Here is a 57,671-nt window from a genome sequence, read left to right as displayed (position 1 = left end):
CTTATATTTTGATATCCTCACTAATTGTATTACAGTTTTTTGCTTGTAATAATAAGACAAAACAAGGAGCATCAGGGCAAGACATCGTCACAGATCCTTTGACATTATATGGTGAGATAGATCGCTCATCAGAACCAAATTCACTATCCGAAGTTGAGAAGTCTAAAGGCTGGCGAATGCTTTTTGATGGAAAAACGAGTAATGGATGGCATGGCTACAATCAGCAGGGAGTGCCCGACTGTTGGGCTGTAGAAGATAATTGTCTCACTATGAAAAGCGTTGGTGGCAATGAAGAACAAGATCTTATTACGGATAAGGAATATAAAAAAATTGCACTGTCGGTTGAATACAAACTAACTAAAGGAGCAAATAGTGGCGTACTTTTCCAAGTAAAAGAAGATCCCAAATATACATTTGCGTATGAAACGGGGCCTGAATTTCAGGTAATAGATCATCAGGATTGGCCCGATCCTTTGGAAGATTCGCAAATCAATGGTGCCAACTATGCTATGTATGCACCAATGGAGAAGCCATATAAGCCGCTTGGCGAATGGAATCAATTGATGCTGGTAGTAGATGGTAATGATGTTACACAGATACTAAATGGTGTTGTTGTCGTGAAATATACAAAGTATTCGGATGAGTGGACAGCTTTACGCAACAGTGGTAAATGGTCGGATTTTCCCGACTACGGCAAATATGATGAGGGGCATATCTCTTTGCAGAATCATGGAACCAAGGTTTGGTATAGAAATATAATGATTAAAGAACTTTAAATAATATAACCATGAAATCAAGAAGAGATTTTATCAAGAAATCGGCTCTGGCTGTTGCTGGTCTTTCCATATTTCCATCAAAAGTTATTAGCGGATTGGGCTATAAAGCGCCTAGCGATAAACTGAATATAGTCGGTATTGGTATCGGAGGGAAAGGACACCCCAACTTAGTTGGTATGAATACTGAGAATATTATAGGTTTGTGCGATGTGGATTGGAAATATGCAGCAAATTGTTTTAATGATTTTCCCAAAGCCAAGCGATATAAAGATTGGCGTCTTATGTTCGACGAGCTGGGTAAAGATATTGATGGTATCATGATCTCGACTCCCGACCACACACATGCTACTATTGCTGCTACAGCCTTAACGATGGATAAACACGTATATTGCCAAAAGCCATTAACTCATTCTGTATACGAAAGCCGATTGCTTACACGTCTCGCTGCAAAACATAAAGTTGCAACACAGATGGGGCATCAGGGGAATTCGGGAGACGGAGTTCGTCAGGTATGCGAATGGATATGGAATGGAGAAATAGGAGAGGTGAAGGAAGTTCATGCATGGACTAACCGCCCTCTTTGGCCTCAAGGGTTGGAACGACCTAGAGAAACTGTTAAAGTACCGAGCCATCTCGATTGGGATTTATTTATAGGTCCTGCACCATTTCGTCCATACAATCCTGTATATACACCATGGAACTGGCGAGGATGGTGGGATTTTGGAACAGGGGCATTTGGTGATATGGCATGCCATGTGCTCGACCCTGTATATCAGGCATTAAAATTAGGCTACCCTGACAGAGTACAAGGAAGTTCTTCTTTAATAAATGTTGAATCACCTCCTCAATCAGAAAAAGTTGAATTCCGTTTTCCTGCACGCGATAATTTAGCAAAGGTTGCACTGCCTGAAGTTGCCGTTCACTGGTATGATGGTGGTTTATTACCTAATCGTCCCGACTTATTACCGGATGGAATTGATCTGATGCGCGATGGTTTAGGTGGTTGCCTATTTGTCGGATCTAAAGACACATTATTATGTGATTGCGGTGGTTTCAATCCTCGTTTATTATCGGGTAGAACTCCGAATGTACCACAAACACTAAGGCGTGTACCTAATGCTACCGGCTATTTTGATGGCTTTCATGAGCAGGACTGGATCAGGGCTTGTAAAGAATCGCCGGAGAATAGAGTGGAGACAAGTGCCAACTTTGCTTATGCAGGACCATTCAACGAAATGGTACTCTTAGGAGTCTTGGCTATTCGTCTTCAAGGATTAAATAAAGTATTAAGATGGGATGGGCCAAATATGACATTTACTAATATCTCGCCAAGTGAAGAATTAAAGATAATTTCTAAAAATGAATTTGAAATAATCGATGGTCATCCAAACTCCGATGTAAAATTCACAACCTTCAACGCACAAACGGCAGCAGCCGAGTATATAAAACATACATATAGAGAAGGATGGTCGTTGCCATCCATGCCTTAAACGGTAGTTAGTTGAAGAGCCGAGAAACACTTTTCTATTTTCGGCTCTTTCTTTTTGTAAATTCTTAATATTGGAAAAATATGAAATATTTTAAGATAATTATTTTACTATTGTTTGCGGTTTCTATTGTAGCATGCCAGCATCAGAAAAAAGATTTGGAGTCAATACCCCCTAAATGGAAGCTTGGTATTCAGACTTATTCATTCCATAAATTTCCATTGATGGAAGCATTGGATAAAACACAGCAACTGGGGCTGCATTATTCAGAAGCCTATTTTTTCCAATCACTGGGCAAAAATTTTGTCGATACAGCTTATCTGAATTTTGATATAGATGAAACAACAAAAAAGCAATTGAAAGAAGAGTTTGCTAAACGCGATATTACTCTTTACAGCTTTGGTGTTGCATTTTATGAAACAACGGAAGAATGGGAACGTTTTTTCGCTTTTTCTAAAGATATGGGTATTCACACTGTGACATGTGAGCCAAAGTTGGAGCATCTCAATTTTGTTGAGCAATTAGCATTGAAATATAAGATTGAAGTAGCGATACATAATCATCCCGCCCCATCTTTATATGCTGACCCCAATGTGTTATTTGAAGCATTGAAAGGTCGCGATCCGATTATGGGTGTCTGTGCCGACATTGGGCATTGGAAACGTACAGGAAACGATCCGGTGAAAACCTTAGAGCGATTTGCCGGCCGGATAAAAGTTGTACATTTAAAAGACCTGAATGAGCAGTTGGAAGACACAACATGGGGAACAGGTATATTACCGGTAAAAGAAGTTTTGGGTGAATTAAAGAAGCAGAATTTTGATGGACTGATATCGGTTGAATATGAAAATTTTGGGGACTCACAACTTGATGATATTTTGAAAAGTTTGGAGTTCTATAATCAGAATTTTTAAAATAGAAAATATTCTCATCAACACCTAAAACTAAGAAGATCAAATTGTTTTGTGATACTGCCTTTGTTCGTGATAGCGGATCTATTGCCGATATTATGGAAATAGAACTCAATATACTTTGAAAAAGGGATCAAAAGCGGATTTTGATCCCTTTTTCTGATAGCAATGAATAACAATTAGCATCAAATAGTCATCGTGGCTTCAATCTAGAGTAGTTGTTGCCGAGAAATTGGCGCGACTGAAAGAATGCAGACTGAATCTATGTTTTTGCTGTTACTTAGACTGAGGTTCACCGATATTTCTGCGAAAAATGTCGGTAAGCCCTAATTCCATTTAATGGTTATATATATGAACAATATTGTATAAATAAATATTTTTGTATAAATTTGATTATAATTAAAATAATTTGTATTTTTTGCCAATAATTTAAAAACTTAAACTTTTATATTATGAAGAAGATTGCAGTCATAACATTTTTACTTATTTTAGTTTTTTCATGTAATAACGAATCAATTTCTGACTTGGCGAATGAAAAGGAGCTATTAGGGCTGGAAGAAAATCAAACAAGTTTTGAGTTAAATGAAAGTGAGGCCCAGTCAGTATTGCTATCATTTATTGATGCAAGAAGTAATTCACTAAAATCGAACTCTAATAATATTAAAATAAGAGGAATTAAGAAAAAATATTATAGATTAGAAGGTAATACGAATTCGTCTTTAAAATCCACTAAGGCACTTCATGAAATACCTCTGTATAACTTTTTTCTCGAAGACTCAGATAATAATAACGGCTACGCAATAGTGTCTGGGGATATTCGAATTCCTGTTGTATTGTCACTTTCAAATATTGGTAGCTTATCTGATACAATTTACAATAAAGCACTTGCAGAATGGTACAATGTACATTTAAATGAATATATATGTCAAAAGCTGATTCAATTCGAAAATGCAACGGATTCTGTCCTTATACGTGCTGATTGGAAAAGCACAAAGATGGCTGATAAACAAACTCCTATGAAGGAAGGGTGGCTAAAACTAGGTACGACTATTTGGAATGAATCACCTACGTTTACTTGTTATGCTTATGATACGCAAATTGAGTACAGAAAAATATTTGATAGCGGGGTTATTCTAAAAGTAGAGTGGGACCAAAATTCTCCATATAATGGGTCACTCCCATTAATAAATTGTAATGGAAGTAACATCAATCCATACACGGGTTGTACTGTTACTGCAATGTCCCAGATTATGACACATCATCAAAAACCTAATACATATAACTGGACTTTATTAAAAAGTAAACCCACAATTAGCTATTTAGACCCAAATACTCAACTAATAAATGAAGTAAGACGTTTAATGAAGGATATGGGCTCTAAAGTGAAAATCCAATATAAATGTGGGGGAAGTAGCTCTAATATTGATAATGTGCTTAGTGCTTTGAAAAGCATGGGATATTCTGGAACAATAGTCGGGGCATCCCATAACGATTATGATACATATAGAATGGTTGAGGAAGAGATTAAAAACAATCGTCCGATATACTATCGGGGAACTGAATCTGGAGAAGGCCATGCCTGGGTTATTGATGGCTATCAAGATTTTATTGTTAATTATTATGGGCAATTGAAGGCTTTTGACAAACAAACCGGAAACGTAATATTAGATAACCCATGGCAAATGATTATGGGCAATAATTTTATGCATTCAAAGATTTATCATGTTAATTTCGGTTGGGGAGGTAGTTCAAATGGCTGGTATGTATATCCGGATGGCGGCTCACAATTTAATTCTGACCAAAAAATAATAATAGGTATAAAATGATGATAAAGTATTTAGTTATAAGTATCTGGGGTATTCTCTTATACTCTTGCTCTAGTAATGATAATATTGATGGGCCTACTACGGATTCAATAAAGTTATCAACTAATGAGATCAAAATTAACAAAAATGAAAGTGTTGAAACGATTACCACCGGAGGTAATTGGTGGTGGTTTAGTTCTATTAAGACTGATAATAGTGAAATTCAATACGATGAAAATGATGTTGTAATAAATGGAGACTGGTACACAGTTACAAAAGTAACGAATACTTCTTTTAAAATTAATGTTGAAGAAAATACTACAAATATGAAACGGGAGTTTACTTTGACTCTCAGAGCTGGGAACTACTTTGATAGTTTAATATTAATACAAGAATAATTGATGTCTTATTAATTTAATTATTTAAAAAAAAGGAAGCTCTTTACAGCTTCCTTTTTAATTTGCCACTAATAAGCTCCGTTATTTATAAGTGTTCTTTTACTAAATACGAATATATTAGTTTGCAGTTGCTTTTATTCGTTCTTCCTGCGACAAGCTAGCTAGTTGTTTTACCCTCTCTATATCGATTCCTAGCCCATTGGCAATGCGTGTTCCATACTCAGGATGAGCTTTGTAGAATAAAGCTGTTTGGCGGTATTGAATACGTGATTGTGCATTTTTTATATGCCCTACAATATTATTTATCAAATTAGTCTTATCGTAGTCAGATAATACCCGACCATATAAATCGCCTGCTTGTATAAAGTCTATGTCTCCTAATATATATTCGTGACGAGCAGCCATTCCTTGTACGTCAATCGATGGAGGAGTAAACTTTGCATCAGGCTGTGCACCGTCAAACGAATTGGGATAATAGTTAGGCGCAGGATTTTCGATACCCATATTCATCGCGCCGTCACGCTGATAATTGTGCATAGGACATTTAGGTGCATTTACAGGTATCTGATGGAAATTTGTACCCAATCGGTGTCTATGTGTGTCCGGATAGCTAAATAAGCGTATCTGAAGCATCTTATCAGGGGACGACGCTATACCCGGAACAAAATTGCCCGGCGTAAAAGCAGCTTGTTCTATCTGAGCAAAAAAGTCATCAGGATTTCTATTTAATACGAATTTACCTACCGGAATAAGTGGATATTCTTTTTGTGGCCACACTTTAGTAATATCGAATGCGTCAAATCTAAAATTATCTGCTTGCTCGGGTGTCATTATTTGTACATAGGCCGACCACGAAGGATAATCTCCTTTAGCAATGCTATTATGCAAATCGCGGGTAGCATAATCGGGATCAGTGCCTCCTAATTCAGTAGCTTGTGCGTCTGTAAGATTTTTAATCCCTTGATCTGTTTTAAAGTGCCATTTAAACCATACATGCTCACCATTGGCGTTATACCACATATAGGTATGGCTAGAAAATCCGTGCATGTGTCTATATCCATCGGGAGTTCCTCTGTCGGAAAAAAGAATAGTTACCTGATGAATACTTTCGGGCGTAAGTGATAGAAAATCCCAGAAAGCATCTGCATCTTTCAGATTGGTAAGAGGATTCCTTTTTTGTGTATGTATAAAATCGGGAAATTTAATACCGTCGCGAATGAAGAATGTAGGGGTGTTATTACCTACCATGTCATAATTACCTTCATTCGTATAAAATTTTAGAGCAAATCCACGAGGGTCGCGTGCTGTATCAGCAGAACCTTTTTCGCCACCTACTGTTGAGAAGCGGGCAAGCATCTCCGTTTTTTTACCAATAGTGGATAGGAAATCTGCACAAGTATATTGTGTTACGTCATGAGTTACCTCAAAATATCCAAATGCTCCGGAGCCTTTGGCATGAACCACTCTTTCGGGGATACGTTCTCTATCGAAATGGGCCAGTTTTTCAATCGTGTGAGTGTCTGACAGCAATGTCATAGTTGGTTTTTGGGTAGTAATAGAGGCTTGATCATTATCAACAGGGCTACCTTGGTTGCTAGTCATAATCTTTTTCTTTTCATTTTCCATAGCTTTATATAATTAAGTTAATAAATGAAGTATCTAAAGAAAATATTCGATGATTGTATAATTATGTTGTGTCGAATACTTACTCTTACATTTATCTAAAGATAAAGTAAGGCTTAACATATATAATTAGAACATAAAAAACGAGAAATAGTTTAAGGTATTTATAGTTCTTATTTTAACAAAGTTATTTCTTTAAAAACGAATAACAATGATTGTTTCATTATCTTTTTTAAGTCATATTATAAATTTATTGTAATCTTATGTTTGAATATTCATTAAAGGTTTAAGCTAACTAATTAATGAACAAGAGTGTGTTTTGTATTGTTATCTAACTATTATTAAGTGTTTTTTACATAAAAGTATTACAGCTATTACTCCATATTCTAAATGGTTCATTACTTTTGCATACCTAGAAACTGAACGGAAAAAATATTATGTATAAATCAAATGCAATTGCATTATTCATATATTCACTGCTAATAATATTCTCAACCTTCACATTGAAAGCTCAAGTGACAATAGGTTCGTCAATACCCCCAAATGATGGGGCTTTACTAGACTTGAAAGAATATGAAGCCAGTATACCCGGAGGGAATAATTCTAATCGTGGAATGATTCTTCCTAGAGTTGAATTGAAGAATCTCAGAGATTTAACCGCTTTAGGTATTACTGAAGATGCAACATTATATACCGGATTGATGGTATATAATGTTGCAGACCAATTGGATATATGTGCGATGTTACCTTCAGGTCTTTATGTTTGGAATGGGGATAAATGGCAGGAGTTAGGTTTTGTCTTACCAAAGGATAAGACCACTTGGGTCGACAATCAGGATGGTTCAGGCCTACTTACCGATTATGAAGGGAATACTTATAAAACGAAAAGATTCGGAGATGCAATTTGGATGGTAGATAATCTTCGTTCTACTGTTACATCGACAGGAGATCTGATCGATGGTGTAAATGGTGTTCGCCTAAATCCGGGCTTTCGTGTTGGCCCAAACAATGTAGGTGTTCGCACTAGATGTAAAGCTATATTAGATGACACCCCCGTAACAGTAAAAGTAGGAGGGGTGGCTCTCGATCTTAATTATGATACCTATGCCACTCGTTTCGGATTATTATATAATCAGGAACAGGCGAACAAAGCTTGTCCCAGAGGATGGTCTCTCAGCACAGAGGCTCAATGGAATGCTTTATCTACTTTGTTAGCTCAAACGAATTCTGCTGTAGGTAAAATGTTGAAGTCTGATGATTTAGCCTATATCCCTACTATAGATGTCGGTTTTAATTGGCAGGGATTTGCGATAGGTCATGCATATAATTCAGGTTTTAATGCTACACCTGTAGGATATGTAAACCCATCGAATGATGCATCAAATTTTTCTTATGGAACTTATTTTTGGACAACTACAGCTAAAAAAAGCTTCTTCTTAACTTATGTAAATACCAGTCTGCAAACTACTGCGAGTGCTATCGAGACAAATTATTACTCGGTTCGATGTGTTAAAGACTAGCTTCCCCTTCATTGAATGGTGGTGATATATATGCAAGCGAAAAGGAAACATAAGAAATTTATGGTTCCTTTAATACCTGTATTTTAATCGGATGCAAACCCTAACGATCCTTAAATATTTGTTTTTCAGCGTATTTTTAGCTACCTTCATAAAATTACGCCTATATGGGTCGTATTATTGAGTGTTTAAACTATTCTTAAAAGAAATCAAAAAATGGATGGACAGAACAAAACTTCTTCTCGGGGAAGAAAAGCCACGGTGAAAAATCCTGAACGTATGACGCAGGTAGAAGCGGTGAAGCAATTATTGGATAACCACAAGAAAGGTCTTAATGAGGTCGTACATATCAAAATTGATGATAGAACCTATTTGGAAGTTCCTGCTGGCCTATCGGCAGAGGATCGTCAGGATAGAATCAAAAACTATCTTAAATATACAAATTACAAACCTGTATAGAATATTAGGGAAAAATCATAATTAATGGTTTACTTCTATATAATATCCCTTCTTAGTAAGGGATTTTTTTATTAATCTATAATTTTAATAATTATGAAAGTCGCTTTAATTGGAGCTACAGGATTTGTAGGCTCACACATTTTGAAAGAGTTATTAACCCGAAAACACGAGGTAACAGCTATCGCTCGTAATACTGATAAAATCGATATTGTAGATGATAAGTTGACAGTTGCAAGTGTTAATGTAATAGATACGGATATACTGACAGACGTGTTGAAAGGCAATACAATTGTTATATCTGCCTTTAACGCAGGGTGGGACAATCCTAACATTTATGAGGACTACCTGAATGGGTATGAGTCGATACAAAAAGCAATAAGAGCAGCAAATATTCGTCGTTTTTTTGTCGTAGGAAATTCTGGCACTCTGTATGAAGGAGGGAAGCAGTTGGTAGAAGCGGACGATTTTCCCACAGAGATGGGACAAGGAGCCAAGGCTTCGCGTGATCATTTTGAAAAGCTAAGACGCGAAACATATCTCGATTGGGTATATTTGGCACCACCTACTGATCTGAATAAGGAAATAAACACCGGACGCACGGGTAAATTTCGCCTAGGGAGGGATGAACCCATAGTTAGGGAAGGGGTTGCTTCTATCTCTCTTGAAGATTTGGCAATGGTTGTTGTGGATGAAGTTGAAAATAGAAATAATTCGCGCCAACAATTTACAGTAGGATATTAAGCAAAAAAAGCAGTCGTCTCGACATTTCTTTTACTGCCGTGGTAAAGAATCAAGACGAACTCAAATATAGAAAACGACCGATCAGTAATATTGATTGGTCGTTTTCTATTAATTATGATTCTTATTTGTTGGGATCGTATACAGCTACGGCTACACGAGAATCTGCGCAACCGTAATATAAATACCATTTGTTTCCGTGATATACCAATCCTTCAATAAATACGGTTCCGGCAGGATATTGTCCGCTTTTTTCAAAATCACTTTCGGGGATAAAGAATGGTTTATCTAATCGTTCTATAAATTTAGACGGATCAGATAAGTCGAAAAGAGCCTGACCTGCACAATATGAATTAGCAGTGTAAAGTGTGTCTCCATCTATTCCACTTTTATTTTTTCCGTTATATAGTAATAATATACCTTTGTCTGTCATTATCGCAGGAGGACCACATTCGGTAAGATCGCTATCGAATTTTCCTTTACGTGGAGCAAATAATACTTTCAACTCTCCTTTCTCATCAAGCATAGGTTCCCAGTTGATTAAATCGTCAGAAGTGGCTACATTTACAAACTTCTCACCCCCAATACATCCAGTATTTTCCGTTTATTTTAGCTATAACCTGTTTCCCATCTACTAGTTTGGTAATAATAGAAGCTGATTTGGAAAATTCATCGAAGAAAAGTCCGTTATGTGCTTTTGCAAACGCAGGACCATATTTATTCCATTTCTCTAAATCTGTGGATGTTGCAACAGCAAGGCGAGCTTGTTTTCTGTTCCACTGAGTATATAGCATTACATACATACCATCTTCGGTTACAGCTACACGTGGATCTTCACAACCACCCGGCCATTCCAATTCTTTTTGGCTATCATTATCAGGATAGAATGTCGGGGTTGATTTTCGTTGAAAATTTAAACCGTCGGAAGACCATGCATAGCCGATTCTCGAAGTGCGTCCTCCGATACCTTGACCCGATTTGTCTTCAGCACGGTATAGTACAACTACATTTCCATCCTTTATCGTTGCTGCAGGATTGAATGTATCATTCGATTCCCAATCTACTGAATCTTGGGTTATGGGGCAGTAAAAACAGGTTGTAGAATCAGGGGATATAATTGGATTGACTCCATTTGGACGTTCAAAACCGATCCACGCCCAATCCGGGAATTCGGAATTTGTTTGCTTTTTGCTATCGCATGCCGTAACTAATAAAACTATTGACGCAAGCATAGAGATTTTTAGAATACTCTTTTTCATTATTATATCAAATTAATTTATAGATTTTAAGGAAACGATGGAGATGGAACCTTTGTTCCCCAATTTTTATTTGGAGAATTTCCCATAAATAATTCGAGAGTACCACCGTTTGTTATATCCGAAAAATCGATATAACATTTATTATATTCCATACCATTCAACGTGGCTCTCTGTATATAACTATTTTCGGGAAGATTATCATGGCTAATAATTGTAAACTCTTTTCCTTTAAAATATTTTAGATCAAGTTTGAATTTTATCTTATCGAATATCGGGCTGGTTATTTCATAGCGTGTATTTCCCGGACAAGAAGGGTGGATTCCTGTTGCAGCCAGCACATACCACGCCGACATTTGCCCTACATCTTCGTTACCGACAATACCTTCGACAGAATTGGAGTATGCTTTGTCGCAGATATATCTGGTCCACTTTTGAGTCAGCCATGGAGCATCTAAATGATTGAATAAGAAGGGTACTAGATGAACCGGTTCGTTTGCATGGTTGTAGTAATTGTTCCATAACATGTTTTTTGGTGTTTGATCAAAGAAACTACTAAGGTCTTCTCTCGCTTTGTCTTTTCCTCCCATTAGTTCTATCATTCCCGGAATATCGTGTGGTACAAACCATCCTTGTTGATAAGAGTTAGCCTCTATACATCCATACCACTCTTTGATGCGTGCATCTTCCGGCCAATCTTCCCAAGAACCATCGGCATTCCGTGGTCGGAACCATCCTTTCGAAGGATCAAATATATTTCTGTATGCTTGCCCTTTTTCTATATATTTCAATTCGTCGGCTGTTTTACCGAGTTCTCTGGCAATTTGCGAAATACACCAATCTGTATAAGCATGTTCTAAAGTATTGGATATACTAAATGGAGGTCCGGTGAATCCCTGTTTTCCATTTCCAAATTTATCGGAGCTATTTATCGCATACTCATATGCTTTATCTATATCGTAATTTCTAATACCTTTTACATAAGCATCGGCTAAAACAGATATGGCAGGATTGCCTATCATACAGCCTGAATATGCATTCATCAATTCCCAGCGTTCAAAGTATTTCTTGCTGCTTTGTTCAGCAAGAGTTACAAGGGAGTTTATTTCATCATTAACAATCTCAGGGTTTATTATTGTTTGCAATGGGAATTGACTTCTGAAAACGTCCCATCCACTGAATATAGTTCGTTTGGTGAAATCTTTACTGATATGAATATTGCCGTCTCCTCCTATATAACGACCGTCAATATCAGCATATATGCGTGGATCGATCATCGTGTGATAAAGAGCAGTGTAGAATATTGTTTTTTTATCTTTCGATGCTCCTGTTACCTCTATTTTCGCTAGCTCTCTATCCCATAGTTCTTTAGCCTCTTGTCTTACTTTTGTAAAATCTTTTTCTGCAATTTCTGCTTTTAAGTTCTTTTCGGCACCATCCATATCTACAAATGAAATGCCGACTTTCAGGGTAACTTCTTCGTCCTTCTTCGTCGAAAATTCGCTGAAGAATCCCAGATGTTTGCCTTCCAGTTCCTTCTCTCCTTTTATTATCGGAGATTCCGATACTCTGGTCAGATAAGGTATGCTTATAACATCGTCTCTTTTTCGTTGCCAGTCATCCGGTATATTAGCGCTCCAAAAACCGTATTCTTTCAATGGTTTACTAAACTGTGCATAGAAATATACTGTATAATTAGCCTGACCATCGCCATTACCCCAGCCACCTCCGTCGGGTGTACATTTCATCCAGCCTTGAATGGTATAATCATCTACAACTTTGATATACTGAGATGTGGATGTACCGCCAACACGTCTGGCTAAATCAATCTGAATACGTGATTGATCGTTTTCGGGAAAAGTGAATTTAAGCATTCCGCTATGAGGGGCAGCTGTTGCTTCAACTTTAATATTATAGTCTGATAGTTCGGCAGAGTAGTATCCTGCCGAAGCAATTTCCGTTTGTTTATTGTATAGTGAGCGATATCCTTCAATACTACCGTCTTCTTTTCCGGCAATTTTCTTTAATTCACCCGTAGTAGGCATTACCAGGAAATTTCCTAAATCTCCGTACCACCCTACGCCACTCATCTGGGTAAAGGCAAATCCTTCAATGGTTTTATGTTCATAACTATATCCGGGACTGTTATCTCCACCTGTAATTGTGTTTGGACTTACTTGTACCATACCAAATGGGGTAGCAGCACCAGGGAAAGTTTTGCCCAATCCATGATATACGCCTGCGTCACCAACACTTGTACTAGCTCCGATAAAAGGGTTTACATAATCTGAAGGTGCAGATTCATCGACAACATTTTTCGAGGAACAACTTGCGATAGCTAGTAGAAGGCTTGCGAAGCAAATTTTCCAAATTCCTTTATTCATAAAATAGTATGTTTCTAAATATATTATTAGTTTCTTTTAATTCTTAATGTTTTAATGCCAAAATGAGGTATTAAGATATTGATAGTAGGCGAGTCGGAGGATATATCAAACCTTCTCTATACGAATATGATCTTGTATGATAAGAGAATAAGGCTAACCCATATTTATTATCTTTCTGCATTAAATCGCCCTAATGTACAATAATATTATGTTTTATGCTATCCCAAGTGTCGAAAAAAGTATTTTCTAACTTGCTTTTGCATACATCGAACGGAGCATCTTTATATATTTGAGCCTCGGATAATTTTGCGGGAAAATTATATTAATTGTTTTGAATGACAAAATTAAGAAATGAAATCATTTATTATTTGTATGAGGTTCACACGTTATTCATACTGATTTATATAGACTCCTCAGTAGAGTAATTTCTTCAGCATGTCCTGGTAGCTCATTTGGTGTTTCCAGATAGAATGGTAGATGTTTTAATTGAGGGTGATTTATAATATTGTCAAATGTTTGTAAACCAATAGAACCTTTGCCGATTGTCTCATGCCGATCTTTATGGCTTTTAAATGGGTTTTTACTATCATTTAGATGGATGGCATATAATTTTTCTAATCCAATAACTTTTTCAAACTCTTCTAGTACGCCATCAAGATTGTTGACAATATCGTATCCGGCATCATATATGTGACAAGTATCTAAGCATACACCTATTTTGTTTTTCAATTCTACCTTTTCTATAATAGCCTGTAGTTCCTCAAATGTTCTTCCGATCTCACTACCTTTCCCTGCCATTGTTTCGAGCAATACGGTAGTAGTTTGTTCTGGTTTTAAAATGTTATTTAGGGCTTCTACAATATAGCTGGTACCTACTTCTACTCCTTGTTTGACATGACTTCCCGGATGAAAATTGTAGAGATTACCCGGTAAATATTCCATTCTTAAAAGGTCATCAGCCATCATTTCACGCGAAAATCTCCGGATACCCTCATCCATAGCACAAATATTTAATGTATACGGAGCGTGTGCTAAAATAGTGGCGAAATTATTTTGTTTTGCTAATTCTAGAAATGCAGCAATATCCGTTTCATCGATGGCTTTAGCACTTCCTCCACGTGGATTACGAGTGAAAAACTGGAATGTATTGGCATTTATAGAAAGGGCATCTTTGCCCATTGATAAAAAGCCTTTAGCTACAGAGAGATGACAACCGATTTTAAACATAATACTTCTTTTGATGAATATCTGACAAATGTACGGATGTATAATGGATATTCCCATCAAATTAAGCCGATTCCGACAAAAGAATCTCACAATATTCCAGTTCCGATTCCTGCGCCTGTATTACTCATTACTCTAAAAGACCAAAAGGATTATTGCTATTTTAGAACAATAATCCTTTTGTGATTTATATTATTTATTTTAAGCTGTTTTCTCAGATCAGCTTAAAATTGTTACGGCATTTATTATTATTTAATATCCCAGATCAGTTCATTTTGATCGTCTTTACTTACTACTAATTTATGTCCGTGAGCCAGTTTGTTTCCAACGATCAATCGGGATATAGGACGTCTGAGATGAGTCCGTATTGTTCCGCCCACCTGTCTTGCTCCATATTTAGGAGTGAAGCCACGTTCTGCTAACATTTTACGAGTATCTTCATCAATCTCCAGCTCGATGCCCTGTTTGCTTAGAGCTTCGATAAGTCCTTTGAGTTGAATATTGAATATCTTTAACAACATCGTTTCATTGATGGGTGAGAATGGTACTATTTCCGACAAGCGTGCTAAAAATTCAGGACGAAAATACTGCCCCATCACTTCCATTAACTGTGTAGTGGTTGGACTCATACCTTGTTCCAGTTGTTTCGTAAGCCATTCGCTTCCGACATTGGATGTAAATAGGACAATTGCATTGGAGAAATCGCCTTCTTTTCCCAGTCTGTCATGTAACTTACCTTCATCCATAATTTGTAGGAAGATATCGTATACTGACGGATGTGCTTTCTCTATTTCATCGAATAAAACCACTGCATAAGGTTGTTGTCGAATTTTGTTTACCAAAAGACCACCCTCTTCATAGCCAACATATCCCGGAGGTGCACCATATAATAATGCTGCCGAATGTTCTTCTTTAAACTCCGACATATCGAAGCGAATCATTGCCTTTTCGTCATTAAAGAGAACTTCGGCCAGAGATTTTGCTAACTCCGTTTTTCCTGTTCCTGTTGGTCCCAATAGGAAAAACGAACCGATAGGTTGACCTGCTTTATTCAATCCGCTACGCGATTCTAAAATAGCATCTACCAGCGATTTTAAAGCTCCGTCTTGGCCAACTACCCTGCGGCGTAATAAATCTTCCATGTTGAGCAAACGCTCTTTTTCCTGAGCCTGTACTTTGCCGATCGGTATTCCGGTTTTGCTGGATATGATAGCTGCTACCTCATGCACCTGAATTGTTTTTATCTTTTCCTTTACAAAATTACTGAGTATATCTAATGCCTTATCGATATAATTAAAGAGCACACTGTTATCTTCAATTTCCTTTACATCGGTTTCATCAGTAATGATACCTAATAAGACCGGACTCAATTTGTTTTGCATAGATAAGTACAAGAAGCGTAAATCGGCCAGTTTTTCTTCTGCTGTTTTTTCAAATGCACCTTCAATCATAGCCAATTCACTTATGAAAGAGTGAACATCTTTTTGCGCAGTTTCATTTACCATTTTGGTCGCAGACATAGTTCTATCCATCAGATCGATAGCCGAATCCGGTAAACGGCGATCTTTGTCGTATCGCTTAGCTAGCTTTACACATTCCTCTATAGCCTCTTTGGCCACTTCAAGCTTATGGAAATCCATATACCGCGACAATACAGAGTGTATCATTAATATAGCTGAAGCAATATCAGGTTCATTTATCTGTAATACTTCAAATCGTCGGCTAAAGGCGTGATCGGGTTCAATTAGTTTACGGTATTCGTCGATAGTTGTTGCCCCGATAACGGTTAGATCTCCCTTAGATAACTCTGGTTTTAAAATATTGGCAGCTCCAGAGTTCCCCTGCTTTGGGTCTAGCAGGACATGTATCTCGTCAATAAAAAGAATCGCATTGTCAATATTACGAATCTCTTTAATTATATTTTTCAAACGGTCTTCTATTTCTCCTTTGTAAGTAGCACCGGCAATGAGTGCCCCTGTATCAAGTTCATATATGGTTGAACCATCTAAATAGGAGGGGACATTCTTGTTTACTATATCATGAGCCAGTCCGTCTACTAAAGCAGTTTTACCCACACCCGAATCTCCGATAATCATTACATTGGGCTTACTTCGGCGACCTAATATCTCCATCATCATCCGTGTTTCCTTATCACGGCTTACAATGTTATGTATTTTCAAATCCAGAGCCTGTGCCGTTTTATCCACACAGTATTTCATGAGATTAACCATTGGCATCGCTCCATTTTCTTCTGATGTTACAAATGAAGAGTTTGGCATACCGATGGCCGATCTTGTTTCTTTTCCACTTACATATAAATCGAAAATTTCTTTTTCACGAAGTGGAAAAGATTTTAGTTGGTCTATCGTAAATCCGACATTTGGCTTTGTCAATGCAGCTAAAACACAGATAGGATTGATCTCCAATAGGCCCAGTTTAAGACGCACATTGTCGGCTTCTTCAAAAACCATTGGTATTTTCTCATCAGGTTGTATATCGGCTACCACTCCTGCTTTTGGGAAATCGTCGATGCGCATTTCGGCCCATTCTTCAAAATACTCGATATCTTTATCCATACTTTGAATAAAGGGTTTTAAACCGATTTCTTTATGAAGCAGTGCTTTTAACAGATGGGCAGACGAATAGTTCGCATTATAATATTCACGGGCTATAGACTGTGCTATTCTTATAGCCGTTTTTACTGATTCATTTAAGTTTATAAAATCCATATATCTATTTTTTACTTATTAGCTGGTTCTATGATATTGAATACATAATTAAAATTGCTAGGAGACCTTTTTCGCAATCTGACCAAAAGGTCTTTTATTACCCCTTTTTGCTTTAAATAGTTGAGGTGTTTTTGTAATGGCGTTATTCGAATTTCCATAACAATGATTATACCTTCATTATGTTTGTGGCTAATCATTGCTTTTCGTTCAACGTCGATTTGCTGAGTATATTCACCCAATTCTATATTGCAAAAGTTCAAGATATCGTTCTTTGTTAATATTCTGTCTTTTGATGTGAGGAAAAAACGGCTAATAGCTTTCAAACTTTCCGGATTATAAAAATTTCGGCCTCCACTGGTCGGAGTCAGTAGTATACCATCCGATTTGTTTAGTTCCAGTATCTTGCTAGCCATTAGATTTGTTTTGTCGGGTATTGCATTTACTAATTCAGCATGTGTTGTCCAATATGAAGCATCAATCGAAGTTATATCATCATTTGGTTTTACAGTTAGCAATGCTACTTCTGCATACTCATTGAGCCTGTTCAACTCGACTTTGTGGGTATCTTTACCTTGAATGGAAGAAACGGATTTTAAAACATTTGCTATTTTCTCATTATCTATACCCACAAATGCGGAGCGTTCATCATGGATAACGTCGACCAATCTTTCCAGATAATCGGCGATCCTAGGATCATCCATCGTCTTGCGTTTAATTGCTTCGACTGTATATTCCCCTTCTTCACTTATTATATTTACACGTGAATAGCTATTATCCTTAGAGTCGATAACAGTGTCCATATCCAAAAATTCTTGTCCTATTGCGGATGAAAGCGACGCGGTGTCGGTCAGATCTTGTTCAAGAATTGTCAATTCATTCTGATGCCGATTGATAATAGGGAAGGCATTCAGATGGATGTCCATTTTCATTAAATCATCCTGAACAAAATTGGCCGGGAAAGATACAGATACCCAATATAAAGGATGAATAGAAGATACGGTTTCATTATCCATTATTTCCATTAATTCCTGTGGCAGAATTTCTTTCTGAATTTCGTTTAAATTAGGTATAGTATCTATTGTCTGGAAGTGATCTTTATAAAAGTTTAAAATTTCAGTTTCTATTTTACTCGGAGGTATATCCTGATTAACCGATAATCCTTGTTTGGTTTTCAGTATTTTATTATTTATTGTCCATCCTATATCAGACAAAAAATCATAATATTCGTGGTGATCGGGCAGATGTTTGAAATCCAGATAAAAAGATAAATCTTTTAAACTATTTATTCCCGGACCAACCTCCAAACCAATCCATACCGTATTGTACTTTGCTCTTTTCTGAGCATAAGCTATTATATTTTTCTCTCCAAAATCGTTGATATTCCAAAGAGTTTTGTCACAAAAAAAATGTGTTATGTTGATATCAAAAAGTTTTGTGTCAACGACAGGCGTAAATGTTATGGATGAAATATTCTTATTTTTCACTCTATCGGGCAAATCTTTCAGGAAAAAATTAATTTTTCGTCCTAATTTATAAGTCGGACTACCGGGATTAATTTTCAGGATAGCATGAGCCGGACGAATATAATTATACATCGAAGGAGAAAGATTGCTCACAAGCTTATTAAGTACACAATAGCCTATATCATCCAGTTTGTTATCCAGTAAATATAATTCATGACTGGTCTCCTCAATCATCAGGTGTACTAATGGATTCAGGTTGTTGATATTAGGTGTATCCCATGTTAAGTTGGCATAGTGTATAATATCTTTGCGTATTGCTTCTTTACTTTTCATGTTTATATATTCTCAGTTTAAGGTAGAAGTTTGCGGTCTACCCAATAATATACTTGTCCGTTCGATTCGAATTGTTCTGCTTTATCAAGCTCTTTTTTCATTTTCTTATAATAAATGATCAATTCTTCCAGCATCTTATCGGTAACAATCCTTTTATCTTTTATGTCTTTTATTCTGATTGCATTCAGTAACTCATTCGATGTTGGACTACCTGTTATTCGGTACTGTGCCTCGGCCAGTGTCATAAGTTGTATATTACTGTTTTTTTCTTTGCAAAGCTTACAAGACTTTATCGGTTTGAGATAAAGTTTCGAAAGGTGTTTACGCACATTATTTGTATTGGCATATGCTCCAGGTGACACCGTCTTAATATAAAACTCTTCTCTACCTATTGTAGGATCATTTTCAAGTAATCTTCTGTTTTCTTTTTCCAGCTCGGCAAATAAATCGTCTTCGGGGCAATTGCACGGTTTGCGTTTCTGTTTTTCTCTTTCTTTTACTTGATAGATGTAATCCACTTCTTTTTCTGACAATGCTGCCACAAACTCTTTGAGTTCTTTTAACTCATTTTCTGACAACATGAGACGATAATCTACATGGTTATTAACAGTATCATCTAAAACTACAATATGTGAGGGTATATACCATCCCGGATTCTCATTACTGAAACTGGCAATTAGTTTCTTTGCTGGCATGCGAGTGGTATCTATACTATAATTCTGAACAAACAGGCTATCAAATCTTGTACGGTTGTTCCCTACAGATCGGAAGGCTTTATCCATATATTCGATTATCTGGTTATTATCCTGCTTAATTTCTTGTATTATAGTGTCGATATTATTAGAGAGTACTTCCATGGGTAATACTTCTGATTTACGTGGGAAGAACAAGGCTCCTTGTGTTATGCTGTTATTTGGGAAATCGAGTCTGTAACTGTTCATCGTTTCACCTGTCTCTTTATAGCGGTTGCTTAGTTTTATCTGCTTTGGAGAGACTAGTATATCCTTTTTTGTTTTGAGCATTCCATCCGCATACGAATTAATCATATTCTCTATGTCCAGTACAAAGTTATTGTATTCATCACCTTCTCCTGCATATACCTGAAAACCCAATATTCGACAGTTATTCTTAAGGAGTTTATTCAACAATCCGGCATCAAGCCCATCGTTTGCATATCCGGTTTCTCCGATCAATACAATTAGGTTGGTAGCATCCTTTTGATCATCAAATATATCCACTGCTTTACGTAATCCTGCCCATTTTCGTGGAAGCATAGGAAAACGCAATTTTTCCTTATTCTTTACTTTTTCAGACAGGTAGTTTATAATATCCGAATATCGTGGGGTTAATTCCATTTCGACTGGACGAAGCATTTTATTTGAATCGTCAAAAGTCATTACACTGCTAAACTGAAATGAAAATAGATCTTCAGGTTTTTCAAATAGGGGTTGAAGTCCCTGAAGGGCGTTAACAATCTGCGGGAAATTGGAGATTGTTTTTTCTTTACCTTCAAATACAAAACAAATATTGATCTTTTTCAGGCCTTTGGCTATTGTCCTGAATTGTTTATGGGTAATATTACCACCATTTACATTTAGTATAGAATTATTGCTGTAGTCGAATACAGGTAAGACCATTCGCGTCTTAAAAGCTGCCAGAGAGTCTTTACGGGAATAAGACGATACAGGATTGAATCTGATGGTTGAATATTGTTGAGTTAATAAGTGGTTTGCATCCTTCATATCCTCCGTAATTGAAACATCTTCTCTATTGCTGGTAAAGAAACGTCTTGATTCTTCGGGCAGGGTAAGCATGTTTACATGCAATCCTGTACCTATATCTTTTATCAGCGAGTTATCTACCCATCCTAATATTTCATTTTTTACCGCATCGGCTTTTATATAAGGCTTCTTTGCGATAAGTGTCATCCGTTCATCTTCTGATGTCTTCAACTGGTAAATGATACTATAAGGGCTGATCACTCCAGCCTGAGAATTCATGCCCAAATCTTTGTATAGTTTAATGGAATCTGTTATAAAGAATTTTTCCGGCTCATTGATAGAGGTTGTATCAGTAAAAATAGCCAGCATTTTGTTTTTCTTACCACTTGCGATATCTGTTACTGATTGTTGGTTTAGTAATAGTTTAGACTTATGTATCCAACCATAGTATTCAGCTTTTTTATACTCTAGTTTCCCGTTTTTTAAAATGTCGGGAGTGTATTTTATCAGGCGCAGATAATCACCTTTCTTTCCTATCACAAGGAAGGCGTCAAGGTAATCTACATCTTTAGCCTTGACATTCCCACCCGCATTATTGAAGGTTTGATTCTTTTCTCTGTCCGAGAAGACAACCCAAGGCTCCTTGTTCAAATCGGTACGCGGAGCTTTAATATTGTCTCCGCAATAGTTGAGAGAATACTCTCGTGGGATTTTCTTCACCCGTGTGAACCGGTGTACCGGACCACATGAGGCTGTAAGAAGAAGGATTCCGAATAGAATTGCAACTAAAGACTTGTTTGTATTTTTATAGGACATATCTCTGACTATTCTTAATTAATATCTGTTTGAATGACTATCAACTTATTTATACAGGATTGCGATTCTTCTATATCAATAAGTACTTTTTCTATAATAGTACTTTTTCTACCGATTATTTTCAGCCCCTGACAATAAGAGTAAAAATCATTTTTCTTACTGTTATTTATTATAACCAGAGTATTGGGATTGTTGCACAGATAAGTGCTCATTACATAGTTATAGCTGGTATTAAATGGCTTTTGATCTACTATAGCCTGTAGTTTTTCTTTTATGTCATTACCTATTATGGTAGCCACATCGGTCGAATCATTATCCATGTATTGAGGAATTATCTCTATAGTATGGATAATAGGGTATTTCGTTTCTTCGGTTCTTAATGCGATTTCATAACTTCCGGGCTCATTGTACTGGTAAATAGCGGTCTTTTCATGGGCATCTACTTTACCGGTTTCGCCGAATTCCCAACGCCATTCCTTGGATGTGCCTTCTCCTCTGAAGATGATAAATTCGCCTTGTAATGCCGATTGTGGTGCAATGATCTTAATCAATTGAAGATCATCGTCTTTCTTTGTAGGCCTCACATTAACAATGAATCTCTTTTCTAATTCGCCATTAACCGTTAGGCGGATTTGATATTTTCCGGTTTCTGAGAATATGTATTGCCCTCTTTGCTCGGGAGAGGTATCTCCGTTACCAAATTCCCAAAGCCAGTGGTCTGCTCCTGTTGTACTATCTGCAAACGATACAGGGACTCCCACTTCGATATCCAAAGGACCTACATATGCATGTATTTCTCTGGTTGATGTATAGTGGCGCACTAAAAAGGATATTGCGAGGATAATGACGATCGCTATGATGACTACATAAATCCGGTGATTAAAAAGCTTTGGCATGGTTATTTCTTTGTGTTTTTTAATTCGTCCATTTTCTTTTGAAGTCCGATTTCACATTCTTCAAGATTCTTTCTGAAACTAGCTATATTTTGCTGTTTACTCCATAGTTCCTTTTTGTCGGCAAACCAAAGATTGTAAAATCCTGATACTTGGTAGAATATTTTGTAACGTGCGTCGTGACTATTATCGTCATAAAGACTTTTGAAATCGTTCAGGTAATACTTAATGTCATTTTCTTCATAACTGGCATTTATACCGGGATTAAAATCCTTAATCTTATTATAAATGGAATCGACTATAACCATCTGATCACTTTGTATATGTTGAAACTGGCGAACACGATCCATCTTGGCAATAACAAATTCTTTTCGGGTACTTGCCTTAGCATCCGAATAATAGAACAGACAAAAGCAACAAGCAAAAGTCGTTGTTAAGAATATTAGGGAAACGTATATAAATCCGAAGGTTTTTTCCCTTTGGTTTTTAGTGTTTTTATTTTTGTGTTCCATACTTTATTGGTTTAAGGTTATGTTTCCGATAGTTAATCTACGTGAGGTCTGTTTGTTTTCTTCTACACATTTGAGTAAGTCTGTTCTGACCAGTTCTTCTTCGACTTTAGATATGCGTATAGAGTCTTTTATACTCAGAAAGGTATTGACTTCGCTCATTAATTTCTGAAAAAGACGTATGTCCCGACCGTTCATATCTTCCATCGAGGCAATGATATCCTGCTTACGTTTACTGACAGTATGTTGTAACTGGACATCGTTCAAATTCGTATTAAACAAGTTCATATACAGATACAGAGAATCGATCTTACCTATGAGTTCAGTTTGTTGGACATAGGTTTTGTCATACTCTTCTGTTTTTTCGACTATACGATTCACTTCTATATTGGAAGTTTTGGTGTAACAGAAGTATATTAATACTCCTGTTATTACACAGGTGACTAAATACAATGAGAATCGTAGGTAGCCTTTATAAATTTCTTTGTTGTTTTGAGCGCGCATATAATTTGTTTTTTGAGAATTATTCTTTTTCGTTTATTAGGGTTAACATTTTAAAATACACTCATAGGGTATTTCATTCTCTATCTTTCGGATAGTTGTTTCAATGGCATTTAGGTAAATCATAACAGGAATTTTCTCTGGTTTTTGACGCAAGTAACCACTACGATAAATATCGAAAGCGTTCTAGGAATTAAAGGAAGATGCTGGCGTATTATATTATCACCTTGGTTTTGAAAATCATACTTATTCCCGTTTTCATATAAATAACGTTTCGGTTTCTATTGTGTGGTAGAATAGAAATGTTATAATCCTAATTAGCTTTTAGTCATTATGTTTACTTTCTTACTCTTCATTACCCACTCCTAAATCATTGATTGATTCTATTTTTCTGGTAGCCACATGCTTAACTAATTGCCCTTCTTCAGCTTCGGATGATAAAAATAATAGGTAATAATACTCCGATTTATTTTTATTTTCTACAAAATCTGACCATTTTTCCATTCTTAAAATAATATCAGATTTTCCGTCTCCGTCATAATCAAGAGCCGAGATAAGTTCACATTCAAAAATGTATTTATATTTTAAAAGAATCTGAGATATATTTCCATCTGAAAATGTTATTTCGTTAAGTTTATTTTGTTCTTTATCATGTTTTAAATCTATAAAGGTCATTACTTTTTCATCCTTTTTCCATCGGCTAATGTCTTTGGTATAATCTTCCTCATCATTATATACGTCTTCGAAGTCACCTGGCAGCTCTTCGGCAAACCACTCATCAAATTTCTCGTTGTAGGATTTAAACCCTTTGAAAAAATAAGTATTGCTTGCATAGCCCGGCTCAATATGTATTTCTTTATCTAATACGGGCATAGTAGTAGCAGATAATATTGCTGCATATGTACTTCCAAAGTTACCTTCGCCAGTATATATGTATTCTTTTTGATAACCTTTAATAGTATCTTCTATAGAGTGAAACTCCAATTTGGAATGCCTATTTCCCTTCTCTTTATATTCTACTAACCATTTACTGCCAATTTCCAGAGGCAAATAATAATTATCTTTATTTAATGGAGATAAGTCATAACCATTGTATGAATAATTATCAGGATTATCTGTGTCAAAAATTGCAGCACCTTTATCTGTTACTATAGTTTTATTCTGACCTTGGCAGGATGCCTGCACTAGGCAAAATATAACTATAAAAAGGATACGTAATAACTTTGTTTTTCTCATATATTTCGTAAAAAACAGATCATAATTCTTCTCCCATTTCTACTGCTTGCAAGTTATACTCAGGAATCATAGTATTATTATCACTCACAATTGTTTTTGTAGCCACATGTTTTAATAACTGACCTTCTTCGGTCTCCGACGATAAGAAAAGCAGATAAGAAGAATAGTATGTTGTTTCAGTTATCTTCCCAATTTCAACTTCAGTGGTGTTAGATATACTGATTACAATATCACTCAAACCATCCCCATCCAAATCGACTCCTGAGCGTATTTGGAAGAAATTGTAAAATTCTCCATTACAGGGATATTTCCGGACCAATACTTGCTCAATAGTACCATCAGTAAAACTAATTTCATGAATATCGTCTTTCTCATATGAACATTCGTTTAAAGAATATTCTTTGTCACCTCGTTTCCATGAATGATAGGTTTTTAAATAACCGCTACCTTCTTTCATACCCTGCATCTCATCATAAGAAACAGAATTTTCAATATCCTCTGGTAGATGAGTATTGTGCGTTTTAAATCCCTTAAAGAGCATCATATACTCGGGAGAGCTATTATGTATACTTCCATCATCGAATATGGGCATTGTAATATAACGCTTCTTTCCTTGTATTACTTTGAAAGAAGAAACAGTATCTGCTATGATATGCTTTTCCAGGGTAAATATTCCTTGTCTACCAAATAAATCACCTTGTTGACCCTTATAGTATAAGACCAACCGTTCATCACCGATTTCAAATGGCATGATATAATCACCATCAGTAAATGGCTGAACTTCGTAACCTTTGTACGAATAGTCGGGCAGGATAACACCTCCCAGTAAAAAGACCACATCTTGATCTGTTTCAATGACTTTATGCTGATTTTGGCAAGATGCATGTGATAAAAACAAGAAAAATAGTATTTGTATTATGACTGCTTTCTTATTCCCCATTATTCACTCCTAAATCATTGATTGATTCTATTTTTCTGGTAGCCACATGCTTAACTAATTGCCCTTCTTCAGCTTCGGATGATAAAAATAATAGGTAATAATACTCCGATTTATTTTTATTTTCTACAAAATCTGACCATTTTTCCATTCTTAAAATAATATCAGATTTTCCGTCTCCATCATAATCGAGAGCCGAGATAAGTTCACATTCAAAAATGTATTTATATTTTAAAAGAATCTGAGATATATTTCCATCTGAAAATGTTATTTCGTTAAGTTTATTTTGTTCTTTATCATGTTTTAAATCTATAAAAGTCATTACTTTTTCATTCATTTCCCATCGACTAATGTAATTGGTATGTTCATAATTATCATTATCATCATATACGTCTTCGTAGTCGGTAGGCAGTTCTATGCCAAATGACTCATCAAATTTTTTGTTGTAGGATTTAAATCCTTTGAAAAAATAGGTTACTTGCCCTGAACTTCCAACTTTTGAAGCGATTTGTATATTCCCGTCAAAAATAGGACCGATAAAAGGATAACGATCATATTTACCATATGTCATGGTATCTGTAATAGTATGAAATTTCAATTTCAAAGACCGTTCTCCATCTTCAACATATCTTACCAACCATTTACTGCCTATCTCCAAAGGCATAACATAACTTCCTAATAACAAAGGGTATAAGTCGTAGCCATTGTGTGAATAATTATCAGGATTATCCGAGTCGAAAATTGCAGCATCTTTATCTGTTACTATAATTTTATCCTGACCTTGGCAGGATGCCTGTACTAGGCACAATATAACTATAAAAAGGATACGTAATAACTTTGTTTTTCTCATAAATTTCTCTTACTTTTAAATAAATATATTTATTTATTCTTATTTATCTCGTTCCATTTAAATAACGATTCTCCCATTCTTCTATTTGATCCAGTATTTCATTATAATTTCCTATCAATATTGCTTTGTCCTGTACCATAAAACGTGCTCCCCTATCTTTGCTTGAATATAACGATAGTTTTTGATAGAATTCTACATTAAAGAATCGGCTTGTGTTTTTTATTTTAGAGCGTGTTATAATCTCTGAAAATGCAATATACAGAGGTTCTTTTTCATCAGAACGCATGTAAGGCCAGCTCAGCTCCGTTCCTTTATTGATAATTATCCTAAAAAATAAAACATAACGGGTCATATCTGTTAATTGTTCTTTTTCTTTTAAATCCCCCATTATATCTTTAAGGGGGTATTGCAAATCGATCCCCCATCCTAAATTCGGGTTCATAAAATTAACTTTTTTATGATATTCATCGTCACGCGTCTTTGAAGGCTTCAACAGGATGGGCTTGAATTCATTCATATTTGAGTCCATGACACCTCTTGGGTAAATTTCAAATATTTGTTCATAATCACTATTTTCCTTGCTATACCCACCAAATATTAAATCAAAATTCACAGCACCTGGATACATCATTTTATGATCTAAATATTTAAAATTATAATGATCGTATCCAGGGAGGTTTACCAAACCTGAAAAACCAGTCATAAGGTTGTATATCCATGCAAGCATATTGTCGAAATCTCTGAGGTCAACGCCTCTTTTCTTTTTCTCCCGTTTGCCACCTTTGTTATCCGCTTCGAAACTAAAATTGTATAAATCCTCTTCATAGATTCTAGCATAGTAATTTCGTTTGGAGCTTAGCTCGTATTTTACTTTGTAGGGGGTAAGGTCTCCGATCTTGGGTATCTCTCTTTCACCGGAGAAGATGGTGGCCCTTAGGAAAGACTGGAAATCGTCGTCGCAAATCAAGGCAACGATAATGAGTACAGCAACCATTAGTAGCATGCCCCAGACATTGCAGAGTACCAATGTATTTATTGCTGCTGCCGATAAACTGATTATATTTAAACTACCCATCAGTAGTGTAAGGGAAGCCAGCGACGAAAGGGTACCCAAAATGACAGCAACACAATTTCCTATAGTAGCGTTTTGGTCTTCTCTCTTTATACTGGCATGCATATCCATAGCAGCACCTACGGTCCCACTAATGGCAGATATAGTGCTAAAGGCTATGGAGACCTTTGCTGCTCCCCTGATAAGAGACCTTGGACTTATTCCCATCCGGCTCGAAAATGATTTGACCTGATGCCTTTTGAGTGAGCCCACAATGTCAGAAACAATATTACCAAAATCGGCAATATGCCCCGTTGCAGCGGTCAAGTCTCGAGCTTTGACCGAATCTTCTTTGCTTATCTTTACATATATATCGATAAGGCTTACAACCGACAAGATAAGCATGGCACCCTGAAATTCCGCCGAATTGAATACGTCGCCAATGACATCGAAAGTAGGTTTTCGGAAAAAAAATCCTTTGACCTTGACGCCTTTTATTTCGTTATAGCGTGCATTTAGACGTGCCCTATGCCCGTTCAGTTCATTCAGTTGGCTATTACGAGTGTTGATTTCACCTTGCCTTTGTCTTATTACCTCATTATGTCCATTTATTTGGTGGTCTATTTGCCTTATAGACTCATTTTTATTTTCTATTTTTGTATCTGCTCGATTTACTTTATTTCGGGTATGTTTTTGCTCTTTTGTAATTTTTACTTTTTCTCTCTCTAATCTCTCGATTTCGGCTTTTCTGTCTGCTATCTCTTTATTTGTGTTCTTGTTCTGTTCTTCGATTTCGGATATCTGTTTGTTATATTCTTCTATCTGTTTTCCAAAAATAGATACGCTCTTACGAGACGAGTGTTCGGCATAGACACTGTTTTTTGATATGTCATTTTCGATGTCTTCGAGCGTTAAGTCGCGGATTTCAATTGCTTTACGGCCATCGTTATTGGCAGAGATATTATTTTGCATTTGTTGCAAAAACTGTTTTTCAAGCTTTTGAAGATCAGCCAGCTTCTTCTGATTCAATACTTTGCCTTCAGCCGATTTGTCAATATTGGCTTGAGTCTTATTTTTTCTATTTTGGGCTTTTTCTATTTGTCGGTTTGATGCATCTACATCTCTTTGGGCATTGTCCCGGGCTTGAGTGTTTTCATCGATCTGTCCCTGATTAGCTGTTATCTCATTTTGTATAGAGAATCTGTCCATTCTGATTTTGGTATCCAGATATTTATACCATGACACATAAGTGCTGATAGCTATTGCAATAGTTTTTGCGTAGGCTCGTCGCTCATCTGGGGGTATTTCATTGTGACCTATTGTTTTATTCATAAGTGCGCGTATCAATCCCTGGCTTTCTAAACTGTCGAAATCGAAGGTATCGAGAGTGGCATCTTTCTCATCTTCGCTTTCTTTGAAACCACACTTAAATATGATAGGATTCCATTCGTCAACACGATCTTCGAATTCCTTTTCTTTTTCTTCGGAAAATTCTATATCTAAATGACGGTCTTTTCCCCTGATGGGATTACACATCTGAATAGCTATACTTGCCATTCTGCTTTTACCTTGAGCAATAATAAAATCGATACTTTCCATATAATCGAACAATACGACTTGAGAATCTAACCATTTCATCATTGTTCCTAATGAGTCTCTTAATTTTAAGATAGAATTGCGATGTTCTTCCCGTTCTTTGACGGCTAGTATTTTGGTGAGTTTCTCATATTGAAGACAATCTCTGTATTTCTTGTATTTCTTACATAGTTCTCCTGGTTTAAGTTTCTGCTCCTTCTCGAACTTTTTTATATCCTCATCTACTTCTGCTATTGTCTCAAATTCTGGAGTGTAAAACATTTTGTAAAGCAGGAGGGTTGATGTAAATAATTTCTGATAATCTTCATTTACAGGATCATTCTTTCTTTCTTCGGCTATTGCTTTGTTTACAGCCATCTGGATTTCTTTTTCTTCCCTTTTTTCTCTTTCTTCGTTGCTTTCTTCTTTTTTCTTTTCATCGCTAAGGGGTACCTCCTTACTGGCTCCTAATTCCTGCAAAGCACTTTCTAATATTTCATCAGGTGATAGCTGGGTATTGAGAGATGCTATTAGGGAATCGAAAGTTGCATTTTCCATTCCCAGATCTTCTGCAATATCATCGATTGCCCCCAGCGGATCGTGAAGTGTAGCATGAACATAAATAGGTTTTAATTTATTTTTCGAATCATTCGAATTGTTTTGCTTACTGTTATTTGCATCAGAGGCTGGTTGTATGATTATCTGCTTGAACTCAGGGTTGTTACTAACAATTATTTCTGTAGACGTGATTGGAGGGGGCGACATAGTCTGTCTATCACTTATTAAGAAATTAGTTATCGTATTCATCCCAAATTTTTGTTCTTCCCATTTGTTATGTTCATTTCCTGTTTTAATAAAATAGTTGAAATGATCTCCTAGTGAGAAATGTTCAGCAACCACCTCATCGTCAAATGGATTTTCTTTTGTGTTAGGGTTTGTTTTAAAGTGTTCGTAATAGACTTGTAAATCCATATCATTGAACCTTTTATCCCGAAGTTTTTCATATTTGTCATCCAAAAGAGTCTCTATATAACTCATTGCCCACTGATGTTCGGAATAGGCAAACATTGCTTTATAGAGTTTATTATCTTTTTTATCAAACTCATTATTTTGCCAGAGATCATTGTATTCTTGGTTATTGGACGATCTTTTATCCCAATCAGTTTTGGCATTATTGGCCTTATATTCCATAAGATCAATTGCAATGGGCCCCAAATTTCCATCGACAATCGAATATTCCGACATTTTCTTTTCATCAGCATTGAAGACATACAGATAACCATTCCTTATTGGTCTACGTACCCATTTATAGTTCGGTATTTGAGGAAGAAAGTTGAACTCTGAATCCGCAATGTCCAACGAGGATTTATTGTGATAAGATACGTAAGGCATTTTAGCCAGTTCGTTCTTGTCTTGTAAAATAAGTCCCCATCGATATAGGAAGCGCATACGTACTATCCCTGTCAAAATTTTCAGTTCGGGACCTCTCACAGATTCATTTTTATCTCCTTGTGCGGTAAATATTAAATTTTTCATATCTTTCTATTTATCCTCGTCTTTTTTAGTTTCCCATTCTACTTCTACACGACCATTTTCTACAATTCCCTTGATTTCATCAATTATTTCGTCGCTTCCTTCTTTATAAATCTTAAGAACAACTTCGTCTCCATCTTCATAACCCACGGTATCTGCCGAAAGAATTACTACTTTCTCATAATCACTATCCCTTATAACAGTACTTTCCTTTCTCCATTGTAGATTGAATACTCTTGGCACCGGATTCTCCGGATTCTCGGCACTCATCGGGAATCCGCCGGATATGGTTACACCGGGAACACCATCTAGTATAACACCACCATGTTCGGTCATGCTTCCTACGATAGCCACTTGTTCTCCATCGATAAATACTCCAGGACTGCCAATCGTGATAGAGTTCGGTTTGGGACTTCCGGTACAAACGCATTTGCTTCCTTTGATAGCAACAGGTATGCCGTTTATAGTCACTCCATCTACTCCTTTTGTAACAGTTCCGCCAACGTGGGGCTTAGGACCGTCAGACATTGGACAGATATGTTTATTTCCCACAACAACTATTGGTACTCCCATAACTATACAATTTCTATTTTATGACTAGCTCCGCTTACTTTGGTCGATTGACCTTTTATTGTCGTATCCGTTCCAGATATTTCCATATCGGAAGCACTCGTAATCTTTGCTGACTGCCCCTCGATCTTTATATCTACTTTAGCTGTAATATCTGTTGAACCAACCGATTTTATCTGAATATCGCTTTCGGTCGCTATATCTACGTTAGCTTGTGCCCCTATATGGATTTCGGCCATTGCATCTGCTTTTATTGCGGCTTCGGCTCGCATTTCGATATTCTCTGAAGCTTCCATTTTAATATTTTTAGCTGTGAGGGTAATTGTTTCGGAAGCTGTAATTTCAATATTTTGACCTTTAGTATCCAATCGTATGATATTACCATTAGCATCCTTGATTGTTATATTAGCTGTATCATCAGCATCATCAAATTCGATAGTATGTCCGCTTTTGGTTATTATGCTCTTAATATTGTTATCATTACCACCGCCTTCAGTATTTTTTCCGTGAAACATGCTGCCCATCACATATGGAAGATTCGGATCGCCGAATTCGAAGCCGACCATTACTTGATCTCCTTCTTCAGGAATAAAGACCATTCCTCTGTTTTTTTCAACAATTCCTGTCTTTTTATTACCATATCCGGCCAAGCCTCCGGCATCAGGTGTCATTACACGCAGCCATGTATCGCTTACCCTGTCCTGGGCAAAAGGAAATTCCACTTTAACACGTCCTTGTTTATCCGGGTCGTCATTCTTAATGACGGTTGCCCTAACTGAATTAGCAACAGGCATTTTTACATCGGCAACAGGGAAGAATTTCAGGCTGGCAGGGATCGCCTCGAATTCGCAACTATATCTATGATTTTGATCTATTATATGTTTCACTCTGACTATTCGATAAGTACCCAGTTCGCTGCTTTCTGACATGGCTTCGGGCATCAGTATCTTAAGAAGTCTTCCAATACGCGGTGCACAAGTTTTGGCTTTACCTTCGATATAAATTGTTCGGGCGGCATTTTGTGTTTTGCTACGCATAACCATTTCATCTAAAACACCTTTATCTTCGACAGCCATGCAAGAGGGTAGGAGTGTCGGACGGTCTGTTACCAAGTCCTTTGCTCTTTGTGCAGCCATATCAATAAATTCATTCGAATTTTCTATCGTATCCGGTGATTCCTGCTTGATGGTATCGTCCTTGCTAGCTAAATACTGATATTTAGTGAACGTGTTAGGTAATAAACGAGAACCAAATCGAATGTTGGTAATCTCCCTGTCGTACATTACTTCCATTGCTTCCCAATCTTTATACTGTCCGAATACCAGATCCATACCTGTATAAAAGAGAGTTTCTCCGGATATGGCCGATATGCGTTGTAAAAACTCCCAGTCGCTTTCGTAGTATTGCATCAGAAAGTTTATGGGTGCATCGTGCGCCGGCTTATTAACCTTAGATAGAGTATTATTTTTTATACTGTCAGTGACTTCTTCAAATACCATCTGAAGTGTCATATTGGCAAAAATGTCAAGACGCTTACCCCTTTCCAGCAGAATGGTTGTACTTGAACCTTCTATAACCAGATACCCGTGTTTTCCTTCCTGTCCCTCATTATAAACATTGTCAATGACACCCCTGAATTCATAGGCATTTCCACTGTCATCACCTTGTTGCAAGTCTATGTCGAGCTGTTTACCGATTAAGGCTATTTGCTCTAAAGGACTGCCTAAGAAACTCTTTTTCATTACGTCATAATCCAATACCACAACAAATTTATGGTGCTGACCGAATGCCTGGTCAAGATTAAGCGATACGATTTCGAGTTCTTTTCCTTCGATATAAACTAAAGCATTGGTAATATGTTTTTCGTCTATTAAATTCTGTGTTGCCATAACTTCTTATTTTATGAGTTGTTTAATTATAAAGTTGTATTAATACCTAGATATGCAGTGTGATCTTTACCCGATAGGCGAAATTTAGTTTCACTTTCGTGTAGCTTATATTTGATTATCACATTACGGTCAAAAGGTATTGTCAGGTTTATGAGTTCCTTCAGTATTAAATCGTTTTTTTTCTTCGATTCGAACAGCTTCATCTTGTCAAGGTTTATTGGTCCGACAGTAATTACTAAATCGGGATTCTCATATTCAACACTATCTCCCAATACCGAATTTATGCCCAAACTCCATTCTTTCAATTTCACTTTTCTTTCAGGAGCCAGTTCGAGTTTAGATTTTCCCCCTTCGCATATACTTACAGGACAATCGAGTATTAAACCCATAACTCTGGCTATTAAATCCAAGTCTCGGGAGACCTCTGATAATATGGGTATTATTTTTATAAAAAGTAATGCCTGTCTGGTCGATAAGTGTTTTACTATTGTCCATTGTTGCTTTAATATATCAGTCAGATTACTATATAAATAAGCTTTATCGAATTTTTGTTCATAGGCTTGCGCATCTACCAATATCTTGTCAATAGCCATTTCAAAAGGTTGGAAAAATTTTCTGGAGATCAATTCTTCGTTCCGGTGGCTTCTTATTTCATGGATGATATCATCCTTTGTTTTCTGGCTTTTGCTATTTGATGGCTGATGGAATAGTCCTTCAGGCAATGAATCGTAAATACTTTCTCTGTTGGTGTAAATAGATAAGTATTTCATCATATCGAAACTGGAATAATAATTTCCTATTTTTTCAATATCTTTAGATACACCTCTTTTATCCCCTTTATGTCGAATAATCAGAACCTTATCCGCATCCATAGTATTGCTTATCAGTCCGGAAGCTATCGCCTCTGCCCTGAAATCTGACTCAATGCTGTTTATATTGGATAATTTCTCTTTTTTCATACTGATCAGTCTAAAATAGTCCAGCCACCCGAAGTATTTTTCTTAGTCTCTTGTTGGTACATCCGTTCTGATACGACAATATTTTCTTTGTGCTGTCCTACATATTCAAGTGTACTCAGCTTAATCCATAATTCAGATATAATTCGCATGAAAGATTCTACTTGTATCATGACTGGTCGTATACTGTTGTGGTCATAAATGATACTAAGTGTATTTGCCAGTAATTCTTCAAAAGATCCCGGCGTAACATCACTCCATTCGTAGAAATATTTCAATAGTTCCTCTTTTTCTGTTTTACTGATAAAATTCAGGCTGATAAAACAGGTATGAGCTAATGTAGAGAAATAATTTACTATATCAACCGGAAGTGCATCGCGTCCTGTATTACGGTACAGAAAGTAGATAGAAGCGATGTAACGCATCATGTTTTCACACATGGTATTTATATGATATGCAAGCGGAGAATTTTGCGGCCTGTTCTTTATTTTGGCTATGATAATCTTAGAAGCTCTCTCTATATCATTCATACAAACACCAAAGCTTTCATAATATCTTAGCAAATCGGGATGGCTACTCATACTGGTACATGCAGGTATAAAACTTGTATCGACTTCATAACGTCCTCCATGTTGGCGTATACGCCCTATTACTAAATGATACATACCTAATTGATCATAACTGATCTGCCCCTGCATCGCAATAGAAAGCTGATAATGTTCGGTGACATCGGGATGTCGGGGCGGGTTATCCTTTTCATTAGGAGAACCTGCTGGAATACGTTCGAAAGGGTCTATCGAGAGAATAATATCCCAATGTCTCGAACCCGAATTATCCTGTTCTTGTTCATTGTCGAACGAATGTGTATACATTATATAATCCGAATGTCCCGGATTGTAAGATATTCTGTACCCTCCGATGGTAATGGCATTACAACTTCTTAGTTTTATCTCGACTTTTCCTGTTATCCTTTCACTTATATCAAACTCACTGGATTCACTTCGTCTATCAGGTGATGGTAAAAGACCATAATTAAATCCGTTTAAACGGGTAGCCAGATTATCGCCTAAACGTTCGATAAAATAGTTCTCCATTTGTTGGAGATGGGTATAATTAATGCCCATGCTCGCCTGCCAGTTCGCCAGCCAATATCTATTTTCTTTCATCAACCTTTATATTATATGTTACTATTATCATTATATTATCTGTATCTCTGTTTTATCCAAAATCGCTATCGAACGCTGTATTTTCATGTGTTTTTTCATCAGAGGTGTTTTTTTGATATTTAACGCGTTTGGCAATAATGACATCTTCCTCTTTTATCTTATTCTTGGCAAATGACAGGTTAGGGTCAATATACCTTTTGCGTCCAAGAACTGATGTGCTTACGTAGAATATCCATCCATAAGTACTTTGTCTATCAGTATACGTAATTGGGCTTAAGGGTGACTTTTTATTGTAATCATCAATAAAGGTTTTGAACCAAGGGCCGAAAGGGGTTATTTCGGAAGATTTGGCTTTGATATTTAAAGGCTCAGTATCTGAAACTTGTTTAAATATTTCCAGTTCTACAACAATGACCTTACTGCTGTCAAAGTCATCTTCTGTAATTACTCCCGATTCTTTATTGTATGACCATATAAGATAGACTTCGAGTGGGATATCCATAAAAGTTCGATATGTTTTCAAGAATAAAGATGGAAAAATAAAGGGTAGAAGACAGGTACATGCCCATAATCCATATTGTAGTTCGTTACATAGATTGAATACCAGCGAGAAAAACGCAGCACTAACAAGCAAAAGGATAAAGACTATCAGAAACTCCACAAAATAAGGCTTTTCTTTAAAATCGTCTATTACTTTTTCTAGAATGACCAGATTATAATATCCCAGAATCAAGTATAGTGCCATTAATCCAATATAGGCATAAGGCATGAACCAATAATCGATGAATCCCAGTAAAGCCGGGGCTATGAGTATAATACAGGCCAAAAGGAAATAAAATATGACCTTTTTGTTGCTTAGTAACTTATTTTTCTTGGCAACAAAAAGTAGCACGACTCCCAGTATCAGTCCGATTATGGGCATCAATAAGTACATTAATACGAATTTTCCAAAAAACAATTCCATCCTTATATTTTCTTAATTAGGTAATATCTTGTTTATAAACACTCTATAATTATAGGTTGCCGGGGATTTTCTTTTTAATATTTGTTTAAAATATTCTTCATTTTTATCTCCTATATATTCTTCCATATCTTTATGGGGTTTTATATATACATCCGTGGTGCGGATAAAACCATTTATGGGATTATCACTTTTCATCGTTCCTTGGCAGACTTTCACTTCACAAATTGATTCATGAAACTCTTGCAGGCAAAATTCTTCTATATCATTATCTGTAACGAGTAGGTTATTTTCCGTTAAGACTTTTTTATACAAACTGTTTTTCATTTCTCCCTGTGGGGCGTATTTCCCTCCAATAGTAGGGCATAGTGTAATGATTGAGCTTCTTTGTATTGGTAAGCCGGATAATGAATTAAATATCATTCCCGCCTTTATATTATTAGCCTGCGCTCCTTCGGTTATCCAATAATCCACAAAATAGATTTCATTCTCCTTATCGGGATTGACTTGCAGATAGGTTTCTATTTCATATCGTTCTTTGGACTCGGAAAGTGTTTTTTCAAGCCGTTTTACCAGTTCTGTAATTTCAACCTGTATCTTTTTTAGATCACTTTTTATATCATTTTTATTTTTAAAGAATGATGAAATCTCGCTGTTAAGTACATCGGTGATAGTTGCCAGATATTCTGTAGCATCCCGATTATTGTAACGCTCATACCCACCTCTGCGTAGTGAATATATTCCATAACTAGTAATTTGAGTGTCATTTACGGGGATATCACAGTATCGCTTTCCCTGAGAGTCACTCACATTGCAAACTGATATGAATGATTCGTTACTAAATGTTTTCAATGGTATTACAGGTACGGATTTCTTTACTTCTCTTATTGAGGATACAAGTTTTTTGTTGACTACAGGGAATGCATTGATACTAGACTGTAACGATTCTATAACATCCGGTGTAAATCCTTGTGGGCAAGACACTTTTATCCATAATAGTGGCTTTTTCAGCTTTATTTTAATTTCTTCTGTGAAATATGTTTGTAATTCAAAGGGAAGAATCTCTCTCTTGTCTTTTATACTGTAATTTTCGGCGACAGTAAGAAATCGGTTTTTATAATGCTTTTTTACCGATTCGTTTATTTGATGGGATAAATCAAACTGAGTAAATAGGCTTTGTGTGTCATTTTCATATTCTTCATCCAAAGATAATATTCCTTTATTCATGGAGATTGCCTCGCCCTGTATTGTCCATACTGCATAAGGAAGTAGGTTTAGGTATTCTTCTTTTTTAAAGATGCCATGAAGATCAAAATAAAAGGATAGACCGGAAATATTGTCTATACTATCGTCCAATTCTAAGCCAAGCCAAAAGGTATTTTCATCGAATTTGTTCTTTTCGTCACTACGGGCATAGAATGTTTTGGATAAATCTTGATCCATACTGTACATTAACCCCTTATGGATAAAATATCGTATTTCGCCATTATAAATATTTGTATTACACACCGGATAGAATGAAAATTGTTTTTTGCTGCCTCTAGCCGAATAATTAAATTCGGAGTGGGTAGTTATCCTAAGAGCATTGTTCTGTGCACAGGCGTGTAATATACAGTGTGCAGGTTTGGCTATAACGTCAATTCCAGGAGTGAGAATTCCAAATAGTTTATTTAATATACGGTTTTCAATATTTTCTATTTCCCCAGATATCTTATATACTTCTTCTGATAAAGATTCTAAAAACAAGTTCACAACAGGATCTAGCAACTCAGTCTGACTAACACCGAGATGGTTTGCTGCCAGCTTGAGCATACGTTTCTCTATACTCTGTTTATTTATATATGGGGTGTAATTCATCATACTTTTCTCGCTACTCGGTTGATAGAGGACCTAAAAATAAATTATATTTGAAACCGCAATCTTCATTTGTCGATACAAGTTTTGCCTTAAGAAGAACTGTTACCTTTTTCTTGATCGCTGTTGTTTTCATAACCATATCTTCTCTGGTTACCTCAGTGATATGAATGGAAACAGTGATATCTTTTAAGCGTTGTTCGAAATTCTTTACAGCCGATAATATATGCCCGGTGAAATCTTCTTCCCACTTTTTTCGCGAAACAACACGCTCGAAATCCATATCCCATATCCCGCAACCAAAACTTTTATTGAATCTATGCTCCCCGGGGCAAGTGGTCAACAACAGCCCGATATGTTGGTCGATAGATTCCTGTTCTGTACACATAGGCATCTCGCTACCGGCTCCATCGATAATGGAATCAAATCTGATTGGCAATTTATAGCATGTTTTTTTCATCTGTTTTCTATTCTGTTTCTTCTTGGCGTTGCGTTTATAGGACTGGCGTTAAATGTTCTCGGCGTTTTGCTAACTCTGAAAGGAGACTTGCGTTTCCTCATCGATGCCTGTGCCGGATTATCTGTTATTAGGTTACGGAATATTCCTAGTTCTAATGAATTCGTTACCTGAAGACAGTGTATTGTTTGAATCTGTGCCATCGTACTTCTACATATGGCTATAATTGCAATATATACAAGCTGTTTATTCCAAACATCCCTTTTAACAAGATGCAAATCCAATAAGTATAATCCCGTAGCCAATTGTTTTGCAAGAGAAAAAGAGTTATAACTGTTTAATGGTTTAGGAATATAGTATGCAGTACTAGTAGAATTATCTTTTTGGATATCTACTTTCTTGACATGTCCCCATCTGGCTACGCGCCCCGAACGCCATATATCCAATTTGAGTCGTAGATATAAATCCGTTACTGTATATTCCTTGTCATTAATCATATCTCAGCTTTTCCAATTGTTTTCAAATTCTTCATTCCCCACTTTTATTTTGTGAGGCGAAATAATCAAGGTTGTCAATGTTCCTGCTCCTTTCGGATTCAGGGTCTTATGATAACTGATGCAATAAGCGTCCTGAAAAGTTATGATTAATGAAGCCCCTTCTGTTATTTTACTCTCATTTGCCAAAAATCTTATTTCTCCATCTCTTTTTTCGTGGGGATTCATCATCCATAAATTGATCCATTGATCGGGAGCCTCACTGATTGTTAGTGTCAAAATTCCCCCGTAAGTATCGCTGTCTGGTTTATTTTTGTCATTAACATCCTGTCTGAATTCCAAATCAAATTCTTCCAGTATATATTTCTTCTTCATGAACCGAAATTCGGTTACCATAACAGGCATATTCTTACCATAGAAGAGTTTGCCTTTTCTGAAACGATCAAAGAATCCCATCAGCTCCAACGGTTTATATATTCAACATCGCCTACAATCATACGTTGGGCATTAATAGAAAGTAAAAGAATAACATTTTCCTTATCTTCGTTTGGTTCGTAATGCATTCTTAAACCCACTAGACGTCCTTCTTCGAAGTAAATTTTATCTACCGATTCTTCATGAGCATCGTGAATCATTATTTCCCCATTATATTTTTTACCACTGTCAAACGCCCATGATAATAATTCGGCAGTGGGTAGCATTGGTAGTGCAATTCTTATATTTCCTGCCAGTACTTCCGTGCGGACTTTCCCTTGTTTGGTAATGCCTTTATCGAAGGAATACTCACAATGTAGCAAGTCGTAGTTCTCGAAATAAAGATTTTGAATATTGTCTTCTTTCGGTTTACGAAGTTTGAAAATGCCTTTACCGTCCATATATTAATCAGGGTATTTTATATTTAATGCTTTTAATTATTTTTTTCTTTATTTAAATCTCAGCTTGGATTCCCATTTTAGATATATTCCAATCTGGTAAACAACTATCTTTATTGATTATGATATAATCTTCCATCATATCGGTAATAACGTATCCATTATATAGTTGTCTTGAATCTCTCCACTTTGCAAAATCAAAATTCTCTGTTAAGTCTGGTGATTTATTAATGTATAACGAACATATTTGAAACTCATTTAAAATGTTATAAATTAGCTGAGTATTAGATGTATCCGTTTCTTTTAATCTAATAATTCCTTTGTCGGAAGTTAATTCTGGATAATATTTATAATATGGTTCAATATTTCTATTATATTCTCTATATCCAAAAAAGATATAATAACATACTGAATCAGAAAAGCGTAAGTATTTCAAAATATCTTCCAACGCTACAAGTCCTAAATCTTCTGAAAAACTTATACAAATCTCAAAAGTTCCCTGATTTCTGATATGTTTTATTCCTATCATATTCTTCTATTTCATAGATTGGATTGTATTATTTCTTTAAATATTCCTATACCTAATCCATTCTAAAATCATAATTCATTAGCAATGTTAACTCCTCTAATAATAAAATTTAAGTTCTTAAATATCTGTATGTCATAATTGTATTTAGATAGAAAAGTATTAAGTTCATCAGGCATTTTCATATTTCCTGTAAAACCATCTTTTCGTAAATGATAATCATCAGCGAGCCTTGTAAAAAACAAATCATTATTATATCCATTAATGAAATTGTTCTGATATAATCGATAAAGTTCTTCTTCAATTAAATTCCATTTAAGCTTTTTCGTTTTCAATAATGTATTATATAACGAATAGTAATACACTACAATGGTTGAAACCTCGTCTTTCGGCAATATATTTAAGCTCGATATAATTTGATTATTGTCAGCCTTTGATAATGATATATCAATAATAGCAGGATTGTTATTTCCATTTACTATTTCATTATCTGCCCACTTAATAATATTTTCAGAGCTTAGATAACCCATTAAATATCCTGAATATAAGAATACACACTTATCTACCATAATAGAGCATTATTTAAAAAAGCCTGGAGCTTCATGAAAAATAGTTCTAGTCCAAGGATTAATACCAATACTAAAATATTTATCACCAATTGCTTTGTTGAAATATACCGTCTTATAATTTTTTATACCTATTTTCCCAGTTTTTAATATTTCATTAGATAAAAAAGTTGTTCCTCTATGTCCTGCATCTAATTGACCCACTCTCGGTCTAGCAACATCATACCATCCAGGGTTAGAAATTCTTGGATGAATATTAAAATTATTTCGTTTTAAATACTGCTGAACATATAAACTTCTTGAATTATAAAAAGCAGAACCTGTGGGAATTTCTCTTATCAGGTCGAGTGATTTCATTCCACCAGATGCAGCAACACCAGACTCTAAAACCATAGCATCTGCCAACGCCAAACAGAAATAACCTACACCATCGCTATAATTTTGAATTCCATCACCATTATATCCTCTTTGGAAAGAATCTAGCGATGTTCTTAGATTTGCCCAGACTGGAATTACAGCCTCTGCTCCAGTAGGACGTCCTATGTGATATTTTACATTCCAGAAATGGATATAATTAGGATCGCTTGGATCGAAACACGCGAAATACATCTCTATTTCTTTTCTGACTGCATATGCCACATTATCTTTAAAATCACTTTTTTTTAGGGTCTCACTTTCAACTTTTTGTTTAATTTTTGTGAACTCTTTTTGGTAAAATGTTTTTGGGTTACTTACATCTATAAGAATCATTGACGGATTAGTGATAGGAAAAAGATATCCTGTTTTCTCTAGTCTTGCATACTCTTCGGCTTGGTAATAGGATATTATGCTTTTCAAAAGCAGATTTTTTACATTGCGTTTAATCTGTCCATTTTGTATGCTAGATTCTGCTTGAAGCTGTCTGTTTCTTGTATTTATACCATTATTTATGGACTCACATACAAAAGGAGTTATGGATTCATGATATTTTATTTCAGTCTTTAGACCAAATTGAGAAAATCTGTTAACCTTATTGGAAGAGGTAGATGTTACTGTCACTTCGGGTAAGATGAACGTGACTTTTCCATCTGAATATAGGACATAACCTTTGTAAGATTCATTATTATTCACTTTTTCCCAATATTCTTTCTCCGAAATCATCGGATATTCTTCCTTTTTATTGCTCATTCCACCCAAAAATTATCGTGTTCAACATCGTTAATCATTAATCTTTCAGGAGAAAGTATCAAGTTGGTTTGCAAACCGCCTGACCCATTTACAGTTCTAGTAAAATTAATACAAGAAGCATTAAAAAATTGGACTCTAAGTGGAGCGTTGCTTGTTTGTGTTTTGAAAACAATCTGTCCATTTTTTTTTATTCCCGACTTCAGTACCCAATCATAAATTGACTCAGGAACAGTTTCGCTAAGTATTATCATCACTTGGCCACCCATAGTCTCCGTTTCGGGTTCTCCTTTGTCATCGGTAGGTTGACTAAACCCAATTCGAAATTGTTCAACCTCATATTCTTTGCCATCAAGGCAAAACCAAACCGTTACATTTGAGTCAATGTGAGGAAAATTGAATAATTTGTCTATATTATCTAGCATAACTATATTATTTTACACATTAGTCCATCGGTTCTCATGTATTGTTGCACCAATAAAAATTTTCTTTGCACTCAATACCAATGATGTTGTCATATATCCATCCCCTGTTTTTATATAGCTTATCTCCATAGAAACACATGCAGCTTTATCAAAGAATATTTTTTCTTGTGGAATACCAGCATCATCACAAAAGACAATTGATCCGCTTTCATATTTTCGTGGATTTAATGCCCAAGTGATTATATCTTTAGATGGCAAGGTCGGAATATCTATTTCGATAACTCCACCTACAGTATCAGATTGAACCTGTCCCTTGAAATCGATACTTTTCATAAATGAGTAATTGCAACGAGAAAGTTCGTATGCATCTCGAAATAAATTGTATGAATTGGTATCAGTTACTGATCCTATTCTTAAATAGCTTTTATGTGTAAACATTGTTTTTGTTTTTTCAGCACGGACTAAAACTCCATTAAGGAAGTTTTAGTCCCTCAATGCTTCTTATTGTTGTTCAACCTCTGTATTCCATGCATTTTCATCTTCGCCTTTTGTTCCGTCCATCTTGATAACAAAACTTTTAGCTGGGAAATAAGGAGTTATATGAAGATCAAGATAAATACGATCTTTTTGGTTAGGATCACGCTCGAAACGAACTATCTTGAATTTTTCGATCAAACGGTCCGGACCTTGTACACCATCCAAGAATTTGATAATTTGGCTTCTAAGATCTCTTTCAGTCTTTCCGCTCCAGTTCTCAAATGCTCTGCGGTTTAAGAAATCGAATAAAACTTTCATGATATAGTCGAATACACGAACTACTGAATAAGTTTGTAACCCTAGGTTATCTCCATTGAATAATGTTTTTCCTGAGAATGCCATTACTTTGCCATACTCGTTTACCATCGGGATTAATCCCATTTTGTCTAATTGAGATATTTCGCTTTTCTTTAAAGGGAATACCACGCTGTCCACTTCATTGATACCACCATGTTTTTTTCCGGCAGTAATCTGAGACATTAGTGTTCCGTATACTTTTCCAGCAAGTGCAGCAGCAGGAGACACACGCAGATCTTCTTCTTCTCCCAGTTCGTTATATTTACCTCTACCGATTAGCCAGTTACAAGCCAAGCAAGTATTTGCTTTATAAGCTTCACCCGATGCTAGTCCGGCATTAAAGAACATATCGACTACATCATCGGGTTTGTCCAAATCCATAAAATCGGTATATAGTTGAGCTTTGTTATCGTATGCAATTTTTGACCATTTATCGATAACTTTCGCACCACCTAAATAACCCGGAATAACCAACAGTGAATAGTTGTTGCGTAAATCCAGCTTATCGTAATTCTGTTTCAATTCGTTAGCCACATAGTCAATAAAACGCGAATTGTCCAGATCGGTAACTTGCTCTGGTGAAGCATTTACGATCGTGATATTGGTCAATTTATCAGACTCTGTATTTTTGTAAAATAGCATCACGTTGCGGTAAGACTGTTCTAAATCTTTTACTGATTCTACAGCAGCTAATTGATTTTCTGCTAGTAATTGTGATACCGCTGTTGATTTTTCTTGCGATTTGTCAAGCATTTCGCTGATTGTTGCCGAAGATGCCAGCATGTCAAGCCATAGATTTATATTGTTACGTAAATCAGCTCTCTGTGCTTTGCTACCTTCCTCTATTAAGAATGCTCTCTTTCTGGCTTTGCGCTCAGGACTCATTGCTGCAATACCGTCCACAGCCGATTCAAGGAAGTTGAATCCACCAAATTTTGCTAATGTATTTATTGCCTGATCCAGCGATTCGATAGAACTCGCCTTTTTGGTCACTTTTACTTTTTCGGCAACATCTTGTTGCACTGCTTCTTTCTCTGCCATTATAATTTATCTTTTATATTGATATATTTTCAACCTCATCCATTTCTGCCAATACACCTTGTAAAGCAGCTACAAAAGCAGCTTTTGCTTCAGGGTTCTCTAAAGCTCTTTGCAATACCTTATTCGAACGTAGTTGTTTCGTAAGGTTATCATAGAAATCTTTCTCTGTGCTTACTCCTTTTAGGAAAGGACTTTGGGCAGTCATATTTTTTACAGAAAAGTCTCCTACACTGGCAAAACGAAAGGTTTCATTCACCGGTTGTCCATCTGCATTTTGAAATTCTATATCAGTTTCTGGTTTATAATGAGAGAAAACTTGTTCTATAGATGTTAATCCTGTTACAGCAGCTGGATTAATAGGTTCGTCGGATGTCAGTTTTTCGACAAGCATTGTCCTGTTTTCAGGGATTGCGGAAATGGCTTCAGAGGCATCTATTTTGACCTCATTACCACCGATTTCATAATTATTTATCATATATCTTTAATTTAATGATTATCTTTGAATAATATTTCCGGAACAGATACAAAAAACAGTTGATACTTTCTTTAAGCATCAATATTCTTTCTCTGTTCGGAAATAGTTAACAGAGAGCAGAACGGAGCGGTATCTCAACAACTTTTGCGGGAAGTGGGACATCCACTCCGCTTCTGTTCTACTTTTAGTTATTTAATGGCCAGTTTTGTTCAAACTGTGCGCCACCAATTTTTAACACCTGAGCAGAAACCTCAAATGTAAGAGTCATTGGTTTTGAACCAACTACATCGATATTTTCTTCGAAAGAAACAATGTAACCATTCTCCCATGTAAGCTCTTTCATTTTAGCTTCTTCGTCACCTTTTTTGAAGGTGATACTTCCCGAATTGGGTTTAAATTGAGCTACTAGACCTTCTAAGATAGATGTGTCTTCTGTTGACTCCACATGTACCTTAATAATGCCTCCGTAGATGTTAGATGCAGGACGTCCTTTAGAGTCGATATCTCTGCTTAGTTTGTAGCTGCAATCAAGGACGTCAAACTCTTTGCCCCCAAAATTTAATGTTGCACGAAATGCCATAATTTTATAATTTTAAAGTGTTGGTATTCCCCGATAGAGTATATCAGGCTTAATTAATTTTAATATAAATTCAGATTTGGAGTGGTATGTTTTTAAGTCTTGTTTTTGTTGTTAAGTACTCGAAATGATAACTCAATACATTGTCTCCTTTTTTATAGTTTTTGATTAATGTTAAATTTATTTGTTAAATATTAGCTATCTGATGTTTAGATGATCCTGACTAAATTTATTGTATACTTATAAAGTTATTAATGTAAGGATTTTAAATACGTAAAGTTGTCTCGTGTTATAAAGAGTTTTTAAATACGCGTTGCGTTTACGAATACGTTTGCGAATATAGGTATGTTAAAAATAACAGGCAATAGGATATAGAGTAAAAAGATTAAATTCTTTTTATATTTTAATTTATATAATTGATTAATAGATGTTTATTTGTAAGGTTAAATTAGGTTAATATATATTTATGTTGGTTTTATATTTAATTTAATTACAAATTTACCTCTGTTTGTTCTGATATGAGCAGTTTTATGGAAATTTATTTATTTATTTGCCATTTGTATGTGAAATATGTTAGTAATTTGTTTTTTTTAGTGATGTTCTATTGAATATTATTGTCATTTTTGATAAATTTAAAATAGACAAGACTTAACATATATTTCACATTAATATAAAAAATATCTGTTAATTATCATAAATACAATATATTAATAATATTATTAATATCACATAGTTCTAACATCTATTTATTATTATGTAACTGTAAATACAAATAATATATTCAATTTTTTAATATTGATTTTGATTATATGCTGACTTCATTTGTATTATTATATTAAAGAACTTGTCAATTAAAATACTATTTTGATGATTAAAATTGCCATGCTTTTACTGTAAATAAATCTATGTTGTAAACGCTAACGATTACACAAACTGTAGTGTAATATAAAAAAGAATGGATGTTTACTTTAGAACAATCGGCATTGTTCTAAACCTCGGAATTGACATAAATTTATCAGGCGAATTTTTGAGCTAAGAATGAAATTTTCGTGTTTTATCGAAAAGGAGCTATAAATTATTTATACAACTATAAGAGAACTTAAAGAAAGCCATACGAGGCTCAAATAATTGTATAAAAAGCTTACTTTTGTTTTTTAGTTATGACTTCATCAATAGATACATCCAATAAAGAATTCAAAAATGCTCTTGACCTGATTGAACGGAGCAGTCAGTCTGTCTTTCTCACAGGAAAGGCGGGTACAGGTAAATCTACCTTTCTGAAGCATCTCTGTCAAACAACAGAGAAAAAGTATGTTGTTTTGGCTCCTACGGGTATAGCAGCAATAAATGCAGGAGGAACAACTTTGCATTCGTTTTTCAAGCTACCTTTCAGACCAATAGCTCCAGATGACGCAGATTTAAGCCTCATTAATGGACGTATATTCGAGTTCTTCAAATACAGGAAAGAACATCGGAAGATTATACAAGAAGTGGAACTGATCATAATTGATGAAATATCGATGGTGAGAGCTGATACAATAGATTGTATAGACAGAATTCTTCGTGTTTATTCAAATAATATGCGTATCCCCTTCGGAGGTAAGCAGCTGGTTTGCGTCGGTGATGTTTTTCAACTTGAACCTGTTGTTACCCCCGATATAAGAGAGATAATCAATAAGTTCTACACAAATGCTTTTTTCTTCTCGGCTAATGTTTTCCGTGAAATAAACCTTGTTCCAATAGAGTTTACAAAAATCTACCGCCAGACAGATGAACTATTTATTTCTATTCTGAATAATATTAGAAATGGGAAGTCAAACAGCAATGATCTTGTTCTGCTCAATAAGCGTGTAAATCCAGTATTCAATCCCAAAGAAGAAGACATGTATATTACCCTGGCTACCAAGCGTGATAATGTCGATTATATCAATGAAAAGAAAATGGCTGAGCTCGATACCTTTGAATTTATCAGTTATGGTATCAAAGACGGAGATTTCCCTGAATCATCACTGCCTACCGCTCAGGAGTTGGTATTAAAAGAACACGCACAAGTCATGTTTATCCGTAATGACTTGCAATGGCCTCGTCGCTGGGTTAATGGTACGCTAGGCATTATATCAGGAATAGATGAAGAAGAGAATGTATATGTTCTGAAAGAAGATGGAATAGTCGTGAAAGTAGAGCAAGAAACATGGCTAAACTACAGATATAAGTATAATGAACAGGAAAAAAAGATAGAAGAGGAAATTATAGGTACGTATACGCAACTGCCATTGAAAGCGGCATGGGCAATAACCATACATAAAAGTCAGGGTCTTACTTTCAATAATGTGATTGTGGACTTCAGTGGTGGAGTGTTTGCTGGAGGACAGGCCTATGTTGCCTTAAGCAGATGTACTTCATTAGACGGGCTTGTGCTTAAAAAAAACATGAGTCGGACAGATGTGTTTATCCGGCCTGAAATTGTTGATTTCAGCAAGCAATTCAACAATCAGCAATTAATCAATAAAGCTTTGAAAGAATCTGATGCCGACTATCTTTATAAGGAAGCAATACAGCAATTTGATGAAGGGAATTTTGAGGATTTCTTAACTCATTTCTTTAAAGCTATTCATGCCCGTTACGACATTGAAAAACCATTGCAACAAAGATATATTAGAAAGAAACTCAATGTCATAAATGGTCTTAAAACAAAAAATACAAATTTAAAGAATAAGCTATACGAACAAACTGAAACGTTAAAGAAATATGCCAAGGAATATTATCTGATGGGTAATGAATGTATTGTTGCCTATAAAGATTATCGTGCAGCACAAGCAAACTTTAATAAAGCACTGGATTTAGATCCTACTTATTTGGATGCTTGGGTTAGAAAAGGTGTTACCTATTATGATCAGGAGGACTACCATGAGTCGTTGAAATGTTTTAACCGAGCCGTAGAATTGAGTCCTTTATCTTTTAAGGCATTATACAACAGAGGGAAGAATAAGCTTAAAATCGATGAGCCAGAATTGGCGCTTACTGATTTGGGTAAAGCTTCTCAACAGAAACCCCGCCATGCTGCCTGTCATGAGTATTTAGCTGAAGCTTATGCGGCTATAGGCAATCTTGAGATGTCGGATAAGCATTATCAGATTGCACAACAACTTAGAGGAATTAAGGATAATGATTTATAGAACGGTATATAATTATTGTAAAAGTATAAAATTTAAGAAAGATCGGGTAGTACGAGGCGAAAAAAGTAAAAGTAGCTCGTTTAGCGGTAATATTATCGTACTCATTTATGTCTCTTATTATTATAATACGCTTTTAATTAATCTTATATTTGTTAAAATAATTATTGACTATTTATCTAACTCCAAAATTTATGAATGAAAAGCGAATAGTAATGAGCATTTCCAAGTTAATAATGATTATTGGAACTTGTTTCACATTTCTGTCCTTTACATCCTCTCCAAAAGACCGATTGCCCGAGCCCAAAATAGAGGCAGGAACAGCTAAAGTTTCAGGGAAAATCACAAATATTAACAAAGGTGGAGGAAAAGATAGTATGACGTTAACGTTGGCGGTTTCTGGTCCTATTAATTCTGGCCTCAATTATTATAATATAATCTTAAATGACGATGATAGTTTTTCTTTAGTGGTTCCCATAGAATTATCTCATGTTATTGGATATTTACAGTGTTCATTTTTGGAAACATCTTTTATTATCAATTTAGCTCCTAATGAAGAAACAAAACTTGAAATTATCTTTGACGATGATGGAGAAGCGACTGTAAAAAGGCTAAGCGGCCCTGACTTTATACACGACAATTTTAACCGTTGGGGGAATTTAATTATTGGTATGTCCACCTCAGAGTTTGATCCTAAATATATCAATCGCGATAGTGTAAATCACTTTATTGAAGATCCGAAAACATATATTCCCTTCGCCATGCAGTATGATATGGAATATAGGCTAAGGCTTGTGAAAAATGACAGAGATATTTCAGAAATGGAGAAGAATTTACTAATTGATAATTTTAATCTTATTTATACTGTAGGCAACCTTTTTTGGTTCAATGATGTAATGGGTCGCTTATATAACGATACCAGGATTGAAGGAGATTCAACAACATTTACTGCGCAAGACCCTGATAAATCATATTATGTTTTCTTGAAAGAATTTAATTTTAACGATCCTCAATATTTATATACCGAAAAGTATCAAAGTTTGATGCAACTCATATTAAGAAATGACACCTTGGCCATTCCTAAAATCGATGAAATACCTATTGACCAATGGTTGATAGAAGTGAAAGCAATAATGGGCCAGTTGGTTGGTTTCGATAGCGGATTGTTCTATGATGTGCTTATTGCAAACGCTTATTCTCGTCAATTCATTGATGAAATGAGACCATTGTCGACCAAACAGACAAAAGATATTAATAGTTATTTTAAAGGAGGAGAAATTGAAAAGATTCTTTTGCGCAAAAATAAACAAATTCTAGCATTGGATAAGAACAGGCATCAGACCGTTGTTAACGTAAATCCGCCTGTTGATAATGAAAAACTATTAGAGGCAATTGTATCCAGATATAAAGGTAAAGTAGTTCTAATTGACTTTTGGGCAACATGGTGCGGTCCATGTATGAAAACGATAGAAGATATTAGACCGCTTAAAAGTGAGATGAAAGATAGAGATGTTGTTTTTGTATATATATAACAACAGAGTCTTCACCCCAAAAGCGGTGGGCAGAGAAAATTAAAGGTATAGGAGGAGAGCATTACTATCTGACACAGAAAGAATGGATTTATATTATGGACAGTTTAGATTTTAATTCAATTCCAACTTATCTTTTTTACGATAAGGAAGGCCTGTTGATAAATAAAGTCACTGGTTATACAGGATCGGATAAGATACGCAAAATGATAGAAGATTTGTTACCTTAAGTTATTGCTAATAAATTTTATATTTAGCTTAAAAGTAATGTGTAATTATTATTGAAAGAAGTAAATTTCTTTCGCATATACTTTTTTTGAAAGTCTTCTCGAATTTTGTAAAGAAATACAGACATGTATATCTTTGCAAAGATGAAATAAAATTTGACTAAAAGAAATTCAGCGATGTATATAAAAAATAAAAATAGATATCAACAATTGGAAAAACTTTTACAAAAGGCGGGTTGGTATGAAGGACGACAAACTGATGTGCAAGACTTCAAAAATTTTGCAATAGAAATTAGTTTTCCCTGGACAGGGCTTGTTTCCCAATTTGTAAAGCAGTATGCTGATTTGCCTATAAAGATTGTTTACCTTGGCTTTGATGCAGATACAACAGCTGAGTTTGATTTTGTGCTTCAATTTACGGTTGAAGATGCGCAAAGCGCTTGGCAATCAAAAGAATTTAAACAAATTATTCAATTTGCTAATGAGCCATGTTTGCCAGTAGGATATTTTGGTTATTATTATGAAGGATGTTTGGCAATAGGTGTATCAGGACAAATATATGTTGCTCATGATTATAATGAAGAAGTTTTTTCGTGTCACGAATTAATTGAAGCAATAAATCATGAATTGCGTCTACAATCTGATATAAGTATAATAAGTGATAAGCAAAATGGCTAGTCGGATGGTCATAAATAGCTAGAAATAGACAATGAATGGTTAGAAAAGTTCTGTTTTTTTCTGTTCTCAAAAAGCGTTTACCAGATATCTCTACAAGAAATAGCCTTATTGAAGGAATAAAACCTTCTGTATCAAGACTACAAATCTGATTTATTTATCCTGAACTTGAATTAAAGGTATTACAATTTATGAGGCTGATTTACCATCGCCTTTTAACTCGCTATTTCATGCTATCCTCTCTCGGTTAGCGGATTCACAAGCAGTGCTGTTTGATTGCTTTCTAACTTTTCTATTTATTTAGAAAGATAATATTACCAAGTGAAAGATACATTTCACTTGGTAATATTTTATATTATCTATTTTAAAGGAGCAATATTCACATTTTTGATGTGAATATTATCTGATTTGAACATTAGTTTTTTTACAAATAAATCGGGTCGATAAGTTATCATAGTTCGTTTTTCCGCAATTTCGGAATCTATAAGGACACCCCCTAACTTATCGGTATATTTCACAACCATACGAACAGAAAACGGTTTATCTGCTCCGACTAATTTTTCAATCGCATAATTACGTGCTTCTTGAGGTTGACCTCCTTGTCGTAACGATTTTTCAGGGTCAGCGAATTGAGAAAATGACGCATTGCTATATTGAGCAACCAGATCATCCAATCGTAACTGGAATTCACATCCTTTGTCTGTACCTTCATCCGGAAGGAATGAAACAGCCAGTTTCCCACCATTCTTTTTTGTTGGATAGACATCGAACGAAAGCATGAAAGATTCAGGTACAGCATCATAAAAAACAGTTCCATTTATCTGTTGAGCAACGGTTTTAGCCTTACCTGTTTCAGGAATAAGTTCTTTCATCCATTTTGTACCGATCCGACCATCGGGGAACTGTATCATTTCATGAATCAGGAGAGGACCACCCCAACCACGCACCGGCAACCACGCTGACATAATGAAACGTCCATCGGAAATTTCGGAGATAGCAGGTACATTGAATCCATTGTAAAAATCTTCGCCTTGTGCCGATACACTTTTATATTCTGTATTTGTACCTTCAATTGGTTTTGACCACAAATCGACAAAACCGCCGATAATATAGTCGAATTTCCCCCAACGAAAATAAAATGTGCAATCGCCTCCGGGAGGAAAATCCCGATTAACACAGTACCAACCTCCGTCAAGAGAATCGGACTGCCACATCCCTTTTGAACGAAAGCTTGCCAGCATTGTCAATTTTCCGTCTGCATCGGTATAAATAGTAGGATTCTCGCTATAGTGTATTATTTTCTTGCTTTTCTTAAAATTAGAGAGTCCATCCTGACTAACAGAGTAAGTTGCTCCCGAAGGTACAGTAGGAAAAGAATTATAATCGAAAAACCCTGTTTTACCATAGTTTTCGTAATATACTTTCAGAGCAGGATACATTGTTTTTTCATCCGGATATATCCGCGATGTGTGCAAACCATATGAAATACAAAATTTGTCGTCCACAACGAAAGGCGTCCCTGTTCCAAATGTTTCCCATTGCTCCTCGATAGGAGTGGCCGGTTCGTGTTCGGTCCATGTTTTAAAGTCTGAGGTCGATAAGTGTTCAAAATAATGTCCTCCACAGCCAAATTTGCTTGAATGATGCCTACGGTCATACAAATAAAATAAATGAAAACGTCCGTTATGGTAAATTGTAGCGACATCACCCACCCATGAATTATGCCCTACGGGTGTCCAATATTGTACTTGTGGCTTATCAACGCTCTTTTTCGATAAGTCTCGTTCCGGAACTATTGCAGGCATAAATATTTCTGCATTTTCTACAAATTTAGGATCAATAGACCACGCATATTTCGAATCCCACTTTGGATAGCCTATCGGAAAATCGTTATCCACCAGTTCACCATCTACATATATTGTCCATTGCGCACCAGTAAAATTCAATATAATTTCATGCTTCCCATAGCTGTTTTTTAGCATGGCGAGAGGAAAGCCTATTTCCATCTTTTTCCCTTGCGAATCCAGTTCTTTTCTGAATAGATTGATATTGGCCTCTAGTACGGGTAACGAGCCATCTGCCATTTTATATGCAGGATAGTTTTGCCTGTCGCGAACGTCAGGACTTACACGGCGTAGGTGTACAGATAAAACATCAGGAATTTCCAATATGTTTTGCTGACCCTCAATCTTTTCGAGGTTTACATTAAATTTCACAGTGAATCCTGCAACAGGATCTTTTGTAACGAATTCTCCACTTTTAGAACCTTTTCCAATTGTTCCCTGAGCCGGAGCTGGTGGACTAAATTTCCACCAGTGGCTCAGCAGATCAACCTTTGCGGCGTCTTGTGCCGACACATGGAAAATCGGTAGATAAAGCAAACAAATCATTACCCAAAGGAATGTGTTTTTATTTTTATGCATTTTCATAGGTTTTAATTAATGATATTTTAGCGATATATGATTGTGCCTTAATTAATCTTGTACAATTTTATATCTTTAAATTCTGCTTGCCCGTTTTTGACAAAGAAAAGCAAATTTTCGCCTTTTTGTTCTCCCAAACGATTTACAATACAGCGTTCGTTATTAATATATACATCAATCACATCATTCATCACTACAACATTCAGCGCAATTGGTTCTCGAAGCCCATTTACCGATTCTATTTCTGTTTCAAATAAGCCCACCGTTTTTCTATTAGCGTTCAAACTGAGTTTATACCCTTTTTTGTCTTTATCGGTCGACCGCAAAAACAATCCTAATTCATCGTAGTTTCCTTTGGGGACAATGGTCATTGTAATGCGATATTGTGAGGGTAAGTTATTCATCGAAGCCACACTTATACCATTGTGGCTTGCCAGGGTTAGAATTTCGCCTTTCTCCGGTAAAATCTCTTTCAATTTATCCATCAGGTTGATAGGAGGGATATTTGTCAAGGTCATAGCTGGGGCAACTTCGGGTAGATAACCAACAGTTAAACTGCCGTCCTTTTGCTGGAAGAGCTCACGCAGAAGTATGCTTCCGCCCCAAACCTGACCTTCACTGTCTTTATTATTTAACTTGCTATTCATGTAGGATACAACAATCCGACGGCCATTTTTGAATGCGGCTGTTTTAGACACATTTCCCCATTTTTCAGACATCGGCTGAAATTCGGGGTATTCCCATGGTCCGTATGGTTGTTTCGATTTTACATAATAGGTATTGCCATGTATACTATAAAGCAAATAATACCAATTTCCCCATTTGAAATAATCGGGACATTCCGGAACTCCACTTTGCCCGTATAGTGGCGTCGCAGCTTCTGACCAATCTTTAAGATTGTCTGAAGTCAGATGTACCAGATAGCCACCTTGCCCACTAAGCGGAGCGTCTTTCTGATAACCGGATATGAAAAGGTGGAAAAGACCATTCTCATCTTTGAAAGCACGTGGATCTCTAAAATCTCGGCTGACGCATTCTTTCGGTGCAAAATAGAATGGATTTGGTTGTTGTTTTTTGAAAGAATGACCATTGTCTTCACTTATGGCATAGCTTAATTGTTCATGAACATCATTGCCCTCCTTCACCCGTGTGGAATAAAAAGCATAAATCTTCTCTTTGTCTGCAATAACCGACCCGGTGCATATTGATTTTTCCCACTCCTCATCTATTCCAAGGGCCACGGGATAATGTTTCCAATTGATGAGATCGGTAGATGTGCTGAGTGCCCATTGATGACCACCCAGCCCATCGAGTCCGGCGTGATGCCCTTCGTCTAAAAGCCAATAGAGATAGAATATACCATTGTGATAGAATGGCATACAATCACCTGCAAAAAGATGCTCCTCGACAGGCTTGAAATATTGCATTCCGGTTGTAGGTTGAATAGACGGATTGTAATCTTTTACAACCTGCCCTGCGATGCTTAATGCCATTACTAAAAAAATAGAAGTGAAAATTAGCTTTTTCATTTAAGTATTGATTTTATTCGTATTTCGGATTTTGAACTAAATTGCCTTCACTATAGTTTATTTGAGACTGAGGTATAGGAAGGTATTCGTCACGCCCTTTTGTAAATTTTGCAGTTTTATAATATTCGCGTCGTGTCTTTTCCTCATTAATATAGTCGTTCAAGACTTTATCTGCTATACCCCAACGAACAAGGTCGAAGAAACGATAACCTTCCATCGCAAATTCCAACCTTCTTTCGAAACGCAGAGCAGTTCTGGCATAATGTGGTGTCCATGTACAATTTACACCCGGTTTATATTCTTCTATTTTGTAAGTTGATGCATAGGTATTATTATCAAATAATAGCATGCCTTTACTCCGTGATGCTCTCAACCTGATTTTATTTATTAATTCTAATGCTTCTTGATGGCGGTTAAGTTCTATCAATGCTTCTGCTTTGAATAATAATACGTCTGCATATCGAATTAATACTGTGTTTTTAGTACTTGACATAAATGGAGCTACTCTCTTGAAACAGTCGCATTTGAAATGCATCACTTCTTTCATTGAAGAATAATGCCCGTAAATTTGAGGTGCTCTCGACCAGCTTTTTTCGTAAAGGGTCGTATTATCATATTTCCAGATATGTCCGGGAATACCAACTGTATGATCTAATCTCGGATCTACCGGATGTATGATGAAATCTACCGGATCTATTAAACTTAAACCATTGTAAGTATCGAATAAAGGCAGGCCATCTGTAGAAACTTTGAATACGTTCACGAGATTCTGGCTCGGAATATGAAATCCGCAACATCCGTAAGGACCCATCGGATGGTTTAACAAGCTGCTGCCATCTAATCGTCCATCACCTGTTCCGTCATCCATCGAACGCTGAATAGCAAAAATTGATTCTTTTCCATTGTCGAATTCGGCAAGAAAATTATAACCGAAATCTTCGAATAGATCATATTTGCTTGATCCTATTACTTCATTCATTAATGATACGACTTCTTCTAGCAATGCTTTGTTTATGGAGGTAACTTCATGCGCATCGTTTTGCTCGTATGCTTGATAGAGTAGAGTCTTCCCCAAGAAGGCTTTAGCAGCAAACTTTGTCGGGCGACCAACTTCTACTTGCGTTTCGGGCAGTACGGCTGCGGCATCTTTGAAGTCGGTTGCAATTTTCACCCATAACTCATCGTTTGAGTATTGTCGGTTAGATACTAATTTATAACTTTCTTCATCCATTGTTTCATCTACATAAGGAAAATATTTCCATATCAGTTTAAGTTGTAGGCAATACCACCCTCTTAAAAATTTCATTTCGGCTATTCTTGCATTTTTAGTAGGTAAGTCGGATTCGTCTATACTACCTAAAAGTTTCATAGCTCTGTGAACTCTGGATATGCCGACATAAAACTTCCACCATCTGTAATCCATCCATCCATTAGTAGCTCTCATCTCATTGTATACATCCAGTCCATGATAGTCCCCGCTGTCGCCCAAACCATCACCGCCTTTATATGCATCGTCGGAGCGGACATTTCCGTGAGGCCAGTTCGAATTAGGATTTTGAAAGTGGTCGTTTCCGAGTTCTGAATATGCGGTCACACACATTTTTTCGACACCATCTGCATCGTTAATCTGGTTTTCAGTAATTATACCTTTAGGGGTTACATCCAAAAAATCGGAGCACGAACAAATAGTCAAAGAAATGCACGCTATGATTGTATATCGCAATAGTGTTTTCATTTTATATAGATTTAATATTTTAGAATGATACATTTAAACCAAATGTGAGGCTCAATGGATTTGGATACCCATTACCCACATTTTCAGGATCGACACCTGTGAATTTATTATCGCCCCACGATTTAGCTATGGTTAAAAGGTTTAGACCTTGGACAAACAACCTTACAGATTCCATTTTGTATTTATTAATAAACGGCTTAGGCAGGCTATATCCAAGAGAAACAGAGCGTAGTTTTAGATATGCACCCGATTCGACAAAATAAGTGGATGTGCGCCCCTCGTTATTCTTATCCGTCAGGCTCAATGCAGGGATTGTAGAGTCCGGATTATCCGGAGACCAGGCATCAAGAACTCTTATCCCTTTGTTGTTACCCGATTCGAAGAACCAGAAATCGGTCATTTTCTTATTATCGTTGTATACATCAACTCCAACAACTCCTTGAAAGAATATATTAATATCGAAGTTTTTATGTGCCAGACTTGTATTCAGTCCATAAATAAAATCGGGATGAGGATTACCTATCCAAGTCCGGTCATATCTGTCGGTTATTTCGCCGTCACCATTTATATCTTTATATTTTATTCTTCCTACGGCTTTTCCCTGCTGTTTAGCATGGGCATCTACTTCTTCTTGTGTTTTAAAGATACCGTCGGCTATATATCCAAATGACATATCTTTAGAGCGACCTAATATAGTTTGATGTATAATATAATTGAAAAGTAGTCCACTAAAATAATTGAAAAGTATACCACCGGTTAAGTAAAATCCGCTAGAGCTTCTAATAAAGCCCTGCATTTTACTAACAAATATTAACATTATAAATTCCT

General features: G+C 36.0%; 45 protein-coding genes and 3 pseudogenes (1 of these 48 running past the window's edge). 11 read left to right on the top strand and 37 right to left on the bottom strand.

Features of this window, described 5'->3' with window-relative positions:
- The 5 genes from G7Y56_RS07025 to G7Y56_RS07005 all read left to right on the top strand — a co-directional run.
- Positions 1-776: the 3' portion of a DUF1080 domain-containing protein gene (locus tag G7Y56_RS07025; RefSeq protein ID WP_165042223.1), read on the top strand. 13 nt of this gene lie to the left of the window's left edge; the window shows 776 of its 789 coding nt (coding positions 14-789); its start codon lies off the left edge, out of view; the stop codon is at positions 774-776.
- Between the two features lie 11 nt (positions 777-787).
- Complete coding sequence (locus G7Y56_RS07020) at positions 788-2,266, top strand: Gfo/Idh/MocA family protein (RefSeq protein WP_165042220.1); 1,479 nt, start codon at positions 788-790, stop codon at positions 2,264-2,266.
- An 80-nt stretch (positions 2,267-2,346) separates the two neighbouring features.
- Positions 2,347-3,177, top strand: coding sequence for a sugar phosphate isomerase/epimerase (locus G7Y56_RS07015; protein WP_165042218.1), 831 nt, complete (start codon positions 2,347-2,349; stop codon positions 3,175-3,177).
- Between the two features lie 449 nt (positions 3,178-3,626).
- On the top strand, positions 3,627-5,000 hold the full coding sequence (locus tag G7Y56_RS07010; protein ID WP_165042216.1) for a C10 family peptidase: 1,374 nt from the start codon (positions 3,627-3,629) through the stop codon (positions 4,998-5,000).
- The gene (locus tag G7Y56_RS07005) at positions 4,997-5,377 is read left to right on the top strand and encodes a BACON domain-containing protein (RefSeq protein WP_165042214.1); all 381 of its coding nucleotides are present in this window, start codon (positions 4,997-4,999) and stop codon (positions 5,375-5,377) included. The genes G7Y56_RS07010 and G7Y56_RS07005 overlap by 4 nt, the downstream gene beginning before the upstream one ends.
- A gap of 117 nt (positions 5,378-5,494) precedes the next feature.
- Here G7Y56_RS07005 and G7Y56_RS07000 read toward each other — a convergent pair whose 3' ends face one another.
- Complete coding sequence (locus tag G7Y56_RS07000; RefSeq protein ID WP_165042212.1) at positions 5,495-7,003, bottom strand: catalase; 1,509 nt, start codon at positions 7,001-7,003, stop codon at positions 5,495-5,497.
- A gap of 434 nt (positions 7,004-7,437) precedes the next feature.
- Here G7Y56_RS07000 and G7Y56_RS06995 point away from each other — a divergent pair, with 434 nt between their 5' ends.
- From G7Y56_RS06995 to G7Y56_RS06985, 3 genes are all read left to right on the top strand, one after another.
- Positions 7,438-8,520 carry an FISUMP domain-containing protein gene (locus G7Y56_RS06995; protein WP_165042210.1) on the top strand — a complete coding sequence of 361 codons (1,083 nt, stop codon included), beginning with the start codon at positions 7,438-7,440 and terminating at the stop codon, positions 8,518-8,520.
- A 213-nt stretch (positions 8,521-8,733) separates the two neighbouring features.
- The gene (locus G7Y56_RS06990; protein WP_165042208.1) at positions 8,734-8,976 is read left to right on the top strand and encodes a hypothetical protein; all 243 of its coding nucleotides are present in this window, start codon (positions 8,734-8,736) and stop codon (positions 8,974-8,976) included.
- Between the two features lie 93 nt (positions 8,977-9,069).
- Positions 9,070-9,717, top strand: coding sequence for an NAD(P)-dependent oxidoreductase (locus G7Y56_RS06985; RefSeq protein WP_165042206.1), 648 nt, complete (start codon positions 9,070-9,072; stop codon positions 9,715-9,717).
- A 121-nt stretch (positions 9,718-9,838) separates the two neighbouring features.
- Here G7Y56_RS06985 and G7Y56_RS06980 read toward each other — a convergent pair.
- From G7Y56_RS06980 to tssD (G7Y56_RS06830), 32 genes and pseudogenes are all read right to left on the bottom strand, one after another.
- Positions 9,839-10,973 (bottom strand): annotated as a pseudogene (locus tag G7Y56_RS06980) (glycoside hydrolase family 130 protein).
- A gap of 26 nt (positions 10,974-10,999) precedes the next feature.
- The gene (locus tag G7Y56_RS06975) at positions 11,000-13,354 is read right to left on the bottom strand and encodes a GH92 family glycosyl hydrolase (protein WP_165042203.1); all 2,355 of its coding nucleotides are present in this window, start codon (positions 13,352-13,354) and stop codon (positions 11,000-11,002) included.
- A 118-nt stretch (positions 13,355-13,472) separates the two neighbouring features.
- Positions 13,473-13,670, bottom strand: a pseudogene (locus G7Y56_RS18840) (hypothetical protein); the annotation flags it as partial.
- Between the two features lie 74 nt (positions 13,671-13,744).
- Positions 13,745-14,638 (bottom strand): deoxyribonuclease IV, encoded by an 894-nt coding sequence (locus G7Y56_RS06970; protein ID WP_255498666.1) that lies wholly within the window; start codon positions 14,636-14,638, stop codon positions 13,745-13,747.
- A 188-nt stretch (positions 14,639-14,826) separates the two neighbouring features.
- Positions 14,827-17,307 carry an ATP-dependent Clp protease ATP-binding subunit gene (locus G7Y56_RS06965; protein ID WP_165042201.1) on the bottom strand — a complete coding sequence of 827 codons (2,481 nt, stop codon included), beginning with the start codon at positions 17,305-17,307 and terminating at the stop codon, positions 14,827-14,829.
- Positions 17,308-17,318: 11 nt separating this feature from the next.
- The gene (locus G7Y56_RS06960; protein WP_165042199.1) at positions 17,319-19,103 is read right to left on the bottom strand and encodes a type VI secretion system baseplate subunit TssF; all 1,785 of its coding nucleotides are present in this window, start codon (positions 19,101-19,103) and stop codon (positions 17,319-17,321) included.
- 17 nt (positions 19,104-19,120) lie between these two features.
- The gene (tssR, locus tag G7Y56_RS06955) at positions 19,121-21,640 is read right to left on the bottom strand and encodes a type VI secretion system protein TssR domain-containing protein (RefSeq protein ID WP_165042197.1); all 2,520 of its coding nucleotides are present in this window, start codon (positions 21,638-21,640) and stop codon (positions 19,121-19,123) included.
- A 14-nt stretch (positions 21,641-21,654) separates the two neighbouring features.
- On the bottom strand, positions 21,655-22,536 hold the full coding sequence (locus G7Y56_RS06950) for a PKD domain-containing protein (RefSeq protein WP_165042195.1): 882 nt from the start codon (positions 22,534-22,536) through the stop codon (positions 21,655-21,657).
- Between the two features lie 2 nt (positions 22,537-22,538).
- On the bottom strand, positions 22,539-23,045 hold the full coding sequence (locus tag G7Y56_RS06945; protein ID WP_165024410.1) for a type VI secretion system transmembrane protein TssO: 507 nt from the start codon (positions 23,043-23,045) through the stop codon (positions 22,539-22,541).
- 3 nt (positions 23,046-23,048) lie between these two features.
- Positions 23,049-23,546 carry a type VI secretion system TssO gene (gene tssO / locus G7Y56_RS06940; RefSeq protein ID WP_165042193.1) on the bottom strand — a complete coding sequence of 166 codons (498 nt, stop codon included), beginning with the start codon at positions 23,544-23,546 and terminating at the stop codon, positions 23,049-23,051.
- Between the two features lie 342 nt (positions 23,547-23,888).
- Positions 23,889-24,779: a hypothetical protein gene (locus tag G7Y56_RS06935; protein WP_165042191.1), complete on the bottom strand. Its 891-nt coding sequence runs from the start codon at positions 24,777-24,779 to the stop codon at positions 23,889-23,891.
- A 19-nt stretch (positions 24,780-24,798) separates the two neighbouring features.
- The gene (locus G7Y56_RS06930) at positions 24,799-25,719 is read right to left on the bottom strand and encodes a hypothetical protein (RefSeq protein WP_165042189.1); all 921 of its coding nucleotides are present in this window, start codon (positions 25,717-25,719) and stop codon (positions 24,799-24,801) included.
- Positions 25,709-26,566 (bottom strand): hypothetical protein, encoded by an 858-nt coding sequence (locus tag G7Y56_RS06925; protein ID WP_165042187.1) that lies wholly within the window; start codon positions 26,564-26,566, stop codon positions 25,709-25,711. The genes G7Y56_RS06930 and G7Y56_RS06925 overlap by 11 nt, the downstream gene beginning before the upstream one ends.
- A 43-nt stretch (positions 26,567-26,609) precedes the next feature.
- Positions 26,610-30,728, bottom strand: coding sequence for a toxin VasX (locus G7Y56_RS06920; RefSeq protein ID WP_165042185.1), 4,119 nt, complete (start codon positions 30,726-30,728; stop codon positions 26,610-26,612).
- Between the two features lie 6 nt (positions 30,729-30,734).
- Positions 30,735-31,298 (bottom strand): PAAR domain-containing protein, encoded by a 564-nt coding sequence (locus G7Y56_RS06915; protein ID WP_165042183.1) that lies wholly within the window; start codon positions 31,296-31,298, stop codon positions 30,735-30,737.
- Positions 31,299-31,300: 2 nt separating this feature from the next.
- A complete protein-coding gene (locus G7Y56_RS06910; protein WP_165042181.1) occupies positions 31,301-33,184 on the bottom strand; it encodes a type VI secretion system Vgr family protein in 1,884 nt (627 codons plus the stop codon).
- Between the two features lie 26 nt (positions 33,185-33,210).
- The gene (locus G7Y56_RS06905) at positions 33,211-34,143 is read right to left on the bottom strand and encodes a type VI secretion system baseplate subunit TssG (RefSeq protein ID WP_165042179.1); all 933 of its coding nucleotides are present in this window, start codon (positions 34,141-34,143) and stop codon (positions 33,211-33,213) included.
- Between the two features lie 5 nt (positions 34,144-34,148).
- Positions 34,149-35,306, bottom strand: a complete 1,158-nt coding sequence (locus tag G7Y56_RS06900; RefSeq protein ID WP_165042177.1) for a hypothetical protein — start codon at positions 35,304-35,306, stop codon at positions 34,149-34,151.
- A gap of 52 nt (positions 35,307-35,358) precedes the next feature.
- Positions 35,359-36,270 carry a TssN family type VI secretion system protein gene (locus tag G7Y56_RS06895; RefSeq protein ID WP_165024375.1) on the bottom strand — a complete coding sequence of 304 codons (912 nt, stop codon included), beginning with the start codon at positions 36,268-36,270 and terminating at the stop codon, positions 35,359-35,361.
- A gap of 12 nt (positions 36,271-36,282) precedes the next feature.
- Positions 36,283-38,127, bottom strand: coding sequence for a type VI secretion system baseplate subunit TssF (locus tag G7Y56_RS06890; protein WP_165042175.1), 1,845 nt, complete (start codon positions 38,125-38,127; stop codon positions 36,283-36,285).
- Positions 38,128-38,137: 10 nt separating this feature from the next.
- On the bottom strand, positions 38,138-38,581 hold the full coding sequence (locus tag G7Y56_RS06885; RefSeq protein ID WP_255498665.1) for a GPW/gp25 family protein: 444 nt from the start codon (positions 38,579-38,581) through the stop codon (positions 38,138-38,140).
- Positions 38,578-39,075: a hypothetical protein gene (locus G7Y56_RS06880; RefSeq protein ID WP_165042173.1), complete on the bottom strand. Its 498-nt coding sequence runs from the start codon at positions 39,073-39,075 to the stop codon at positions 38,578-38,580. Before G7Y56_RS06880 ends, G7Y56_RS06885 begins: the two co-directional genes overlap by 4 nt.
- Before the next feature lie 3 nt (positions 39,076-39,078).
- Positions 39,079-39,528: a type VI secretion system tube protein TssD gene (gene tssD, locus G7Y56_RS06875; protein WP_165042171.1), complete on the bottom strand. Its 450-nt coding sequence runs from the start codon at positions 39,526-39,528 to the stop codon at positions 39,079-39,081.
- Positions 39,528-39,947 carry a type VI secretion system tube protein TssD gene (gene tssD, locus G7Y56_RS06870; protein WP_165042169.1) on the bottom strand — a complete coding sequence of 140 codons (420 nt, stop codon included), beginning with the start codon at positions 39,945-39,947 and terminating at the stop codon, positions 39,528-39,530. The genes tssD (G7Y56_RS06875) and tssD (G7Y56_RS06870) overlap by 1 nt, the downstream gene beginning before the upstream one ends.
- A gap of 52 nt (positions 39,948-39,999) precedes the next feature.
- On the bottom strand, positions 40,000-40,473 hold the full coding sequence (locus G7Y56_RS06865) for a hypothetical protein (protein ID WP_165042167.1): 474 nt from the start codon (positions 40,471-40,473) through the stop codon (positions 40,000-40,002).
- Between the two features lie 68 nt (positions 40,474-40,541).
- Complete coding sequence (locus tag G7Y56_RS06860; protein ID WP_165024364.1) at positions 40,542-41,039, bottom strand: hypothetical protein; 498 nt, start codon at positions 41,037-41,039, stop codon at positions 40,542-40,544.
- A 9-nt stretch (positions 41,040-41,048) separates the two neighbouring features.
- Complete coding sequence (locus tag G7Y56_RS06855) at positions 41,049-42,203, bottom strand: hypothetical protein (RefSeq protein WP_165042165.1); 1,155 nt, start codon at positions 42,201-42,203, stop codon at positions 41,049-41,051.
- Positions 42,200-42,625 carry a type VI secretion system tube protein TssD gene (gene tssD / locus G7Y56_RS06850; RefSeq protein WP_165042163.1) on the bottom strand — a complete coding sequence of 142 codons (426 nt, stop codon included), beginning with the start codon at positions 42,623-42,625 and terminating at the stop codon, positions 42,200-42,202. Before tssD (G7Y56_RS06850) ends, G7Y56_RS06855 begins: the two co-directional genes overlap by 4 nt.
- A gap of 12 nt (positions 42,626-42,637) precedes the next feature.
- Positions 42,638-43,063 (bottom strand): type VI secretion system tube protein TssD, encoded by a 426-nt coding sequence (gene tssD, locus G7Y56_RS06845; RefSeq protein WP_165042161.1) that lies wholly within the window; start codon positions 43,061-43,063, stop codon positions 42,638-42,640.
- Between the two features lie 63 nt (positions 43,064-43,126).
- Positions 43,127-44,500, bottom strand: a complete 1,374-nt coding sequence (locus G7Y56_RS06840) for a DUF5458 family protein (protein WP_165042159.1) — start codon at positions 44,498-44,500, stop codon at positions 43,127-43,129.
- A gap of 13 nt (positions 44,501-44,513) precedes the next feature.
- On the bottom strand, positions 44,514-44,975 hold the full coding sequence (locus G7Y56_RS06835) for a hypothetical protein (protein WP_165024356.1): 462 nt from the start codon (positions 44,973-44,975) through the stop codon (positions 44,514-44,516).
- A gap of 184 nt (positions 44,976-45,159) precedes the next feature.
- Positions 45,160-45,555 (bottom strand): type VI secretion system tube protein TssD, encoded by a 396-nt coding sequence (gene tssD / locus G7Y56_RS06830; protein WP_165024354.1) that lies wholly within the window; start codon positions 45,553-45,555, stop codon positions 45,160-45,162.
- 1,157 nt (positions 45,556-46,712) lie between these two features.
- Between tssD (G7Y56_RS06830) and G7Y56_RS06825 the strand changes: the two genes are divergently transcribed.
- The 3 genes from G7Y56_RS06825 (at position 46,713) to G7Y56_RS06815 (ending at position 51,159) form a co-directional block, all read left to right on the top strand.
- On the top strand, positions 46,713-48,728 hold the full coding sequence (locus G7Y56_RS06825) for an AAA family ATPase (protein ID WP_165042157.1): 2,016 nt from the start codon (positions 46,713-46,715) through the stop codon (positions 48,726-48,728).
- Positions 48,729-48,919: 191 nt separating this feature from the next.
- Complete coding sequence (locus tag G7Y56_RS06820; RefSeq protein ID WP_165042155.1) at positions 48,920-50,257, top strand: TlpA disulfide reductase family protein; 1,338 nt, start codon at positions 48,920-48,922, stop codon at positions 50,255-50,257.
- Positions 50,258-50,658: 401 nt separating this feature from the next.
- Positions 50,659-51,159: an SUKH-3 domain-containing protein gene (locus G7Y56_RS06815; protein ID WP_165042153.1), complete on the top strand. Its 501-nt coding sequence runs from the start codon at positions 50,659-50,661 to the stop codon at positions 51,157-51,159.
- A 356-nt stretch (positions 51,160-51,515) separates the two neighbouring features.
- Here the strand turns inward: G7Y56_RS06815 and G7Y56_RS06810 are convergent, their stop codons facing one another.
- The 4 genes and pseudogenes from G7Y56_RS06810 to G7Y56_RS06795 form a co-directional block, all read right to left on the bottom strand.
- Entirely contained in the window at positions 51,516-53,579 is a 2,064-nt protein-coding gene (locus G7Y56_RS06810) for a hypothetical protein (RefSeq protein ID WP_165042151.1), read from the bottom strand.
- Between the two features lie 47 nt (positions 53,580-53,626).
- Complete coding sequence (locus tag G7Y56_RS06805; protein WP_165042149.1) at positions 53,627-55,108, bottom strand: family 43 glycosylhydrolase; 1,482 nt, start codon at positions 55,106-55,108, stop codon at positions 53,627-53,629.
- 13 nt (positions 55,109-55,121) lie between these two features.
- Complete coding sequence (locus tag G7Y56_RS06800; protein ID WP_165042147.1) at positions 55,122-56,843, bottom strand: RagB/SusD family nutrient uptake outer membrane protein; 1,722 nt, start codon at positions 56,841-56,843, stop codon at positions 55,122-55,124.
- 19 nt (positions 56,844-56,862) lie between these two features.
- A pseudogene (locus G7Y56_RS06795) lies at positions 56,863-57,671 on the bottom strand (TonB-dependent receptor); the annotation flags it as partial.

Source organism: Dysgonomonas sp. ZJ709 (genome assembly GCF_011039195.1).
Lineage (GTDB): Bacteria > Bacteroidota > Bacteroidia > Bacteroidales > Dysgonomonadaceae > Dysgonomonas.
This window is presented reverse-complemented; position numbering and strand designations above follow the sequence as displayed.

Excerpts from the sequence above, each read along its gene's own strand:
- G7Y56_RS06915 (WP_165042183.1), bottom strand. The coding sequence starts at position 31,298 with ATGGGAGTACCAATAGTTGTTGTGGGAAATAAACATATCTGTCCAATG.
- G7Y56_RS06810 (WP_165042151.1), bottom strand. The coding sequence starts at position 53,579 with ATGCATAAAAATAAAAACACATTCCTTTGGGTAATGATTTGTTTGCTT.
- G7Y56_RS06825 (WP_165042157.1), top strand. The coding sequence starts at position 46,713 with ATGACTTCATCAATAGATACATCCAATAAAGAATTCAAAAATGCTCTT.
- G7Y56_RS06835 (WP_165024356.1), bottom strand. The coding sequence starts at position 44,975 with ATGATAAATAATTATGAAATCGGTGGTAATGAGGTCAAAATAGATGCC.
- G7Y56_RS06960 (WP_165042199.1), bottom strand. The coding sequence starts at position 19,103 with ATGAAAAGTAAAGAAGCAATACGCAAAGATATTATACACTATGCCAAC.
- G7Y56_RS06900 (WP_165042177.1), bottom strand. The coding sequence starts at position 35,306 with ATGAAAGAAAATAGATATTGGCTGGCGAACTGGCAGGCGAGCATGGGC.
- G7Y56_RS06885 (WP_255498665.1), bottom strand. The coding sequence starts at position 38,581 with ATGAAAAAAACATGCTATAAATTGCCAATCAGATTTGATTCCATTATC.
- G7Y56_RS06975 (WP_165042203.1), bottom strand. The coding sequence starts at position 13,354 with ATGAATAAAGGAATTTGGAAAATTTGCTTCGCAAGCCTTCTACTAGCT.
- G7Y56_RS07005 (WP_165042214.1), top strand. The coding sequence starts at position 4,997 with ATGATGATAAAGTATTTAGTTATAAGTATCTGGGGTATTCTCTTATAC.
- G7Y56_RS06815 (WP_165042153.1), top strand. The coding sequence starts at position 50,659 with ATGTATATAAAAAATAAAAATAGATATCAACAATTGGAAAAACTTTTA.
- tssD (WP_165024354.1), bottom strand. The coding sequence starts at position 45,555 with ATGGCATTTCGTGCAACATTAAATTTTGGGGGCAAAGAGTTTGACGTC.
- G7Y56_RS06855 (WP_165042165.1), bottom strand. The coding sequence starts at position 42,203 with ATGAGCAATAAAAAGGAAGAATATCCGATGATTTCGGAGAAAGAATAT.
- G7Y56_RS06925 (WP_165042187.1), bottom strand. The coding sequence starts at position 26,566 with ATGAGAAAAACAAAGTTATTACGTATCCTTTTTATAGTTATATTGTGC.
- G7Y56_RS07000 (WP_165042212.1), bottom strand. The coding sequence starts at position 7,003 with ATGGAAAATGAAAAGAAAAAGATTATGACTAGCAACCAAGGTAGCCCT.
- G7Y56_RS06970 (WP_255498666.1), bottom strand. The coding sequence starts at position 14,638 with ATGGGAATATCCATTATACATCCGTACATTTGTCAGATATTCATCAAA.
- G7Y56_RS07015 (WP_165042218.1), top strand. The coding sequence starts at position 2,347 with ATGAAATATTTTAAGATAATTATTTTACTATTGTTTGCGGTTTCTATT.
- G7Y56_RS06895 (WP_165024375.1), bottom strand. The coding sequence starts at position 36,270 with ATGGAATTGTTTTTTGGAAAATTCGTATTAATGTACTTATTGATGCCC.
- G7Y56_RS06865 (WP_165042167.1), bottom strand. The coding sequence starts at position 40,473 with ATGATAGGAATAAAACATATCAGAAATCAGGGAACTTTTGAGATTTGT.
- G7Y56_RS07010 (WP_165042216.1), top strand. The coding sequence starts at position 3,627 with ATGAAGAAGATTGCAGTCATAACATTTTTACTTATTTTAGTTTTTTCA.
- tssD (WP_165042169.1), bottom strand. The coding sequence starts at position 39,947 with ATGGACGGTAAAGGCATTTTCAAACTTCGTAAACCGAAAGAAGACAAT.
- tssR (WP_165042197.1), bottom strand. The coding sequence starts at position 21,640 with ATGTCCTATAAAAATACAAACAAGTCTTTAGTTGCAATTCTATTCGGA.
- G7Y56_RS06965 (WP_165042201.1), bottom strand. The coding sequence starts at position 17,307 with ATGGATTTTATAAACTTAAATGAATCAGTAAAAACGGCTATAAGAATA.
- G7Y56_RS06840 (WP_165042159.1), bottom strand. The coding sequence starts at position 44,500 with ATGGCAGAGAAAGAAGCAGTGCAACAAGATGTTGCCGAAAAAGTAAAA.
- G7Y56_RS06990 (WP_165042208.1), top strand. The coding sequence starts at position 8,734 with ATGGATGGACAGAACAAAACTTCTTCTCGGGGAAGAAAAGCCACGGTG.
- tssD (WP_165042163.1), bottom strand. The coding sequence starts at position 42,625 with ATGCTAGATAATATAGACAAATTATTCAATTTTCCTCACATTGACTCA.
- G7Y56_RS06920 (WP_165042185.1), bottom strand. The coding sequence starts at position 30,728 with ATGAAAAATTTAATATTTACCGCACAAGGAGATAAAAATGAATCTGTG.
- G7Y56_RS06860 (WP_165024364.1), bottom strand. The coding sequence starts at position 41,039 with ATGGTAGATAAGTGTGTATTCTTATATTCAGGATATTTAATGGGTTAT.
- G7Y56_RS06950 (WP_165042195.1), bottom strand. The coding sequence starts at position 22,536 with ATGCCAAAGCTTTTTAATCACCGGATTTATGTAGTCATCATAGCGATC.
- G7Y56_RS06930 (WP_165042189.1), bottom strand. The coding sequence starts at position 25,719 with ATGGGGAATAAGAAAGCAGTCATAATACAAATACTATTTTTCTTGTTT.
- G7Y56_RS06905 (WP_165042179.1), bottom strand. The coding sequence starts at position 34,143 with ATGAAAAAAGAGAAATTATCCAATATAAACAGCATTGAGTCAGATTTC.
- G7Y56_RS06945 (WP_165024410.1), bottom strand. The coding sequence starts at position 23,045 with ATGGAACACAAAAATAAAAACACTAAAAACCAAAGGGAAAAAACCTTC.
- G7Y56_RS06935 (WP_165042191.1), bottom strand. The coding sequence starts at position 24,779 with ATGAGAAAAACAAAGTTATTACGTATCCTTTTTATAGTTATATTTTGC.
- G7Y56_RS07020 (WP_165042220.1), top strand. The coding sequence starts at position 788 with ATGAAATCAAGAAGAGATTTTATCAAGAAATCGGCTCTGGCTGTTGCT.
- G7Y56_RS06820 (WP_165042155.1), top strand. The coding sequence starts at position 48,920 with ATGAATGAAAAGCGAATAGTAATGAGCATTTCCAAGTTAATAATGATT.
- G7Y56_RS06800 (WP_165042147.1), bottom strand. The coding sequence starts at position 56,843 with ATGAAAACACTATTGCGATATACAATCATAGCGTGCATTTCTTTGACT.
- G7Y56_RS06910 (WP_165042181.1), bottom strand. The coding sequence starts at position 33,184 with ATGGCAACACAGAATTTAATAGACGAAAAACATATTACCAATGCTTTA.
- G7Y56_RS06805 (WP_165042149.1), bottom strand. The coding sequence starts at position 55,108 with ATGAAAAAGCTAATTTTCACTTCTATTTTTTTAGTAATGGCATTAAGC.
- tssO (WP_165042193.1), bottom strand. The coding sequence starts at position 23,546 with ATGCGCGCTCAAAACAACAAAGAAATTTATAAAGGCTACCTACGATTC.
- G7Y56_RS06890 (WP_165042175.1), bottom strand. The coding sequence starts at position 38,127 with ATGATGAATTACACCCCATATATAAATAAACAGAGTATAGAGAAACGT.
- G7Y56_RS06995 (WP_165042210.1), top strand. The coding sequence starts at position 7,438 with ATGTATAAATCAAATGCAATTGCATTATTCATATATTCACTGCTAATA.
- tssD (WP_165042161.1), bottom strand. The coding sequence starts at position 43,063 with ATGTTTACACATAAAAGCTATTTAAGAATAGGATCAGTAACTGATACC.
- G7Y56_RS06985 (WP_165042206.1), top strand. The coding sequence starts at position 9,070 with ATGAAAGTCGCTTTAATTGGAGCTACAGGATTTGTAGGCTCACACATT.
- tssD (WP_165042171.1), bottom strand. The coding sequence starts at position 39,528 with ATGGGATTCTTTGATCGTTTCAGAAAAGGCAAACTCTTCTATGGTAAG.
- G7Y56_RS06880 (WP_165042173.1), bottom strand. The coding sequence starts at position 39,075 with ATGATTAATGACAAGGAATATACAGTAACGGATTTATATCTACGACTC.